The organism is Immundisolibacter sp., from assembly GCF_014359565.1.
Lineage (GTDB): Bacteria > Pseudomonadota > Gammaproteobacteria > Immundisolibacterales > Immundisolibacteraceae > Immundisolibacter.
The window spans coordinates 1-56915 of the sequence record NZ_JACIZD010000012.1; the positions used below are offsets into that span (position 1 = coordinate 1).

General features: G+C 65.4%; 60 protein-coding genes (1 of these 60 running past the window's edge). 49 read left to right on the top strand and 11 right to left on the bottom strand.

The genetic code is table 11. From position 1 onward, the window contains the following. The 29 genes from H5U26_RS11650 to H5U26_RS11790 all read left to right on the top strand — a co-directional run. Positions 1-131 (top strand): IS3 family transposase (locus H5U26_RS11650; protein WP_366055942.1); only part of this gene is annotated, 131 nt, incomplete at its 5' end. A 540-nt stretch (positions 132-671) separates the two neighbouring features. Then, a complete protein-coding gene (locus H5U26_RS11655; protein ID WP_290619854.1) occupies positions 672-1658 on the top strand; it encodes an EpsD family peptidyl-prolyl cis-trans isomerase in 987 nt (328 codons plus the stop codon). A 44-nt stretch (positions 1659-1702) separates the two neighbouring features. Then, a complete protein-coding gene (locus H5U26_RS11660; protein WP_290619856.1) occupies positions 1703-3193 on the top strand; it encodes an undecaprenyl-phosphate glucose phosphotransferase in 1491 nt (496 codons plus the stop codon). Between the two features lie 49 nt (positions 3194-3242). Beyond that, positions 3243-4406, top strand: a complete 1164-nt coding sequence (gene epsL, locus H5U26_RS11665) for an XrtB/PEP-CTERM-associated polysaccharide biosynthesis outer membrane protein EpsL (RefSeq protein WP_290619858.1) — start codon at positions 3243-3245, stop codon at positions 4404-4406. 55 nt (positions 4407-4461) lie between these two features. Continuing rightward, the gene (locus H5U26_RS11670; RefSeq protein WP_290619860.1) at positions 4462-5238 is read left to right on the top strand and encodes a polysaccharide biosynthesis/export family protein; all 777 of its coding nucleotides are present in this window, start codon (positions 4462-4464) and stop codon (positions 5236-5238) included. Between the two features lie 11 nt (positions 5239-5249). Next, a complete protein-coding gene (epsF, locus tag H5U26_RS11675) occupies positions 5250-6605 on the top strand; it encodes a chain length determinant protein EpsF (protein ID WP_290619862.1) in 1356 nt (451 codons plus the stop codon). Next, a complete protein-coding gene (locus H5U26_RS11680) occupies positions 6602-7477 on the top strand; it encodes a polysaccharide biosynthesis tyrosine autokinase (protein ID WP_290619864.1) in 876 nt (291 codons plus the stop codon). Before epsF ends, H5U26_RS11680 begins: the two co-directional genes overlap by 4 nt. 5 nt (positions 7478-7482) lie before the next feature. Next, on the top strand, positions 7483-8364 hold the full coding sequence (gene xrtB / locus H5U26_RS11685) for an exosortase B (RefSeq protein WP_290619866.1): 882 nt from the start codon (positions 7483-7485) through the stop codon (positions 8362-8364). A 4-nt stretch (positions 8365-8368) separates the two neighbouring features. Beyond that, complete coding sequence (locus H5U26_RS11690) at positions 8369-8680, top strand: nucleotidyltransferase domain-containing protein (RefSeq protein WP_290619868.1); 312 nt, start codon at positions 8369-8371, stop codon at positions 8678-8680. A 130-nt stretch (positions 8681-8810) separates the two neighbouring features. After that, a complete protein-coding gene (gene epsI / locus H5U26_RS11695) occupies positions 8811-9491 on the top strand; it encodes an exosortase-associated protein EpsI, B-type (RefSeq protein ID WP_290619870.1) in 681 nt (226 codons plus the stop codon). Between the two features lie 72 nt (positions 9492-9563). After that, positions 9564-10655 (top strand): GDP-mannose 4,6-dehydratase, encoded by a 1092-nt coding sequence (gene gmd, locus H5U26_RS11700; RefSeq protein ID WP_290619872.1) that lies wholly within the window; start codon positions 9564-9566, stop codon positions 10653-10655. 171 nt (positions 10656-10826) lie between these two features. Then, complete coding sequence (locus tag H5U26_RS11705) at positions 10827-11216, top strand: nucleotidyltransferase domain-containing protein (protein ID WP_290619874.1); 390 nt, start codon at positions 10827-10829, stop codon at positions 11214-11216. Further along, on the top strand, positions 11201-11617 hold the full coding sequence (locus H5U26_RS11710; RefSeq protein WP_290619876.1) for a DUF86 domain-containing protein: 417 nt from the start codon (positions 11201-11203) through the stop codon (positions 11615-11617). The genes H5U26_RS11705 and H5U26_RS11710 overlap by 16 nt, the downstream gene beginning before the upstream one ends. An 11-nt stretch (positions 11618-11628) precedes the next feature. Then, positions 11629-12609: a GDP-L-fucose synthase gene (locus H5U26_RS11715; protein WP_290619878.1), complete on the top strand. Its 981-nt coding sequence runs from the start codon at positions 11629-11631 to the stop codon at positions 12607-12609. A 5-nt stretch (positions 12610-12614) separates the two neighbouring features. Further along, entirely contained in the window at positions 12615-12884 is a 270-nt protein-coding gene (locus H5U26_RS11720; protein ID WP_366055941.1) for a DUF4160 domain-containing protein, read from the top strand. Between the two features lie 14 nt (positions 12885-12898). Next, positions 12899-13132 (top strand): DUF2442 domain-containing protein, encoded by a 234-nt coding sequence (locus H5U26_RS11725; protein ID WP_290619882.1) that lies wholly within the window; start codon positions 12899-12901, stop codon positions 13130-13132. A gap of 268 nt (positions 13133-13400) precedes the next feature. Continuing rightward, positions 13401-14939, top strand: a complete 1539-nt coding sequence (locus tag H5U26_RS11730) for a lipopolysaccharide biosynthesis protein (RefSeq protein ID WP_290619884.1) — start codon at positions 13401-13403, stop codon at positions 14937-14939. Between the two features lie 7 nt (positions 14940-14946). Then, positions 14947-15252, top strand: coding sequence for a hypothetical protein (locus H5U26_RS11735; RefSeq protein ID WP_290619886.1), 306 nt, complete (start codon positions 14947-14949; stop codon positions 15250-15252). Beyond that, positions 15249-16010 (top strand): glycosyltransferase family 2 protein, encoded by a 762-nt coding sequence (locus H5U26_RS11740; RefSeq protein WP_290619888.1) that lies wholly within the window; start codon positions 15249-15251, stop codon positions 16008-16010. The genes H5U26_RS11735 and H5U26_RS11740 overlap by 4 nt, the downstream gene beginning before the upstream one ends. Continuing rightward, a complete protein-coding gene (locus tag H5U26_RS11745) occupies positions 16010-16186 on the top strand; it encodes a hypothetical protein (protein WP_290619890.1) in 177 nt (58 codons plus the stop codon). The genes H5U26_RS11740 and H5U26_RS11745 overlap by 1 nt, the downstream gene beginning before the upstream one ends. 1 nt (position 16187) lies before the next feature. Beyond that, positions 16188-17324 (top strand): glycosyltransferase family 4 protein, encoded by a 1137-nt coding sequence (locus tag H5U26_RS11750; protein WP_290619892.1) that lies wholly within the window; start codon positions 16188-16190, stop codon positions 17322-17324. A gap of 123 nt (positions 17325-17447) precedes the next feature. Continuing rightward, positions 17448-18596: a hypothetical protein gene (locus tag H5U26_RS11755; protein ID WP_290619894.1), complete on the top strand. Its 1149-nt coding sequence runs from the start codon at positions 17448-17450 to the stop codon at positions 18594-18596. Further along, positions 18565-19806, top strand: coding sequence for a glycosyl hydrolase (locus H5U26_RS11760; RefSeq protein ID WP_290619896.1), 1242 nt, complete (start codon positions 18565-18567; stop codon positions 19804-19806). Before H5U26_RS11755 ends, H5U26_RS11760 begins: the two co-directional genes overlap by 32 nt. 223 nt (positions 19807-20029) lie before the next feature. After that, positions 20030-20725 carry a class I SAM-dependent methyltransferase gene (locus tag H5U26_RS11765; RefSeq protein ID WP_290619898.1) on the top strand — a complete coding sequence of 232 codons (696 nt, stop codon included), beginning with the start codon at positions 20030-20032 and terminating at the stop codon, positions 20723-20725. A gap of 68 nt (positions 20726-20793) precedes the next feature. Continuing rightward, positions 20794-21243, top strand: a complete 450-nt coding sequence (locus tag H5U26_RS11770) for a transposase (RefSeq protein ID WP_290619900.1) — start codon at positions 20794-20796, stop codon at positions 21241-21243. A 58-nt stretch (positions 21244-21301) separates the two neighbouring features. Beyond that, complete coding sequence (locus tag H5U26_RS11775) at positions 21302-21754, top strand: serine acetyltransferase (RefSeq protein WP_290619902.1); 453 nt, start codon at positions 21302-21304, stop codon at positions 21752-21754. A 3-nt stretch (positions 21755-21757) separates the two neighbouring features. After that, positions 21758-22900: a glycosyltransferase family 4 protein gene (locus tag H5U26_RS11780; protein ID WP_290619904.1), complete on the top strand. Its 1143-nt coding sequence runs from the start codon at positions 21758-21760 to the stop codon at positions 22898-22900. Further along, complete coding sequence (locus H5U26_RS11785) at positions 22897-24072, top strand: glycosyltransferase family 4 protein (RefSeq protein WP_290619906.1); 1176 nt, start codon at positions 22897-22899, stop codon at positions 24070-24072. The genes H5U26_RS11780 and H5U26_RS11785 overlap by 4 nt, the downstream gene beginning before the upstream one ends. Positions 24073-24536: 464 nt before the next feature. Then, positions 24537-25487 (top strand): transposase, encoded by a 951-nt coding sequence (locus H5U26_RS11790; protein ID WP_290619908.1) that lies wholly within the window; start codon positions 24537-24539, stop codon positions 25485-25487. A 228-nt stretch (positions 25488-25715) separates the two neighbouring features. Here H5U26_RS11790 and H5U26_RS11795 read toward each other — a convergent pair whose 3' ends face one another. Beyond that, entirely contained in the window at positions 25716-26105 is a 390-nt protein-coding gene (locus H5U26_RS11795; RefSeq protein WP_290619910.1) for a type II toxin-antitoxin system VapC family toxin, read from the bottom strand. Beyond that, positions 26102-26347 (bottom strand): type II toxin-antitoxin system prevent-host-death family antitoxin, encoded by a 246-nt coding sequence (locus H5U26_RS11800; protein WP_290619912.1) that lies wholly within the window; start codon positions 26345-26347, stop codon positions 26102-26104. The genes H5U26_RS11795 and H5U26_RS11800 overlap by 4 nt, the downstream gene beginning before the upstream one ends. 525 nt (positions 26348-26872) lie before the next feature. Here H5U26_RS11800 and H5U26_RS11805 point away from each other — a divergent pair. The 7 genes from H5U26_RS11805 (at position 26873) to H5U26_RS11835 (ending at position 33435) form a co-directional block, all read left to right on the top strand. Continuing rightward, positions 26873-27409: a PEP-CTERM sorting domain-containing protein gene (locus H5U26_RS11805; RefSeq protein WP_290619914.1), complete on the top strand. Its 537-nt coding sequence runs from the start codon at positions 26873-26875 to the stop codon at positions 27407-27409. Positions 27410-28391: 982 nt separating this feature from the next. Continuing rightward, positions 28392-29741: an MFS transporter gene (locus H5U26_RS11810; protein ID WP_290619916.1), complete on the top strand. Its 1350-nt coding sequence runs from the start codon at positions 28392-28394 to the stop codon at positions 29739-29741. A 25-nt stretch (positions 29742-29766) separates the two neighbouring features. Further along, complete coding sequence (ssb, locus tag H5U26_RS11815; protein ID WP_290619918.1) at positions 29767-30273, top strand: single-stranded DNA-binding protein; 507 nt, start codon at positions 29767-29769, stop codon at positions 30271-30273. A gap of 122 nt (positions 30274-30395) precedes the next feature. Continuing rightward, the gene (locus H5U26_RS11820) at positions 30396-31136 is read left to right on the top strand and encodes a methyltransferase domain-containing protein (RefSeq protein ID WP_290619919.1); all 741 of its coding nucleotides are present in this window, start codon (positions 30396-30398) and stop codon (positions 31134-31136) included. Next, on the top strand, positions 31133-31606 hold the full coding sequence (rnhA, locus tag H5U26_RS11825; protein WP_290619920.1) for a ribonuclease HI: 474 nt from the start codon (positions 31133-31135) through the stop codon (positions 31604-31606). The genes H5U26_RS11820 and rnhA overlap by 4 nt, the downstream gene beginning before the upstream one ends. Next, positions 31603-32328 (top strand): DNA polymerase III subunit epsilon, encoded by a 726-nt coding sequence (gene dnaQ / locus H5U26_RS11830; protein WP_290619922.1) that lies wholly within the window; start codon positions 31603-31605, stop codon positions 32326-32328. Before rnhA ends, dnaQ begins: the two co-directional genes overlap by 4 nt. A 78-nt stretch (positions 32329-32406) precedes the next feature. After that, a complete protein-coding gene (locus H5U26_RS11835; protein WP_290619924.1) occupies positions 32407-33435 on the top strand; it encodes a 2Fe-2S iron-sulfur cluster-binding protein in 1029 nt (342 codons plus the stop codon). Between the two features lie 250 nt (positions 33436-33685). On the opposite strand, the gene H5U26_RS11840 is transcribed toward H5U26_RS11835, so the two are convergent. From H5U26_RS11840 to plsY, 7 genes are all read right to left on the bottom strand, one after another. Beyond that, positions 33686-34171 (bottom strand): aromatic-ring-hydroxylating dioxygenase subunit beta, encoded by a 486-nt coding sequence (locus tag H5U26_RS11840; RefSeq protein WP_290619926.1) that lies wholly within the window; start codon positions 34169-34171, stop codon positions 33686-33688. Between the two features lie 10 nt (positions 34172-34181). Then, positions 34182-35459, bottom strand: a complete 1278-nt coding sequence (locus H5U26_RS11845) for a Rieske 2Fe-2S domain-containing protein (RefSeq protein WP_290619928.1) — start codon at positions 35457-35459, stop codon at positions 34182-34184. A gap of 164 nt (positions 35460-35623) precedes the next feature. Then, positions 35624-35839: a hypothetical protein gene (locus tag H5U26_RS11850; protein WP_290619930.1), complete on the bottom strand. Its 216-nt coding sequence runs from the start codon at positions 35837-35839 to the stop codon at positions 35624-35626. 286 nt (positions 35840-36125) lie between these two features. Next, positions 36126-36425 (bottom strand): type II toxin-antitoxin system MqsA family antitoxin, encoded by a 300-nt coding sequence (locus H5U26_RS11855; protein WP_290619982.1) that lies wholly within the window; start codon positions 36423-36425, stop codon positions 36126-36128. Beyond that, on the bottom strand, positions 36367-36648 hold the full coding sequence (locus tag H5U26_RS11860) for a DUF4258 domain-containing protein (RefSeq protein WP_290619984.1): 282 nt from the start codon (positions 36646-36648) through the stop codon (positions 36367-36369). The genes H5U26_RS11855 and H5U26_RS11860 overlap by 59 nt, the downstream gene beginning before the upstream one ends. Before the next feature lie 72 nt (positions 36649-36720). Then, entirely contained in the window at positions 36721-37209 is a 489-nt protein-coding gene (locus H5U26_RS11865; RefSeq protein ID WP_290619932.1) for an EVE domain-containing protein, read from the bottom strand. Then, positions 37206-37820: a glycerol-3-phosphate 1-O-acyltransferase PlsY gene (gene plsY / locus H5U26_RS11870; protein WP_290619934.1), complete on the bottom strand. Its 615-nt coding sequence runs from the start codon at positions 37818-37820 to the stop codon at positions 37206-37208. The genes H5U26_RS11865 and plsY overlap by 4 nt, the downstream gene beginning before the upstream one ends. Before the next feature lie 71 nt (positions 37821-37891). On the opposite strand from plsY, the gene H5U26_RS11875 reads away from it, so the two are divergent. The 10 genes from H5U26_RS11875 to H5U26_RS11920 all read left to right on the top strand — a co-directional run bounded on the left by H5U26_RS11875 (position 37892) and on the right by H5U26_RS11920 (position 48756). Next, positions 37892-39049, top strand: coding sequence for an SAM-dependent methyltransferase (locus H5U26_RS11875; protein WP_290619936.1), 1158 nt, complete (start codon positions 37892-37894; stop codon positions 39047-39049). 244 nt (positions 39050-39293) lie between these two features. After that, positions 39294-40541 carry a Rieske 2Fe-2S domain-containing protein gene (locus tag H5U26_RS11880; RefSeq protein ID WP_290619938.1) on the top strand — a complete coding sequence of 416 codons (1248 nt, stop codon included), beginning with the start codon at positions 39294-39296 and terminating at the stop codon, positions 40539-40541. A gap of 10 nt (positions 40542-40551) precedes the next feature. Beyond that, on the top strand, positions 40552-41061 hold the full coding sequence (locus H5U26_RS11885) for an aromatic-ring-hydroxylating dioxygenase subunit beta (RefSeq protein WP_068802401.1): 510 nt from the start codon (positions 40552-40554) through the stop codon (positions 41059-41061). A 154-nt stretch (positions 41062-41215) separates the two neighbouring features. Then, positions 41216-42391 (top strand): thiolase family protein, encoded by a 1176-nt coding sequence (locus H5U26_RS11890; protein WP_290619942.1) that lies wholly within the window; start codon positions 41216-41218, stop codon positions 42389-42391. Positions 42392-42401: 10 nt separating this feature from the next. Then, entirely contained in the window at positions 42402-42821 is a 420-nt protein-coding gene (locus H5U26_RS11895) for an OB-fold domain-containing protein (protein WP_290619944.1), read from the top strand. Between the two features lie 49 nt (positions 42822-42870). Then, entirely contained in the window at positions 42871-44442 is a 1572-nt protein-coding gene (locus tag H5U26_RS11900) for an AMP-binding protein (RefSeq protein ID WP_290619946.1), read from the top strand. 91 nt (positions 44443-44533) lie between these two features. After that, complete coding sequence (locus H5U26_RS11905) at positions 44534-45733, top strand: aromatic ring-hydroxylating dioxygenase subunit alpha (RefSeq protein WP_290619948.1); 1200 nt, start codon at positions 44534-44536, stop codon at positions 45731-45733. Further along, the gene (locus H5U26_RS11910) at positions 45730-46059 is read left to right on the top strand and encodes a hypothetical protein (RefSeq protein ID WP_290619950.1); all 330 of its coding nucleotides are present in this window, start codon (positions 45730-45732) and stop codon (positions 46057-46059) included. The genes H5U26_RS11905 and H5U26_RS11910 overlap by 4 nt, the downstream gene beginning before the upstream one ends. A 61-nt stretch (positions 46060-46120) precedes the next feature. Further along, positions 46121-46738 (top strand): isochorismatase family cysteine hydrolase, encoded by a 618-nt coding sequence (locus tag H5U26_RS11915; protein WP_290619952.1) that lies wholly within the window; start codon positions 46121-46123, stop codon positions 46736-46738. Between the two features lie 134 nt (positions 46739-46872). Next, entirely contained in the window at positions 46873-48756 is a 1884-nt protein-coding gene (locus tag H5U26_RS11920) for a pyruvate kinase (protein WP_290619954.1), read from the top strand. Between the two features lie 136 nt (positions 48757-48892). On the opposite strand, the gene hrpA is transcribed toward H5U26_RS11920, so the two are convergent. Continuing rightward, positions 48893-52771: an ATP-dependent RNA helicase HrpA gene (gene hrpA / locus H5U26_RS11925; protein ID WP_290619956.1), complete on the bottom strand. Its 3879-nt coding sequence runs from the start codon at positions 52769-52771 to the stop codon at positions 48893-48895. 127 nt (positions 52772-52898) lie between these two features. Between hrpA and H5U26_RS11930 the strand changes: the two genes are divergently transcribed. Continuing rightward, complete coding sequence (locus tag H5U26_RS11930; RefSeq protein WP_290619958.1) at positions 52899-53927, top strand: tetratricopeptide repeat protein; 1029 nt, start codon at positions 52899-52901, stop codon at positions 53925-53927. A 69-nt stretch (positions 53928-53996) separates the two neighbouring features. Here H5U26_RS11930 and H5U26_RS11935 read toward each other — a convergent pair whose 3' ends face one another. After that, positions 53997-55004 (bottom strand): GGDEF domain-containing protein, encoded by a 1008-nt coding sequence (locus H5U26_RS11935; protein ID WP_290619960.1) that lies wholly within the window; start codon positions 55002-55004, stop codon positions 53997-53999. Positions 55005-55467: 463 nt separating this feature from the next. Here H5U26_RS11935 and H5U26_RS11940 point away from each other — a divergent pair, with 463 nt between their 5' ends. Further along, positions 55468-56619: a hypothetical protein gene (locus tag H5U26_RS11940; RefSeq protein ID WP_290619962.1), complete on the top strand. Its 1152-nt coding sequence runs from the start codon at positions 55468-55470 to the stop codon at positions 56617-56619. A gap of 98 nt (positions 56620-56717) precedes the next feature. Then, positions 56718-56915, top strand: partial view of an acyl-CoA dehydrogenase family protein gene (locus H5U26_RS11945; protein WP_290619964.1) — the beginning only. The gene runs 1431 nt beyond the window's last position; only the first 198 of its 1629 coding nucleotides appear in the window; its start codon is at positions 56718-56720; its stop codon lies beyond the right edge, outside the window.

Consider the following 56915-nt stretch of genomic DNA (forward strand, 5'->3'; position numbering starts at 1 on the left):
GCCGCTACGCCAATCCCAACGAAGCCATCGCCGACGTCACCCACTACATCGTCGGCTTCTACAACACCCACCGGCTGCACTCCACCCTCGGCTACCGTTCCCCGGCCGACTACGAGAAAGCCACCACCTGAAATCCCCTATCCCGGTGTCCACTGAAACTTGACCATGACACGAGGCGGGCCTCCCACAGGGGCTCGACTGTGGGAGCGGCGCCCTCGCCGCGAAATGTTCGTGCGAGACATTCGGCCCGAGGGCGGGCCTCCCACACGGACTGGACTGTGGGAGCGGCGCCCCCGCCGCGAATCGTCGTGGCGACCCGTTCGGCCCGAGGCGGGCCTCCCACAGGGGCTCGACTGTGGGAGCGGCGCCCTCGCCGCGAAATGTCGTGGCGAGACATTCGGCCCGAGGCGGGCCTCCCACACCGGCGCCCCCCCGCGAATCTGATGCGCCGCGCTGTCACAAATGTTTCGGGACCTGTAAAGGTCTCGTCATGCACCGCCATCAGACTGCGCGGCCTCCGGCTGCAGTAAAAACACGCACTTTTGCAGCTTGGCGGTGCGCGATCCGCTTGTATAGTCCCCATGCTCCATAAGCACCCACAAGCATCTGGCTCATTTTTTGCTCAACCAATACACATGAAACACCGCACCACAGCAGCACCCGGTAGACACATGGGCGATGCCCGTTCGCAAGTCGGCATTGCGTTGTTGAAGCGCCTCGTCGTGACCGGCGCGCTGATCGCCGGGCTCACCGGGTGTGGCGGCGGGCAGGATGAGATCGCCGACAAGGCCGGGCAGGCGGTGGCGACGGTAAACGGTGAGGATGTCACCGTGCATCAGCTCAACTACCTCCTGGCGCGTCTGCCAGGTGCTGCCCAGGCGCCGGATCCTGTGGCGCTCAAGCGCCAGGCGGCGGATCAACTGGTGACCCGTCAGCTGCTGCTCGAGCGCGCCCTGGCACAGAAGCTCGACCGCGATCCGGCCGTCATGCTGGCGCTGGAGGAGAGTCGTCAGCAGCTGCTGGCGCAGGCGCACCTGGAGCGCGTCATGGCTCAGGCCGTGCCACCCACCGACGACGAAATTCGCAAGTACTACGACGAGCACCCACTGAAGTACGCGCAGCGCAAGCTGTTCCTGATGCGTCAGGTGGCCACCGACAACACGGTGCCGCGGGAAGAACTCGATGCCTACGGCAAGGGCGAAGTGACCGCCGAGAGCCTGGTCAAGTGGCTGCAGGAGCGCGGCGCCAAGGTGCGCGTGTCGATTCGCACGCTGCCCTCCGAGCAGGTGCCGGAGCCGATTCTGGAGCGCCTGCAGACCCTCAAGCCCGGCCAGGCCATCATGGTCGGTTCGGCCACCGAATCGACCGTCAGCTTCCTGGTCGAGGCGCGCGATGCCCCGATCACCCTGGAACAGGCCAAGGACTCCATCCGCCAGACGCTGCTGAACGAGCGACGCCAGGCGCTGGGCGAACAGGAAGTCAAACACCTGCGTGAACAGGCTGACATCAAATGGCTGGGCGAGTTTGCCGATCAGCCACCGACACCGGCCGAAGGCGCCGTGCCGGCCCCGCAGACGCAGCCAGCGCCGGCCGTGGACTCCGAGCAGGAGGACAACGACGACGACGGCATTGGCCAGGGCCTGAAGGGCTTGCGTTAGGCCGGCACCTGTCGCATGTCATCTGCGCGATACCCCGTCATGTCATGCAATCCCGGTACGGCATTTTGAATTCGGTGGTCGACGACAAGCTGGGTAGCGCGGACCTGGCCCCGATGGCGGCCAGCCAGCACGTGCGCCTCATTCGCACCCCGGAGATCCTCGACCAGCGGGTGGCGCTGGCCGTGTTGGTGCTGCGCCTGCTGGACCCCCTGGTGACAGTGATCATCCTGCTGCTGGGAGCGCGCTGGCTGGGTCTGGACATCACCCTCATCGAACGGGCCGCAGCAACCGCCGCCGCACTGGTGGTGTTTTCGCTGTTTCGCGACGTGGCGCATGGCCAGCCTTGGCGACGCGGCGGCGAGTGGGCGTTGGTCGGCTGCATCATCGGCTCGTGGATGTCGGTGGTCGGCCTGCTGATCATCATGGCCGTAGCCACTGGCGTGACCGAGCACTTTTCGCCGCCGTTGGCGGAACTGTGGCTGTTGGTCACCCCGGTCGTGATGATCCTGTATCACTCCGTGACCCGCGCGCTGCTGCTGTACCTGACCCGTGGCAGCCAGCGCAGTGCCGTGGCAGTGGCGTTTACCAACGTCTCGCTGGCACTGCGTCGCGCGCTGCAGGACGCCGAAGATGGCGGCGTCGATTTCAAGGGCTTCTTCGACGACCGCAGTGCCGCCCGGCTGGGTCTGCCCAGCTCGGATGCGCTGCTGGGTCGTCTGGCGCAGACGGCGGATTTTGTGCGCGAGCACAAGGTCGACCTGGTCTACATCGCCCTGCCCATGCGCGGCGACCCGCGCGTGGAGGCACTGCTCGATGGCCTGCGCGACACCACTGCCTCGGTCTATTTCGTGCCGGACATGCACTTCGTCGACCTGCTGCAGGCGCGGGTCGACCAGGTGGGTGGCATACCGGTCATGGGTGTATGGGAAACGCCGTATTACGGGGTCAACGCCGTAGTCAAGCGGGCCAGCGACATCGTGTTCGCCACCCTGGCGCTGCTGGCTCTGAGCCCCTTGATGATCGCCATCGCCATCGGCGTCAAGCTCGGTTCGCCGGGGCCGGTGCTGTTCAGGCAGCGTCGTTACGGCTTCGGCGGCGAGGAAATCCGCATCTACAAGTTCCGCACCATGACCGTGTGCGAAGACGGACCCAACGTTCCGCAGGCGCGCCGTGACGATGACCGCATCACGCCGCTGGGCCGCGTGCTGCGACGCACGTCCCTGGACGAGCTGCCGCAGTTCATCAACGTCCTGCAGGGCCGCATGAGTGTGGTCGGGCCGCGTCCGCACGCCGTCGCCCACAACGAGCACTACCGGCGCCTGATCTCCGGCTACATGCACCGCCACAAGGTCAAGCCCGGCATCACCGGCTGGGCGCAGGTCAACGGCCTGCGTGGCGAAACCGACACGCTCGACAAGATGCGCTCGCGGGTCGAGTACGACCTCGAATACCTGCGCCGCTGGTCGTTGCGTCTGGACCTGCGCATCATGCTGCGCACGGCGGCCCTGGTGTTCAGGGATGCGCATGCGTATTGAGGTCATGCGCCGAATCGGCGGTCTGACGGGGGGTATCGGAAGCTTGCTGTTGTGTGGTCTGCTGCCGGCGTTGGCGCGGGCGGGCGAGGGCGATTTCCTGACGCCGTTCGCCGGCATCGCGTCGGCCTACGAGGACAACCTGTTTCGCCTGTCCGACGACGTGGACGAAGAACTGGCGCTCGGCGAATCGAGCCGCTCCGACTGGATGCGCACCGCCTTCGCCGGCCTGGGACTGGACTGGCAGCCCGGCCGCCAGCAAGTCACCGCCAGCCTGCAGGCGCTCGACCAGTCCTTTCAGCGCTTCTCGTATCTGGACAACACCGGCTACGACACCCGTGCGCGCTGGAACATGGCCGCCGGCCGCAGCCTGACCGGCACCGTGGATGCGGGCTTCCAGCGCCAGCTTGGCAGCTTCGAAAACTTCCGTGAGCCGGTAAAGGACCCGGTCGATACCGCGCATGGCACGCTCGATCTTGGCTACCTGATCACGCCCGAGATCGAGCTGCGGGCCGGAACCGGCATTCGCACCACCACGCACGGACTCGAGAGTCGTGAGGCGTCCAACTTTCGCGGCAGCCACTGGCTGCTGGGCGTGTCCCGCCGCACGCCGCTCGGAAACCGGCTCGGCTTGCAGTACCGTCGGGAAGATGGCCGTTTTCCGAAGCGGGATGTCGGTCCCTTCAGCCTGACCGACGATGGCTACCTGCAGCAGGAAGGCGTCGTCACCTTCACCTGGCAGGGCGGCTTCACGTCGCTTGACGGGCGCCTGGGCTATTCCTGGCGGCGCTCCAACAACCTTGAATTCCGGGACTATTCAGGTCCTTCCGGTGATCTGAGCGCCCGCTACATGTGGTCACCCAAGCTGATGCTGGACCTGAATGCCTACCGGCGCCTGGAATCGCTGGACGACCTGTTCTCGAGCTCCGTAACCACCACCGGTTTCTCCTTCAGGCCGGTCTGGGCGCCCACCGACCGCATCGTCCTGCGGGCCAACACTGGCTACACCCACCGCCAGTACGAGGATTCCGGCCTGTTTGTGGGCGCCACGCAGCCGAAGGAAAACATCCTGTCCTACGGACTCAGCGCCAGCTACACGCCGCGGACGCTGGTGACGCTCAGCGCCGGTTACAGCCACAGCCAGCGCAGTTCGGACCGTCCCGGCAACGACTATGACGCCAACTCATTCAATTTCTCGGTGCAGGTCAACCTGTAACACGGCGCTGTCACAATCGGCGCCGGCAGACTTGGAAAACTCAGGAAAATCAACGATGAAGCGATGGCTCAGGACAATCAGCGGCATGCTGCTGGCGGTAGCGGCCGGCGGCGCGCTGGCGGCCGATTACCAGATCGGCCCCGGCGACGTGCTGCAGATCACCGTGTTCGAGCACCCGGACCTGGCCGTCAAAAGCCGCGTCGGGCCGGAGGGCAAGGTCAAGGTGCCGCTGGCCGGGGCCGTGACCGTGGCCGGTCTGACCGAGCGCGAGGCCGAGGCGACCATCACCAAGGCCCTGCAGCAGGGCGATTACGTCAGCGACCCGCAAATCAGCGTGCTGGTGGATCAGTACCAGAGCCGCCTGGTATCGGTGCTGGGCTACATCAACCGGCCGGGCCGCTATCCCATGGACCGCCAACTCACGCTGGTGGAGGCCGTGGCACAGGCCGGCGGCGTGGCGCAGAGCGGCAGCGAAAAAGTGGTGCTGGTCACTGCTGATGGCCACCGGCAGGAGATCGACCTGCGCACGACCCTGGCAGACGGCGCCGGCGCCAACCCGGTGCTGCGCGGTGGCGAGGTCATCTACGTACCCAAGGCAGAGATGATCTACGTGTTCGGCGAGGTGCAGCGCCCCGGTGCCTATCCGCTGGATCGCCACATGACCGTGCAGCAGGGTCTGGCACTGGGCGGCAGCATCTCGCCGCGCGGCACCGACCGCGGCATCCGCATCCGTCGCCAGGCGGCCGACGGCACGGTGAGCGAAATCGACGCCGATTTCGACCAGCCGCTGCAGGCCGGTGACATCATCGTCGTTCGCGAACGGCTGTTCTGAGAAGCAGAGCCATGAACATCCAGGATTTTCTGTTGATTTTGTGGGCGCGCCGATACGTGGTGCTCGGCGCCCTGGCCGCCACCGTGCTGGCGGCGCTGGGCGTTACCCTGAAGCTGCCCGACAAGTACGACGCCACCACCGCGCTGCTGATCACCTTTCGCGACCAGCAGGCGCCGATGCTGTCGGTGCAGATGGCGCCAAGCTACATGGCCACCCAGTTCGACATCATTCAGAGTCAGAACGTGGCACTCAAGGTGGTCGACAAGCTCAAGCTGGCGGAACAGGCAACCGCACGCGAGCTGTGGCAGGACGCCACCGACGGCAAGGGCTCCATCCGCCACTGGCTGGCGGACGTCCTGCGCAATGACCTGACCCTGAAGCCGACCCCCGACAGCCGGGTGGTTAACCTTACCTACCGCGGCACGGATCCGCGGTTCGCGGCCGCCCTGGCCAATGCCTTTGCCGACGCGTACATCGAGACCAACCTGGAACTGAGCGTCGATCCGGCCCGCCGCGACAGCGCGTGGCTGGACTCGCAACTGACCGCCCTGCGTCAGCGTCTGGAGGAGGCGCAGGCGCGGCTGTCGGCCTTCCAGCGCGAGCGCGGCATCGTGGCCAGCGACGAGCGGCTGGACATCGAAACCGCCCGCCTGAACGAGCTCAGCTCGCAACTGGTGCAGGCCGAGGGCCTGATGCACGACGCCGAGACCCGCCAGCAGGAACTGACGCGCATCCGCAAGGGCGGCGGCAGCATCGAGAGCCTGCGCGAATTCTCCACCGACAGCTACCTGCAGAGCCTCAAGGTCGACCTGGCCCGGCGCGAGGCCGATCTGGTCCAGTTGCAGAAACAGTACGGCGCCAACCATCCGCAACTGCAGCGCGCCGAGGCCGAGGTGGCCAGCGTGCGCGGGCGGCTGGCCACGGCGCTCGACCGGCTCACGCGCAGCGTCGCCAACGAAGCCGACATCGCCCACAGCCGTGTCGAGGCACTGCGCAAGGAGCTCGACGCCCAGCGCGCCAAGGTGCTCGCCTTCAAGGAGGCGCGCGACCAGATACCGACCCTGGAGCGCGACGTGATGAGCGCACAGGCCGCCTACGACGTGGCCGCCCAGCGCTACAACGAAAGTTTGCTGCAAAGCCGCGTCTCGGATACCAACGTCGCGGTTTTGACACCGGCGGTCGTACCCACCCAGCGCAGCAGTCCCAAGCCAAAGCTGAACCTGGCAATCGGTGTGTTTCTGGGCGGACTGCTGGGCGTGGGCGCGGCCCTGCTGCTGGAACTGCTGATGCCCAAGGTGCGCGGCCCGCGCATGCTGGAGCAGCGCCTGAACCTGCCCGTGCTGGGCGTACTGGAGGGACCGGCATGAAACCGGACACGACCGCCGGACACGAGCCGGCGCCGCCGGCGGCCGATCGCATCGGCGCACTCCTGGTGCAAGAGGGCAAGCTGGCCTCAACGGACCTGACCCGCATCGCTGAGTACCAAAAGCAACATGCCGTGCGCTTTGGTGAGGCTGCGCAGGCGCTGGGTCTGCTCAGCGGAGCCGATCTGGATTCGGCCCTCGCCGAGCAGTTCGGCTACCCATGGAAGCCCGGCAGCGCCGCCACCGACCCCACCCTGTACGCGCTGGCGCAGCCGTTCGGCCATCAGGCGGAGCAGCTGCGCGCCCTGCGCATGCGCCTGAGCCTGGCGGGGGTCGGTCGCGCCGAGGGCCACCCGGCCCTGGCCGTGCTCAGCCCGCAGGACGGCGACGGCCGCAGCACACTGGCCGCCAACCTTGCCGTGTCCTTTGCCGAACTCGGGCTGCGCACACTGCTGGTGGATGCCGACCTGCGCCGGCCCAGCCAGCACACACTGTTTCGATCCGTCGTGGGCGGCGGCGGCCTGTCGGACCTGCTCGCCGGGCGAGGCTGTGCCGCTTTCATCACGCCGCTACCCGGTTTCAGCGGCCTGGCCGTGTTGCCGTCCGGCCCGGTGCCGCCCAATGCCACGGAACTGCTGGCCCGTCCGGCCCTGCAGACCTTCCTGAGCGACGTGGCGGACCGCTTCGATCTGGTGATTCTGGACACCCCGCCGACCGGACCCGGCGGCGATGCGTACTACATCGCCGCCGCGGCCCGCGCCGCACTGCTGGTGGCCCGCCGCAACCACACCAGCCTAACCGGCCTCGACACCCTCACGCAGACCCTGGCCGCCACGGGCATTCCGGTGCTGGGTGTGGTCATGAACCGGGGTTGAACCACATGGCAGCCGTGCATCCCACGTCAATTGCGCATTCCGGACCGCGCTGGCTCGCCGCCTGGCCGGTGCTGCTCGGCCTGGCCGTGCTGTATGGGCCGACCGTGTATGGCCTGGCCACCGGCCTGTGGCAGTCCGAGGATCAGGCCCATGGGCCGCTGATACTGGCCGTGGTGCTGTGGCTGGCATGGTCCTGCCGCGATGCCTTCTCGGCGGCGACGCAACCCCGCCCGCTCGCCGGCTGGCTGTGGCTGCTGCCCGGCCTGTTGCTGTACGCCGTCGGCCGCTCGCAGGACATCCTGATCTTCGAAATCGGCTCGGCCATACCGGTGCTGATCGGCTGCCTGCTGGCGCTGGTGGGCCCGGCTGCGGTGCGGCGCCTGTGGTTTCCGCTGTTTTTTCTGATTTTTCTGATCCCGCTGCCGGGCTTTCTGGTGGACGCCGTCACCGGGCCGCTGAAGCAGCACGCCTCGGCACTGGCCGCGCAGATACTGTTCGCGGCCGGCTATCCCATCGCGCGGGCCGGCGTGGTGCTGCATCTGGGGCCGTACCAACTGCTGGTGGCGGATGCCTGTTCCGGCATGCATTCAATCTATTCGCTGGCCGCCGTCGGCCTGTTCTACCTGTACCTGATGGGCTACAAGAACCGCCTGCGGCTGGGCCTGCTGGTGCTCGCCATCGTGCCGATCGCCTTCCTGGCCAACACGCTGCGCGTGGTGACCCTGGCGCTGATCACCTTCCACATGGGCGATGCCGCCGCCCAGGGTTACCTGCACGGCCTGGCCGGCATCTCGCTGTACCTGTTCGCGCTGGCGATGTTGCTGGCGCTGGACGCGCTGCTGGGTCTGCTGCCCGGACTGCGCGAGCCGCGGCGCGTCAAAGGCTAGCCCCATGCGTCTTAGCCACGCCCAGGTTCGTCGGCTCAAAGACACCGTGCGGCAGTGTTTTGGTGCCGATGCGCGGGTGTGGCTGTTCGGGTCGCGGGTCGACGATGAGCAGCGTGGAGGCGATTACGATGTCTACGTCGAGACCAACCTTGCCGATGCCGCCCTGATCGTGGATCGCAAGCTGGATGCGCTGGTGGCCCTCACGGAAAGTCCGGAATTCGAGGACGAAAAAATCGACCTCGTGGTGCGCCCGGTCAACGCCGGCATCGAGCTACCCATTTACCAGGTCGCCCGCCAAAGTGGGGTGCAGCTATGAGTCTTCACGCAACGTTGCCGGCCGCGCTGGCGAACTGCTGGCCGTTTGGGGCCGGGTCCAGGAATTTGCCCATGCGCAGCCAGCGACCAATCCCTGACACCGGCAGCATCCCCGAATTCCCCCTATCGTCATGACAACAGCCAACCCTAACCTGCGTACCGTACTGATCGGCATCTGCATGCTGGCCGCCGCCGGCCTGGCCTACGCCATGAAGCCGACGCGCATGGTCGCCGGCGCCGACACGTTCCAACTGGAAAGCGCCATCCCGCGCCAGTTCGGCGCCTGGACGGAACAGAAGCAGCAAGTCCAGATCGTCGATCCACGCCAGCAGGAAACCATCGACCGCATCTACAGCCAGGTCCTCATGCGCAGTTACGTGAACGGGGAAGGCGTGCGCGTCATGCTGTCCATCGCCTACGGCGACAACCAGGAAGACGACCTGCAAGTGCACCGGCCGGAAGTCTGCTACCCGGCGCAGGGCGCGCAGCTTCTGAGCACGGTAAACGCCAGCCTGCCGACCCCGTGGGGCGAAATTCCCATCCGCCGGCTCACGACCCAGTTCGGGCCGCGCCACGAACCGGTGACCTACTGGGTCATGGTCGGCGACCGCGCCATCATCGGCAGCCTGCAGGGCAAGCTGGCACAGATGCGCTACGGATTCCGCGGCCAGATACCGGACGGCATGCTGGTGCGGGCCTCGACCATTGACCCCGACGACGAGCGCGCATTCGCCCAGCAGGCACGGTTCCTGCAGGACCTGCTCGCGGCCGTGCCGCCCGAAACCCGCAAGCGCCTGTCCGGCCTGCAATAGGCACGCGGCAGGGCTGCACACCCCCCCACCCCCGGCAATGCCGGAATCGACCGACCAGAAGGCCGCAACACCATGTCAAAAAAAATCGCCCTCATCACCGGCATCACCGGCCAGGACGGCGCCTACCTCGCCGAATTCCTGCTCAAGAAGGGCTACATCGTGCACGGCATCAAGCGCCGCACGTCCCTGTTCAACACCGACCGCATCGACCACCTGTACCAGGACCCGCACGTCGACAACCGCCACTTCGTCCTGCACTACGGGGACATGACTGACTCGTCCAGCCTGGTGCGCATCATCCAGCAGGTGCAGCCGGACGAAATCTACAACCTGGCCGCGCAAAGCCACGTCGCGGTCAGCTTCGAGGAGCCCGAATACACCGCCAACTCCGACGCCATCGGCGTGCTGCGCCTGCTGGAAGCCATCCGCATCCTGGGCCTGGAGAAGAAAACCCGCTTCTACCAGGCCTCCACCTCCGAGCTGTACGGCCTGGTGCAGGAAACACCCCAGAAGGAGACCACCCCCTTCTACCCGCGCAGCCCCTACGCCGTCGCCAAGCTGTACGGCTACTGGATCGTCGTGAACTACCGCGAGGCCTACGGCATGTACGCCTGCAACGGCATCCTGTTCAACCACGAAAGCCCGCTGCGCGGCGAGACCTTCGTCACGCGCAAGATCACCCGCGCCCTGGCGCGCATCAAGCTCGGGCTTCAGGACTGCCTGTACCTAGGCAACCTGGATGCCAAGCGCGACTGGGGCCACGCCCGCGACTACGTGGAAATGCAGTGGCTCATGTTGCAGCAGCAGCAGGCGGAGGATTTCGTCATCGCCACCGGCGTGCAATACAGCGTGCGCGACTTCGTCAACGCCGCCGCCGGCGAACTGGGCATGCATATCCGCTGGGAAGGGCAGGGTGTCCACGAGAAGGGTTACCTCGAACCTACGGGCCGCTGCATCGTCGCCGTCGACCCGCGCTATTTCCGGCCCACCGAAGTGGAAACCCTGCTCGGAGACGCCAGCAAGGCCCGGCAGAAACTGGGCTGGACGCCACAGACCAGCTTTGTCGACCTGGTTGCCGAAATGGTGCGCGAGGACCTGAAAGCCGCCGAGCGCGACGAACTGGTCAAACGGCACGGTTACAAGGCCATGGACTACCATGAGTAAATCCGCGTTGCCTGAAAACTCGGCGGCCAACCGCAACTGGCCGATACGCGGATGCACGGCCACAAGAAATGACCGCCTGACGCATCCGAACTTCCTGCGCACGCTGGTCTGGTCGGCCGGGGAAGCGCGGATTTATTCGGCGTTTCCCCAGGCATGCAGGTGGGAGGACGCATGGATTTGAATGATCATATTGGACAGGTATTGATGCAGCACGGAGATATCCGTCTGGCGATTCTGTTCGGATCGCTGGCCGTGGGACGCGCGACGCCGGCGAGCGATCTTGACTTGGCCGTACTGATGCAGGCGCCGCTGTCCGCTGAAACCAAAATGGCCTTGATTGGCGATCTGTCACTGGCAACCGGACGCCCCGTAGACCTGATCGATCTGCGTACGACGGGTGAACCGGTACTCGGGCAAATTCTCAAACATGGCGTTCGCCTCTTTGGTAGCGATAGCGACTATGCTGAGCTGATCAAGCGGCATCTGTTTGAAGAAGCCGATTTCATGCCCTATCGCAGAAGAATCCTGACCGAGCGGAGAAAGGCGTGGATCGGGACGTAATCGAGCAAAAACTCGAATCGCTGCGCCGCTGTGTGGCGCGGGTTCGCCAGAAGTGTCCGGCAACTGCCGAAATCCTGGCAAAGGATGTCGATGCCCAGGATATTCTCACCCTGAACCTGACCCGTGCGGTCCAGCTTTGTGTGGACATCGGTGCGCATCTGATTGCCGCACGAGACAACCCCGCCCCGGATACGATGGGGCAAACGTTCGATGTGCTGGCAGACCTTGGCACCATCCCCCCTGAACTTGCCGCGCGCATGAAAAAAGCCGTCGGTTTTCGGAACATCGCGGTCCATAACTATGAAGCCATAGACTGGCAGATTGCTCACGCGATCGCCACGCGGCATATGGAAGACTTCACCGCCTTCGCAGCCGCCGTTGCCGATGCGGCCGGAATTTGAGTCCTGCCGAAATGAAACCCTCGGACAAAATCTACATCGCCGGCCACCGCGGCCTCGTCGGCTCCGCGCTGATGAGGAAGCTGCGCGAACGCGGCTACACGAATCTGCTCATCCGTACCCACGCCGAACTCGACCTAACCGACCAGGCCGCCGTCGAAGCCTTTTTTGCCGCCGAGAAGCCCGACTACGTCTTCCTGGCGGCGGCCAGGGTCGGCGGAATTCACGCCAACAACACCTACCCAGCCGAATTCATCCGCGACAACCTCGCCATCCAGACCAACATCATTCACGCAGCGTACCAAAGCAACGTCAGGCGCCTGCTGTTCCTGGGCTCCAGCTGCATCTATCCGAAGCTGGCCCCGCAGCCGCTGAAAGAGGAACACCTCCTCACCGGCCCGCTGGAACCCACCAACCGGCCCTACGCGCTGGCCAAGATTGCCGGCATCGAGATGTGCTGGAGTTACAACCGCCAGTACGGCACCCAGTACCTGGCCGCCATGCCCACCAACCTGTACGGCCCCGGCGACAACTACCATTCGGAAAACTCGCACGTCATTCCGGCCCTGATACGTCGCTTTCACGAAGCCAAGGTGACCAATGCGCCGAGCGTCACCGTGTGGGGCACTGGCACCCCCAGACGCGAGTTCATGTACAGCGAAGACATGGCCGACGCCTGCGTCTACCTGATGACCCTGCCGGACAAACAGTTCGTGCCACTGCTGGGCCAGGACCGCAACGACGGCCTGGCGCCCCTGGTCAACATCGGCGTCGGCCACGACCTGACCATCCGCGAACTGGCCGAAACCGTGGCTGCCACCGTGGGCTATCAGGGCGCGATCGAATTCGACGCCACCAAACCCGACGGCACGCCGCGCAAGCTGATGGACGTGGGGCGGCTGAACGCGATGGGGTGGAAGGCCGGGACAAGCTTGAAAGCGGGCCTGAACACCGCCTATGCTGATTTCCTGGCTTATCGACCAACGGAGAGATAGCCGAAATGCCGACTATCAGCATGTTCTACGGCATCGTCATCTATCTCTACTTCTTCGATGACGAGCGACACAAACTTCCTCATATCCATGCACGGTATCAGGGGCAGGAAGCTTCTTTTGCTATTGGGGACGGGGCGGTGCTCAGTGGAGAAATACCCCGATCCAAGACCCGGCTGGTGCAGGCATGGATTGAAATCCACAGAGACGCGCTTCTTGCGGATTGGGCACTTGCCGTCAATGGCGAGCCGCCCTTCCAGATCGACCCATTGAGATAAGGAGACCCCGAAACATGGAAACCGTCACCCAAGTCCGCGTTCGCGATAACTACCTGCTGGAGATCGATTTCAGCACCGGCGAAACGCGGGTTTTCGATGCGCGCCCCTATTTGGAAAAAGGCGTGTTCACTCGCCTGAAAGACCCGGCAATATTCAGGCAGGCTTACGTCGCTTACGACACCGTATGCTGGCCGGGCAACCTCGATATCGCCCCTGAAACCCTCTATGACCGATCGCAGCCCGCGTGATGCTTAACGCCCCCGCCGCGAATCCGCAGAGCCCGGCACAGCATTCGGCCCGAGGGCGGGCCTCCCACCGGGGTGGTCCTGTGGGAGCGGCGCGCACCATTCGGCCCGAGGGCGGGCCTCCCACAGCGTTTTCCTGTGGGAGCGGCGCCCCCGCCGCGAATCTCCCGTCGCCGGCGCAGCATTCGGCCCGAGGGCGGGTCTCCCGTCGGGTCGTCCTGTGGGAGCGGTCCCCCCGCCGCGAAAAAACTGGCCGATCGGCTTGTTCGCCATGACCTCGCCCACTCAAGCAGGCTTGGCTGCGCGCAGCATCACGGCATTCCTGTGGGGCAGCGGCGGTGCATTCCTGCGCTTGTTCATGCAGATAAGCGTTCAGATTGTGCTGGCGCGCCTGCTTGGCCCGGCGCAGTACGGCCTGTTCGCCATGAGCGTGGTAGTGATGACTTTCTCCGCCTTTTTCTCGGACATCGGCTTGGCCTATGGTTTGATCCAGCGCAAGCATCTGGACAGCACCGACATACGTTTTGTATTTACCCTGCAGGTCTTGCTCGGTTTGATCATCACTGTCGCGCTAGCGGCCCTGTCCGGGCCGCTTGCCGGCTTCTTCCGCGAGCCGCGTCTGCAGGCAATCATTCTGGCGCTGGCGCCGTTGGCCCTGTTGCAGGCAATCAGCGCGGTATCGCTCAACCTGCTCAAGCGAGAACTCGATTTCAAGGCACTGCAAATTGCGCAGACCGTCGCCTACTTCTTTGCATACGTCTGCCTCGGTATACCGCTGGGGTTGGCCGGCGCCGGTGTGTGGACCCTGGTGGTGGCCTGGGCGGCACAAAGTCTTTTGTCGCTGCTGTTGATGTATCGGGTTGTACGCCATCCGCTTGCGCCGCTGCTTCGACACCCCGATGCGTTCAGCATGGGGCACTTTGGTGGCACCGTGCTGCTTACGAACCTCATCAATTGGATCATCGGCAACATCGATCGCACCGTGATCGCACGTACCCTCGACAGCACATCAGTTGGTCTCTACGCCAACGCATACAACCTCGTCAACACGCCGTCCGGCACCATCCTCGGCTTCATGCAACCGGTGCTGTTTTCCGCATGCGCCAAGGTGCAGCACGAGCCGCAGCGCATCCGCAAGGCCTATCTCACGCTCATGGCCGGCATCACGCTGGCGATAATGCCCGTGTTTTTTGCAATTTCCGCCGTCGCGAGCACCTTGGTGCTGGCCCTGTACGGGCAACGCTGGGCGCCTGCCGCCGCAGTGTTGCAGCCGATCGCATTGGCCATGCCTATGGCCTTGCTGTGGGGCATCACCACCCCGGTACTGTGGAACACTGGCCGCGCCACACTGGAATTCAAGGTGCAGCTTCCGCTTGCCGGACTGTGGCTGCTGGGTGCGCTGTGGGCTGCGGAGCATTCGCTGGCCACGATGGCGTGGACGGTGTTGGGTCTGATTTGCCTGCGCACACTGCTTTTCACTGTGTTGGCGACGCGCCAGATCAATGTATCCCTTTGCGAATGCGCCCGCGCGCTGCGTGGCGGCGTGATCTTGAGCTTGCTCACCGCGTTGGCGGCATGGGCCGCTGACCATGTTCTCGTGGATAGCGCGCTGGGCATGCAAGCGCGGCTCGCCATCATCATCATCACATGTGGCTTCAGCGTGATGCTGGCTTTGCGCAGTTTTTCGGGCCTGCTCGGCCCTGATCTATCCGGTCTGCTGGCAAGCGCGATCGGACGCCTGCCCGGCCATGGCAGGCAGGTAGCCAGCTGGCTGCTGGCACCGCAACTGCAGCGTGTGCGCGGTACATGATTTCATGATGGATACCTTGCAGCAGATTTCGTTGGTTATACCGCCCTCTAGTTCTGGCCTGAAAGAGCCTGCGAATACCTCGATCGTCTATGTGAAATGTAGCCACAGTATCTTTTTATCTTTCCTCGACATGATGCCCAAGATGTTCATAGGGACGCCGGTGGGCGAGATCCTCGCCATGATGCTGTTGGGGCTAATTTCCGCACTTCCATTTTTGGAAGCACACATGACAAAACGCAGCAGGGTTAATTCAATGGAATTTATGCGGAAAGCGGTTCCGACCGATGCAAAATTGGCCGGCGCATGCGCATGAAATTCTCGATAGTGACTGTATGCTGGAACAGCGCGGCGGTGCTGCCGCGTGCACGCGATTCGCTGAGTTCACAGACGTGCCGGGATTACGAATGGGTGGTGGTCGACGGCGCATCGACGGACGGTACGATGGAGATCGTGCGCGACTTCGATGCGGCGCCGGTAGCGAGCGTGAGCGAGCCGGACAAGGGTATTTACGATGCGATGAACAAGGGCGTGCGCATGGCGCGCGGGGAGTATGTATTCTTCCTCAATTCGGACGATGCCCTACATGATCCTAATGTGCTGGCGGATGTGGCGCGGATACTGGAGACGCAGCCGGCGGCTGATCTTCTGTATGGCAATGTGGTCTACGCATACCCGTCCCGCAAGGTGCTGCGAACGTTTGCGCATATCAACAGACTCACCTTGCCGTTCGAGAGCTTGTGCCATCAGGCGGTGTTTGCGCGGCGTGTGCTGTTCGACAGTGTGGGGACATTCGACACGCGCTTTCGCCTGTCTGCGGATTACGACTGGCTGATTCGCGTATTCCGCAGCGGGGCGCGCACGCGTTGGATCGACCGCCGCGTCGCGCAGTTCACTGCGGGGGGCGTGCACGCGCAGGATGCCCGCAAGCTGGCGGACGAAAACCGCCAGGTGCGCCTGCAATATTTGTCGCCGCTTGCCATGCGACTCGGCAATCTGGCACGGCGGCTTCGGCATCGCTACCACCGGCACTTCCGGGCGCATCCGCTGGGCCAACTGCCCATCGAATCATGATGACTAACCAGTCCATTCCGCTGGATCACGGTTTCCAGCCTGAATACGAGGCCGGTTTTGCTATCGGTCTGGGGCGCAACTGCTGGACGGTCGTCTCTGCTGGCAGCACGTGCATGCTGGTGTTGATTCGGTGGTGCTTTCCTGCTGCATTTTTCACGCCGCGCTGGCTGCGTTGACATGAAGGTTTTGCTGGTTTCCAATGGCTTTCAGCCCAATTACGAGAAAGCCTTCGCCAATGGATTGGCTGCCAACGGCGTGGACGTCGTACTCGTCAGTTCGGATCGTACGTTGATCGCCGAACTCGCACACGGGGTTGAAGCCGTCAATTTGCGTGGCAGTCAGGATCCGCATCGCGTCGCATGGAAGAAAGCCGCCAATATTCTGCGCTATGCTGGCGCGCTCGTCCGGCATATACGGGGTGGCCGATACGATGTAGTTCATCTCACGGGTTTGTACATGACCCGCAATGTATTCGCAGGCTGCCTGGAATGGTTGATATATCGGCTTAGTGCGAAGCACTTTTTCATGACGGTGCATAACATCCTGCCACACGGTCGACATGGTGCGTGGTACCGCGCCTTGCATCACGTTATTTACAGATTGCCGCATCGGCTGGTGGTGCATACCGCAAAAATGCGAACGGACCTCGCGGAAGACTTCGGCATTCCGGAAAGCCGCATCGTGGTGATGCCACATGGAGTCGATGCCGTGCCGGAGAATTTCGCCGTGCCGGCGTCGTCGGAAACATTTCGCATTTTGCTGTTTGGCGGCCTTGTCCGATACAAGGGGGCCGATTTATTGCTGTCCGCTCTGGCATATTGTCCAGAGCTGCCAATAGAGGTGACCATTGCCGGCGAGGCACGCGACGCGGCCTACGCGCATGAACTCGAAGAGTTGATCGGGGCGCTTGGCGAAAATCACAAGGTGATCTGGGAGCGCGGATTCATACCTGAATCTGAAGTTTCTGGTTATTTCGAGTCCTGCGATGCGGTGGCCTTGCCCTATCGTCACATCGACCAGAGTGGCGTGTTGTTCACGGCCTTTCGCTTTGGTTGCCCAGTAATCGCCACGGATGTGGGCGCCTTTCGTGACAGCCTGCCCAACTTCGCCGGCTGGATCGTCGAGCGAATCGATCCACAGGGGCTGGCCGGCGCACTGCGCGAGTTTTATCGGCACCGGCGAGCGTTCGACCGGGCGCGTATACGTGAACACGCGCAGTCGCTGGGTTGGCAATACTGCGTGCGGCCGCTGGTTGCGGCCTATGAGGAGCATAGCGTGGGATGCCACGCCAAACCGCTGAGTATGGACGACTAGCAGAAATATGCGCACGCCACGTTGCCGCGAGATTGGACAAAATACCGACATGCCAGGCAGAAAAGGCAGTGCGTGGAGCTTGACCGCACTCCTACCTGAGTCGATTAGGTAGGCGAAATGACCATGAACAGCGCCGAACACATGGCCGATTACAAGAAACCTGCTTCGTTTGGCGACTTGCGCCTGGATGAAGTATTCGGCTACGTTGTTTTCTTTCTGATGATTGCGAGCGTTGCTATAACACCATTTAGATATTTTAATTACTCATTCCCTTTAGTGGCGGTGCTGGTAATATTGGCCAACCGTCACATGCGTACAACGGAGTTGGCGCGTCCATATCTTGTTGTAGTGTTAGCAGGCATTGCGCTTATTCCTTTAGCAAACCGTCAGGGAATACAGGACATCTATCTCGTTCTGACCGGCCTGTCGCTAACACTTGTTGGTCATAGGAGATTGTGGTCATGGAACACGATTTTCTTGGCATCGATTCTCGGGCTGATAACAAACGTCGCTGCGAGGGTCGCATCCGACGGTGCAGGTGCTGTGCTGTCGCATGTCACATTCGATGTGGCGGCGTCGAAATCCACCTTCGAGTCAGGGTTTTCATATGTGTTTGGATTATTGGCGGTGTGGGCGGCATATACCCGGCGTTGGCGTAGCTTTGCCTTGGCTTTCATGTTCGCGCTGCTGACTCTGAAGCGCATTGTGATTTTGGGTATTTTTCTTTGCTTCGTGCTGCAGTTTTTTCCCAGGCCGATGGTGCGAAGCATATTGCAGCCGCTGCCGATGCTGCTGGCGAATGCCCTGTTCATTGTCTTGATTCTGTCATACGGTTCTGGCAGTTTGAATTTTCTTATTCATGAGCTGACCGGCCAAAGCGCCGATCAGTTCGGAATGGGCAGGCAAGGATTGTATGGCCATGTGGTGGTTGACATTTTTCGGGATCCCGGGCGGTTCCTGTTGATGGGGATGGGGCCGGGGCAGGTCTATGATGCCCTGGAGGGAGGCATGGCGTGGGTAGGCAAGGGGAATCTTCATGCCGATACGCTGAAGATTTTTTATGAGTACGGTGGCGTAGTGTTGACGATGTTCGTATGGGCGCTTTATTCGTCGCGGCGACTGGGTGTCCTGCTGGTTGCTCTTTACACCAATGTTCTTTTGCTGACCGACAACACTTTGATCTATCCCTTTTATATTTTCTTCGCGACTCTGGTGGCCGCTTCTTTACAGGAATCCGATGATGCCAATGCAACATCCAAGGCTGTCAATTGAGATGATCGTGTACAGGCTCGGCGTTGGCTTGCTCATGCTTGCAGGCGCCTCCGTATGCGGCGCGGCGGAAATAGACCAGCTCACGCCGCCGGCCGCGCCGGTACCGCCATTCTATTTTGGAATTCACAACCATCGTTTTCACGATCAGGCCATGCGTCCGATGATCGACTTCGGCACGTGGCGATTATGGGGTGCCGGAGTGGAGTGGACTCTGCTTCAACCAAAGGAAAATGAGTGGAATTTCAGGCGGCTCGACTTTGCTCTGTCGGTGGCCAATTCATCTGATTACGACGTTTTGCTGACGTTTGGCCGCACGCCTCGCTGGGCCTCGGCACAGCCGGATAGGCGCTCTTTTTACGGGCCAGGGGAGGCCGCGCCGCCGCGCAACATGAACGATTTCGCCAGGTTCGTTCGGCGGGTGGCGAGCCGCTACAAAGGCAGGATCAAGTCGTATGAAGTATGGAACGAGCCGGCATCGAGCGGGTTTTTTTCCGGTACGGTAGAGCAAATGGTCGAAATGACGCGAATCGTCGACCAAGAAGTCGCGCGCGCGGACCCAACGGCACGCATTGTTTGTCCATCCCCGGCAAAATACGAGAGCCTGAACTGGTTTGGCCGCTTCGTAGCGGCTGGTGGTGCCAATTACTGCGACATCATCGGATATCATTTTTATACGGACAGCGAATTTCCCGAAGAAAGATTGAACCTTATCAGGAAGGTATTCGATGTGCTCAAAGCGCATGATCTGACCACGAAGCCTGTCTGGGATACGGAATCGGGGCTGAGCATAGGCAATAAAAATGCAGACTCTCCCGCAGCCTCGGCGCGCGGTCATATCGCGCGCTGGTTGATTCTGACGTGGGCGAGCGGGGTCGAGCGTTTTTATTGGTACGCGTGGGATCACGATCGCCTGGGTTTTGTAAATCCTTCAGGCGATATGCGCGAGCCCGAATTGGCGGCCTACCAAATTGTCCAGAAATGGATGCTGGGTAGCAGTTTTCAGGAGTGCGCGCGAGTCGATCAGCGTTGGAACTGCCATCTGACGTTGAAAAACGGCAAGTCCGCCATACTTTTCTGGACTCAGGATAACTCGAAACAAGCCGTTGATGTTACGCCTCCCGTGTGGCTTGAAGATTTGCATGGTTTTGCAGGAAGTATTCAAGGAGGTTTAGTGTCGATTACTGGCGATCCTGTGTTGGTTGTTCAGTGAAATTAATTGTTCCCCAAGGCGACGCGCAGGTGCGCCGTTCGAGGGCATGGTGCGCCCAGAACAGGAACAGCCTGGAAAATCGGAGCGAATCAGCTTTGAATGAGTGGAATCGTGCCAAAAATCGCTCTTCATGAAGTAAAATATGGGGTAGGCTACGCTTCGTGCAGAGGTTCCCTAGATATACATTTGGCAAGGTGTATATCGCACGTTCGCTGAGGAAAATATGAATATCCACGCAATACACGCCCAAATCTTCAAAGTGTGGCGACAGAAGAGAATGGTCAAGTTTGAAGCCATCATACAACCGCGGGCCGAGGATTTGGTGCTAGACGTTGGTGGCTATCCGGGAACTTGGACGACAAGGCCCCAACTTGCGAAGAGAATTGATTGCCTGAACCTTCATAAAGTGGAATTCGATGGAGGCCGATACCCGAAACATCACATCACAACATCAGTTGGAGACGGATGCTCTCTCACATACGATAAAAACTCCTACGACATATTGTTTTCTAATTCGGTTATCGAACACGTCGGGGATTGGGAAAAACAAAAGGCATTTGCTCGGGAGGTGAGACGAGTTGGAAAAAGGCTATGGATACAAACCCCCGCGATTGAGTGCCCAATCGAACCTCACTTTTTAGCGCTGTTCGTTCATTGGCTACCCGTTTTTGTCCGGCGACGACTTTTGAGATGGTTAACTCCTTGGGGATGGATTCAAAGGCCTTCGCAGGAAAAGATTGACGAGACGATTGCTTTTACCCGGCTACTCAGCAAGAAGCAGGTTAAGGAACTGTTTCCAGATTGCGTGGTCGTCACGGAGAGGTTGCTGTGGGTAATTCCAAAATCCTACATCGCTTACCGAATCAACAGCGAACAAGCGGATGCAGTCAACGCGCTACCGCGCGTGACTGATCCATGACGTTCTGGAACCCCTGCATGAATCCTCTTCGTTGATAAAATTCTAACTCCGCACTTCGAGTCACCGCCATGCATGCATCCGGGCAACTGAGTTTCAGCGACGCCGAGTTTGACGGCAAGAAAAAAGTCACCCGTCGCGAGCGTTTGCTGGGCCAACTGGAATCGCTTTTGCCTTGGCCGGACCTCATCGCGCTGATCGAGCCGCATTACCCCAACAGCGGACGCCCCGGCCAGCAGCCGCTGCCCTTGGCGAGCATGCTGCGCGTGCATGTTGCGCAGATCGCTTACAACTGCTGCGACCCGGGCATGGAAGACGCGCTGTACGAGGTGGCCAGCCTGCGCCGGTTTTTTCGCGTCGAACTGGCCGGCGTGCCGGACGAGAGCACCCTTTTGCGCTTTCGCCGCACGCTGGAAGAAGACGGCCTGGGCCGGCCGTGTTTGCCGCGATCAACTGGCGCTTGGGCGATTCAAGGAAGTTCAGTGTCGATTACTGGCGATCCTTTCTTGGTTGTTCAGTGAAATGATTTATTGCTTTCAGGACTGGCCGGCCAATAGCGGTAATGTAAAGGGTAGGTTGGTGCTGGTTTTTTTTCGCATTGCACAGCTTATTCGACGCGCGCCTAAGCCGATTATGATTATGGGGCTTCCGGTGCTTGTGCTTTACCGAATTGGGGTGGAATGGCTGCTTGGAATCGAGTTGCCATGGGGGCTTCAAGTCGGTGCAGGCTTGCGCTTGTTTCATGGAATGGGCCTCGTTATAAATGACAAAACCGTGATTGGATCTAATGTCGTGTTGAGACATAACACCACTATTGGTGTAAAGGAGACGCTTCCATTTGGCACGAGGGCTTCCCCAACGATTGGCGACAACGTCGATATCGGGGCCAACGTGGTTATTGTGGGTCCCATCAAAGTGGGCAGTGGAGCGCGTATCGGCGCTGGTGCTGTGGTTGTGAAGGACGTACCGGAGGGCGCAACGGTCGTCGGAAATCCAGCACGTGTGGTCGTTATCGACGGTGTTGACAGGTAATAAATGAATAAGCGAGTTGTTGTGGTTCAGCGCCGCATGACACATTATCGTGTCGCTTTTTTTGAAAGCCTGCGTGCTGAGCTGGAGCTACGCAATCTGGAGCTGGTTCTTGGCTATGGCGAAGGTACGCCCAAAGAAAGCCGCAAAAATGACGGAGCGGAAGTTTCCTGGGGGCAAAAGCTGCCCACCCGATATTTTGCAGGCGGCCGCATTTGTTATCAGCCTGTTAAAGGACTGCTCAGCGGCGCGGCTATGTTGGTGGTGGCCCTTGAGAATAAGTTGATTTGCAATCTCTGGCATCAATTCTGGCCCACGCCTTACCAGGTTGGCTTATGGGGGCATGGCGCCAACCTGCAAGGCCGGGCGGATTCATGGCGCGAAAAGTTCAAGACCCATGTGGCGCGGCGTGCGGATTGGTGGTTTGGTTACACGGAACTTAGCCGCCCGCTGATAGCACGTACCGGTTTTCCCGATGCACGGATTACGGTGATCAACAATTCGATAGATACCAGACAAATGCGGGCGCAGTTCGAAGCAGTCGACGCGCTGGCTATTGCCGAATGGCGGCGGACGCAGGGTATTCAAACCGGACCTATCGGTATGTTTCTGGGGTCACTTTATGAGGAAAAAAGAATTGATTTTCTGTTGCAGGCGGCAACCGAGGTGCGTGCCCGTGTCCCCGATTTTGAACTCGTTGTGGTCGGTGCGGGGCCACAACGTGCGCTGGTGGAGAGTTTTTGCGGGGCCAATTCCTGGGCGCATTATGTCGGCATGCTCAAAGACATGGACAAGGTCACCGCCCTTGCCTCGGCGACGGTGATGCTCAACCCCGGCTTGGTGGGGCTGGGTATTCTGGATTCGTTCGTGTGTGAGGTGCCGATGCTGACCACGGACTGCGGCATACACAGCCCGGAGATCGCCTATCTGCAATCCGGCGTAAACGGTGTCATGACTGAAAATACCTTGCCGGATTATGTACAAGGTGTCGTGTCACTTCTGGAAGACTCGGCGCGGCGCGACAGGGTCAAGGCCGGTTGCAAGGCGAGTGCCACGGAGTACACGGTTGAAAACATGGCGCGCAATTTTGCCGAGGGCGTCGAGCGTTGCCTGAATAGCAATGGGTGTGGCCGAAGAATGCGGCCATGAGGGTACTGCTGGCGCACAACGCCTACCAGCACCGCGGCGGCGAGGACTCGGTGGTGGAGTCGGAGCTGGCGCTGCTGCGCTCGCACGGCCATGTGGTGGAAACCTTTTTCCGCAGCAATGACGACGTGGCCGGGATGCCTACGTTGTCGCTGGCGCGCCAGACGTTGTGGTCCGGTCGTACCTCCCGTGATCTGGCGGTGCTGGTGCGCCGCTTTCAGCCGGATCTGATCCATGCCCACAACACCTTTCCGCTGATTTCGCCCTCGCTTTATTGGGCGGCGGCGCGCGCCGGGGTGCCGGTGGTGCAGACGCTGCACAACTTTCGGCTGATGTGTCTGAATGCCCTGTTCCTGCGCCAGGGCCGGGTGTGCGAGGACTGCATGGGACATCTGCCCTGGCGGGGCGTGGCGCGCGGGTGCTATCGGGACTCGCGCGCGGCGTCGGGCGTGTTGGCTGGGATGTTGACGCTGCACCGGGGGCTGGGGACGTATCGGCACAAGGTGGCGCGCTATATCGCGCTGAACGAGTTTTGCCGGGGCAAGTTCATCGAGGGCGGTTTGCCGGCTGAGCGGGTGGTGGTGAAGCCGAATTTCGTTGATTGGGCTGAAACGCAGTCTCACACCGACCCTCTCCCGGAGGGGGACGGAGAAAGACAAGGTTTGCTGTGCGTGGGGCGGCTGTCGACTGAAAAGGGCGTTGCGGTGCTGGTCGGGGCCATGGCGCTGTCGCCCAGTGCGCAACTGCGGGTGGCGGGCGAGGGTCCGCAAGCCGGGTTGCTGGACGGCGTGGCGGGTGTGACGCGGCTTGGCAGTCTGCCGGGCGAGGCGGTACGGCAGGAAATGCACCGGGCGCAGGCGCTGGTGATGCCGAGCATCTGGTACGAGAACTTTCCGCGCACGATTGTGGAGGCGTTTGCGTGTGGCCTGCCGGTGATCGCCAGCCGCATCGGCGCGCTGGCGGACATTGTTCGCGACGGTCAGACCGGCCTGCTGTTCGAGCCGGGCAACGCGCGCGATCTGGCCGACCGGGTGGCGTGGGCGCGGGCAAATCCGCAGCGGATGGCGGCGATGGGGGCCGCGGCGCGCGCGCAGTACGAGGCCGAGTTTTCGCCGGAGGTGAATTACCGGCGGTTGATGGAGATTTATGAGGGGGTGATGGCGGAGGGGCGATGAAAACTGGACAAGCCCTTGGGAGTGGGAGGCCCGCCCTCGGGCCGAATCTTCACTCAAGATTCAAGATTCAAGATTCAAGATTCAAGATTCAAGATTTTGCCTTGGTTGAATGCGAGGGCGGGGGGGGTTGGATAGTTGGATTATGGGTCGAGCGGCGATTACAACTGGACAACTCCGTGGGAGGCCCGCCCTCGGGCCGAATCTTCGGGTGTGGGGATCGGGCTTTGGATTCGCGGCGGGGGCGCCGCTTGTATGTTTGGTCTTGGCAAGTCAAAAAGGGCTTGCCGGGGCGGAGGGACCAGCGCCGCATCTGGCCGCAGGCACAGACCGTGGGAGAGCTCGTCCCGCCCCTCACCTTCAGGCGCCCATATGGAATCTATCGGCAGCGACCGACGATTAAAGGCAAGCCAGCGCAACGGTGAGCTCCCGGCAAGCACGACACACGCTAACCGGGAGAGATGACGATGGCAATGGCAGTCGAGACGCTACAACTGGGGGTTGATGTGGCCAAGGCCGAGCTGGTGCTCTGCCAAGGCTGGGATGAGCAGCTGGTGACGCTGGTCAACGAGCGGCGCGCGATCCGCTCCTATCTGAAGCACCTGTCGGGGCCGACGGCGCTGGCAGTGGAGGCGACCAACCGGTTCCATCTGGCACTGGTCGAGGAGGCACAGGCGCTGGGCCACACGGTGTATGTGGTCGACGGCTACCGACTCAACGCCTACCGCAAGAGCATTGGCGGCCGGGCCAAGACCGACGCAAGCGATGCCCGGCTTCTGCTGCGCTATCTGCGCCATGAGCAGACCTCGCTGCGGCCGTGGAGCCCGCCGCCGGCCGGCTACAACCGCCTGATCCGGCTACTGCGCCGGCGCGCCAGCCTGATCCAGGCCAAGGTGGCGCTGACCCAAAGCCTCCAGGAGCTGCCCGAGCTCAAGGCCGCCGTGCGCAGCCTGCTGCGCCAGTTCGCCCGGCTCGACCTGTTGATCCAGACGCGGCTGCGCCAGGCACTGGCCGAGCATGGCTGGGCGGCGGATGCCCAGCGCTGCCAGGCGATCGAGGGCATCGGCCCGCTCACCGCCGCCGGCCTGGTCACCGTCTTCCGCCGCGGCGCCTTCCACAGCAGCGATGCCTTTATCGCCTTCTTGGGACTCGACGTGCGCGTGCGCGATTCCGGCCAATTCACTGGCCGGCGCAAGCTCACCAAACAGGGCGATCCGGAGCTGCGCCGGCTGCTCCACAACGCAGCCATGGCCGCCTGCCGCTGCGCTACCTGGCAGCCGTTCTACCAGCGCTACCGAAACCGCGGCCTGAGCACCACCCAGTGCCTGGTCATCCTGGCCCGCAAGCTCGCCCGTATCGCCTTCGCGCTCCTCAAAAACCAGTCGACCTATCAGCCCAACTCCACCCCGATGCCTTGACCTCGAACATAGAATCTCCCACGGGGGCTTCCACAGGGGGTTTTTTCTGTGGGAGGGCCATGTCGCGCTGCGCGCTCCTCGCAACGACGGTGTGGGACGTTGTACGTCGGCGGGCAGGGCGCGCTGCGCCGCGCAGCACCAACACCCCGTTCGCAACAAAAACCGCCGTCGTCCTGAGGAGCGCAGCGACGTGAGGGCCTTGTCTTTCCGGCTGTTGCGCCCTCTGGCTCAGGCGGGCTGAACCGGCAGTGCTCTATGACGCGCAGCAGCGAGAAGGCCGGCATCCCGTGTCAGAAGTACGAGTCCTTCGACGCAGGCGGTTGCCAGCAGCACACGGTCGAATGGGTCCGGATGCTCCAGGCCGAGCGCACGGCAAGCCTCCACATGGCTGGCGGCGAGCGGCACGATCCGAAAGCCTTGGTCTTCCAGGCTGGCAGCGAGGGCAGTGTCGGGCAGCGGCAGTTTTCCGCGCGCGTTTTTGAGCACCATCTCCCACAGCGTGGCTGCACTGACGGCGCATTGCTCGTTGGCGATCAGTTTTCTGGTGGTGCGCCCAAGGTGGGCTGCGTCGGTCATCCACCAGTAGACCAGCTGTGTGTCGAGCAGGTAAGCGGTCATTCCGGGTCGTTGCCGACCAGCCCATCGGCGAGCTCGCGGTTGGCGGCGGCATCATCCCAGTCAGGGGCCGGTGGCGGCAGGCCGCGCCACGCGCCTGGCTTTCGATGCACGCGCGGCTCCTGTGCCTTGACCAGCCGCACCACGGGCGTGCCGTTGCGCGCGATGATGACTTCTTCTCCCGCCAGGGCGGCCTTTACCAGCTTTGAGAGCTGATTTTTCGCTTCCAGAATGTTGACTTGCATGGCTGTGTCCAGACTGTCAGGGGCAGGTGATGGTAGCAAGCGCTGGCCAGGCTGGCCAGACTGCCCCGTCGTCCTGAGTAGCGCAGCAACAACAACTCCGTCGTCCTGAGGAGCGCAGCGACGTGAGGACCTTGCCTTTCCGGCCGGTACCGCCAACCTTTCCGGCTGGTACCGTCCAGGCGCAACCAAGGGCAAGGTTGCCACGTCGCGCTGCGCGCTCCTCGCAACGACGGGGTGGGGTGGTGCCTGCGGGAGGCCCGGTCCCGGGCCGAATTTTTCAGCGAAAACCGCATGTCGTGTGGTGGGGTTGTCCTATCGTCCAATGGCCGGGACCTGCCCCTCGCCTAGACTCCGTCTCAATCCGCCACGGTACGGTGGACAGGAGGCACAGGCGTCACCCTCCGGTGCGGCAGTGGTGGATGAACGGGCGCTCATTGGCCTGTGGCAGTAATCGGGATGTCAGAATTGCAGTGCTAAAGTCGCCCCGCAAGTGCGCGGCGTCTCAGCCAACATGAGGGATTTGCAGTGAAGAAAAATATTGGTGCTTTGTTCCTGACAGCCGCCGTGGCATATGCCGGCGCTGCTTCGGCGGACACCATCGTTTACTACGCCGAGACTGGCGCTGGTGGTATTCGACAGGATGTTGATGTGACGTTGACGTCCCCAACTACGCGAAACATCTCCATTGCCTACGACAGTTCGCTGTGGGCCTCGATCACCTCTGCGACGCTGACCGTGTTGTTGGGCGGCGACCGGCTTGATGTGCAGCGGGAATTCGCGGACGTGGCCACGATTGAAGGCGTTGATCCGTTTGTCGGCAATGTGGAAATTGATGGTACCGCCACGCAGGCGTTCTGGGCCATCGATGTTGCTGACAAACTTCTGGCGCCCGATCATTTCACTCCGCTTATGTTCACGCTCAAGGCCGTTAGCGGAGATTTCGACTATCGCAACGCACGGTTGACGGTGAATTTCACCCCGGTTCCCGAGCCCGCCACGACTGCCCTGCTGGGCAGCGGCCTGCTGGTAGCGGGGCTGGCGCTGCGTCGACGCCCTTCCTGATCGGTCGGGTCTGCGTTATGCGGCGCGGCGCTCATTCGGGCGCCGCGCCCTGTCTGTAGAGAGATGGCAAGGTCCTCACGTCGCTGCGCTCCTCAGGACGACGGGGTGTTGGTGTGGCGCGGTGCGGTGCGGATTCGCGGCGGGGGCGCCGCTCCCACGGGGGGCTTCCACAGCGGCTTTTCCTGTGGGAGGCCCGCCCTCGGGCCGAATCTTCGGGTGCGGCGGGCGCGGTCCGGATTCGCGGCGGGGGCGCCGCTCCCACGGGAGGCTTCCACAGCGGCTTTTCCTGTGGGAGGCCCGCCCTCGGGCCGAATCTTCGGGTGCGGCGGGCGCGGTGCGGATTCGCGGCGGGGCGCCGATCCCACGGGAGCCTTCCACAGCGGCTTTTCCTGTGGGAGGCCCGCCCTCGGGCCGAATCTTCGGGTGCGGCGAGCGCGGTGCGGATTCGCGGCGGGGGCGCCGATCCCACGGGGGGCTTCCACAGCGGCTTTTCCTGTGGGAGGACCGCCCTCGGGCCGAATCTTCGGGTGCGGCGGGCGCGGTGCGGATTCGCGGCGGGGGCGCCGCTCCCACGGGCTCCCACGGGAGGCTTCCACGGCGGCTTTTCCTGTGGGAGGCCCGCCCTCGGGCCGAATCTTCGGGTGCGGCGGGCGCGGTGCGAATTCGCGGCGGGGGCGCCGCTCCCACGGGAGGCTTCCACAGCGGCTTTTCCTGTGGGAGGCCCGCCCTCGGGCCGAATCTTCGGGTGCGGCGGGCGCGGTCCGGATTTGCGGCGGGGGCGCCGATCCCGCGGTGTCGCTCGCACAAGGGTTGAGAGCAAGCGGCTGCCGGCATCGAGGCGGCTTCCGGCGCGACGGTGCTTGCCGTAGGGCGATGCTTGGCTGACGGTGCGCCTTGTGGCGGCGGGCGGGGCGGCCGGATAATGCCGGCCCGGCCGCGCGCACCGTCGCGCTGCCAACGACCCGATCCGACTCCCGCGTACATGACACCCAGCGAACGGCGCGTTACCGGCACCCTGTCGGCCATCTACATACTGCGCATGCTGGGGCTGTTCCTGCTGCTGCCGGTGCTGGCGCTGTACGCCGAGACGCTGCCCGGCGCCACGCCGGCCATGATCGGTCTGGCACTCGGCATGTACGGCCTGACGCAGGCGGTGTTCGGCATTCCCTTCGGCAGCGCGTCGGACCGGTTCGGGCGCAAGCCGGTCATCACGGCTGGCCTGTTGCTGTTCAGCGCCGGCAGCGTGCTGGCGGCGGCTGCGCACAGCGTGACCGTCATCATCGCCGGCCGGGCGCTGCAGGGCGCAGGCGCGGTGGCGGCGCCGATCATGGCGCTGCTGGCCGATCTGCTGCGCCCGGAGCAACGCAGCAAGGGCATGGCCGCCATCGGCATCAGCATCGGCGGGGCCTATCTGGTGTCGCTGCCGCTGGGGCCGGTGCTGGCGGCCTGGCTGACGGTGCCGGGCATTTTCCTGATGATCGCCGTGCTGGCGCTGGTCATGATCGGCCTGCTGTGGTGGCAGGTGCCAACCCCGGTGGTGTCGCGCGCGGTCAGCCGGCCGAGTGGGCAACTGCGCGTGGCGCTGAGCGACCCGCATCTGCTGCGGCTGTACTTCAGCATCATGGCGCTGCACATCCTGATGACCGGCACGTTCGTGGTGCTGCCGCCGCTGCTGCGCGACAACCTGCACCTGCCGGCGGCGCAGCATCTGTGGCTGTATCTGCCGACCGTGCTGCTGTCGATCGCGGCCATGGTGCCGCTGATCGTCTACGCCGAGCGGCGCGCCCGCCTGAAGCAGGTGTTCGTGGCCATGGTGGGGCTGCTCACCGGCGGCCTGCTGGTGCTGCTGGAGGGCAATCACGTGCTGTGGGGCGTGGCGGCCGGGCTGCTGGCCTTCCTGATCGCGTTCAACGTGCTGGAGGCCACGCTGCCGTCCATGATGTCGCGCCTGGCACCCATGGCGGGTCGCGGGACGGCGATGGGCGTGTATTCCACGGCGCAGTTTCTGGGGGCTTTCATCGGCGGAGCAGGGGCCGGGTGGCTGCGTGGCCATCACGGCGCCACGGGTGTGCTGCTGGCCGGCCTTGCGCTGTGCGTGATCTGGCTGGCGATATCGCTTGGCCTGCAGGCACCGGCCCACCTGAAAACGCAGCTGGTCGACGTGGGTCGGTTGAGCCCCGAGCAGGCGCGCACGCTGACCGATGAACTGTCGGCGCTGGTCGGCGTGGCCGAGGCGGTGGTGATTCCGGAGGAAGGTGTAGCCTACCTGCGGGTGGATGGGCAGCGGTTCGAGCCGGCCAGCCTGGAGCGGTTCTCGGCGGCGAAAATTTGATGATTTCGATATTACGGAGGCGGTCATGGCGCGCGGCATCAACAAGGTAATTCTGATCGGCAACCTGGGGCGCGACCCCGAGGTGCGCTACACGGCCGGCGGCTCGGCGGTGGCCAATCTGCGCATCGCCACCACCGAGTCGTGGAAGGACAAGCAGACCGGCGAGAAGAAGGAAGCCACCGAATGGCACAGCGTGGTGCTGTTCGGCAAGCTCGGCGAGATTGCCGGCGAGTACCTCAAGAAGGGCCGCACGGTGTACATCGAAGGCCGCTTGCAGACGCGCAAGTATCAGGACAAGGAAGGCGTCGAGCGCTACAGCACCGAAATCGTCGGCTCGGACATGCAGATGCTCGGTGGCGGCGGCGAGGGCCGTGGCGAAGGCGGTGGCAGTTACGGCGGCCGCCAGAGCGGTGGTGAAGAGCCGACCTGGGGCGGCGGTGCGCCGGCGGCGGCTGGTCGACCGGGCGGCGGCGCCAGCAAGCCTGCGGCCGACGACTTCGGCGGCGATTTCGACGACGACATCCCGTTTTAGGAATCGGTCGTGCCGGTGGCAGCCGTCCGGCGTACACGGCGGCTGAAAAGCCTTTTGTGGCTTGAAACCCCTGCCGTCGCCGACCTGCCAGAGCCTGCTGTTGCGCGCTGTATCCTGATCACATGAGCTCCACACCGTCCGCCGTCCAGGCGCCCGATCCACTGGCCGCCGCCCTCACGCAGACCCTGCACGCGCAGGTCTGCGCCTTGCTGCCGCGGGGCCTGCAGGGTCTGGTGGTGCAGGTGCCGGGGCACTGGCCGGCCGTGGACCTGGGCGGGCGCGGCGAGCGCGCCTGGTCGGTGGTCATGGCCGGGCCGGGTGCGCCGGCGGCGGGTGTCGGCCTGCGCGCCGATCCGGCCGCCTGGCCGCTGGCCAGCGACAGCGCGGCGGTGGTGATCCTGCTGCACGTGCTGGAACACGTGGCCGATCCGGCACCGATCCTGGCCGAGGCCGAGCGGGTGCTGATGCCGTTCGGGCGGCTGCTGGTGGCCGGCTTCAACCCGTGGAGCCTGTGCGGGCTGCGTGGGCTGGCCGAGCGCTTCGGCAATCATTCCCGCGACTGGTGGCCGCAGCATTTGCGCTCGGTGGGCGAACTGCGTCAGTTGCTGGCCCGCCTGCCGATGCAGGTGGAGGACGTCACGACGGCGTTTTTCCGCCTGCCGCTGGAGCGGCAATGGGCGCTGCGCGGTACGCGCGTCATGGAGCGCATCGGCCCGCGCCTGCTGCCGCGCGGTGGCGGGCTGTATTGCCTGGCCGCCAGCAAGCGGCGCTTTGCGGTGCGCCCGCTGCGCCTGCAGTGGCAGCGCCTGCCGGTTTACGCAACACCTGCGCAGCGGCTGCCGGCCGGACGGGCGGCGGCATGAGCCAGCCGGTGCAAATCTTTGCCGACGGCGCCTGCCGCGGCAATCCGGGTCCGGGCGGCTGGGGCGCGCTGCTGCGCTACGGCGAGCAGGAGCGCGAGCTGTGGGGCGGCGAGGCCCACACCACCAACAATCGGATGGAACTGACGGCCGTGATTCGCGCGCTGGAGGTGCTGCAACGGCCAAGCCGGCTGCACATCGTCACCGATTCGCAGTACGTGCTGCACGGCATCACGCAGTGGCTGGCCGGCTGGAAACGGCGTGGCTGGCGCACCGCCGACGGCAAGCCGGTCAAGAACCAGGAGCTGTGGCAGCGTCTGGACGAACTGTTGGTGCCGCACCAGGCCGAGTGGACCTGGGTGCGCGGCCACACCGGGCATCCGGAAAACGAGCGCGCCGACGCCCTGGCCAATCGCGGCATCGATGAACTGCTGGGCGGCAAGGCGGCGGCGGGCGCGGGTGGCCGGCGATGAGGCAGATCGTTCTGGATACCGAGACCACGGGCCTGTCGCCGTCCGAGGGCCACCGCGTGATCGAAATCGGCGCCGTCGAGCTGCTGAACCGCCGCCTGACCGGCAAGCATTTCCACCACTACCTGCAGCCGGACCGGCCGATCGACCCCGGCGCCGAGGAAGTGCACGGCATCAGCAACGAATTCCTGGCCGACAAGCCGCGCTTTGGCGACGTGGCGGCGGAATTCCTGGAGTTCATCGCCGGTGCCGAGCTGGTGATCCACAACGCCGACTTCGACATCGGCTTTCTGAACGCCGAGCTGGCACGCCTCGACAACGGGACTCCGGATCGCATCGACGCCCTGTGCAGCGTGCTCGATACGCTGCCGATGGCGCGGCGCCTGCATCCTGGCCAGCGCAACACGCTGGACGCCCTGTGCCGCCGCTACGGCGTGGACAACTCCGGGCGCAGCCTGCACGGCGCGCTGCTGGACGCGCAGATTCTGGCGGATGTGTACCTGGCCATGACCGGCGGCCAGGTCACGCTGCTGCTGGGTGACGAGGCCAACGCCGCGCACGACGGCAATGCGGCCCAGCCGCTGCGCGTTCGCGCCGACCGACCGGCGCTGCCGGTCACCCTGCCGACCGAGGACGAGATGCTTGCCCACATGGCGCGTCTGAAGGCCATCGACAAGGTCAGCGGCGGGCGTTGCCTGTGGCTGGCCGGCGGCGTCGATTCCTGACTGTCCGGCTTGGGTAAACTTGCGGACCGATTTTTTTCGCGCCACCCCCTTTCGTTCACGACCCATAAAGGTAGACCCATGAGCCAGGCCTTCTCCATCCGCGTGCAGCAATCCGGCGCCGAGTACCCCTGCGCCCCGGACGATACGGTGCTGCGCGCCGGTCTGCGGGCGGGCGTTGGCCTGTCCTATGAGTGCAACGTCGGCAGCTGCGGCAGCTGCAAGTTCGAAGTGGTGGAAGGCGAGGTGCGCACCCTGTGGGAGGAAGCCCCGGGCCTGAACCCGCGCGATCGTCAGCGCGGCCGGCTGCTGGCCTGCCAGTGCGTGCCGGTGAGCGACTGCGTGATCAAGCCGATGATCATCGACGATCATTTCATCCCGACCGACACGCCGCGCCGGTTCAAGGGCGAGTTGCTGGCCGTCCGCGATCTGACGCACGACATCCGCGAGTTCGTGTTCAAGGATAACCAGCCGGCCGGCTTTCGGCCGGGCCAGTACGCGCTGCTGCACCTGCCGGGTGTAGCCGGGCCGCGTGCCTATTCCATGTCCAACATCCGCAACGCCGACGGGCGCTGGGAGTTCATCATCCGCAAGGTGCCCAACGGCGCCGGCACCGCGGCGCTGTTCGACCTGAAGGTCGGCGACCACATCGACATCGACGGCCCGTACGGCCTGGCCTACCTGCGCACCGAGATCAAGCGCACCGTGGTGTGCATCGGCGGCGGCTCGGGCCTGGCGCCCATGCTGTCGATTGCCCGCGGGCTGGTGGCGGACCCGTCCATGGATGGCGTGAAGCTGAAGTTCTTCTATGGCGCCCGCGGGCCGCGCGACCTGTGCGGCGAGGAGGAACTCAAGGCCCTGCCGGGCTTTGGCGATCGCATCGAGTTTTTCCCCGCGCTGTCCGATCCGGACCTGGCCAAGGCCGGCAGCTGGACCGGCCTGCTCGGCTTCATCCACGAGCAGGTCAAGGCGCACATCCCGGCCGACCAGCTGATGGAATGCGAGTTCTACACCTGTGGCCCGCCGGTGATGATCAATGCCGTCATGCAGATGCTGGGCGGCGAGCTGAAGGTACCGCCGGACCGCATCCATTACGACAGCTTCGTCTGATCGGTGCGCCACCCGCGCGTCCTGCTGGGCGCGCGGCGGCACTGGCTGGGCCGGCTGCGGGATCGAGGACGCCGGCCGCATTGCCGAGCAGGCCGGCGCCAGGGCGCTGGTCAGAAGCCACGTCATTTCGCACAACGCGAGCGACGATCGCCTGCGCCTGGCCAGCCGGCATTACTCCGGCCGGCTGGTGCCGGGGCACGATCTGGCGGCCATCGGCATAGGCCGCCGGCGCGCGGCCTGACGAAGCGTCTCAGATGATCGGCGGCAGCAGCGGTACCAGGCCGTCGCTGTTCAGCAACGCCACTTTCTTGTGGGCGATTCGCCACTGGTCGCCGTGCCGCTGCAGGCGGTATTCGCACTGCGCCGGCAGGATCTCCAGCACCTGATCGCGGCGCTGGTCGTTCTCGCGGTACAGGTAGATCACCTGGTTGCAGGCGATGTCGGCGCTGTCGCCATCGGCGCGCTCCACAAGCACGTTGCTGACCGTGTGCACGCTGCGGATGGGCGGGTCGCCCACCCAGTAGAACGGGCTTTCGGCCCGGTCGAGGCGGTCTTCCACCATGGACGGCGTGGCGTAGACGATGGAGCAATGCAGCTGTGGATCGCCGTCGGCGTCGCCGTTGGGCACCCAGTAGATCGCATCGTCGGTCAGCAGTTGTCGCCAGTCGCGAAACTTGCGCTGATCGAGCAGCCGCACTTCGCGGAACAGGAAGGCTTCAGCTTGGGCCTGGTTCATGTGCTGCTCCTCAGCCTGCCGCGGCCAGGCGGATGCGGCTGGGCGCGGGCGCCTTGCCTTCCATCAATCGCCGGTATTCGTAGTAGGGCGCCCGCTGCTGGGTTTCCTGCGTGTGATGGCCGCAGCGCAGGCCCTCGGCGGTGGTTTCTTCCGATTTCAGACCCCGGTTGAACAGCACCCACGGCGCCGTCCAGGCTTCCATGCCCTGCTGGATGCGATCAAACGTGGCCAGGTCGTCCGGTCCGCCGGCCCCGCCGGGGCCGTAGAAGAACTCATGCTCGCGCACCCGACGCAGGTTCATCTCGGCCGGCGCGCCGACCATGGAGGTGTGGTACTGGCGCACTTCGGTGAGGTCGGCCGCCAGGGGCCGGATCACCCGCACGTGGTATTCCAGGATCGCCATGTTCGGGAACAGCACGATGTTGAAGCGGTGGCGCAGCGCGTTCATGGCCCGCTGGCGGCCATGGGCACTGATCAGCATGTCGATGAACTCGGCCGGCCAGCGCTCGTGCACCTGCGCGTCGGTGAGGGTGTAGTTCTCGATGATGTTGTGGCCGAAGCCCAGGTCGTAGGCCTTCATGGGCAGGTTTTGGTACTGCTTCATGATCGGCAGGAAGCGGCTCATGATGTCGATGGCCGTGCGGTGGTTGTGCCACACGTGGTAGCCCTCGACGCTGCCTTCCAGCTGCGCCTTCCAGTTGCCGCGGTAGCGGTGCTTGTAGATGCCGGTGCGCCCGACGGTGATTTCGCCGGTTGGCGACAGGTCGCAGTAGTAGTCGATGTACTTTTTGGCGGCGGCGATGTGGGTGTCGAAGTCGCGCACGTCCGGGTTCAGGCTCGCGAACACGAAGCCGCGGTAGCTGCCCACGCGCGGCGCCGCCGGCAGGCCAAGGCCGGCGTAATCGAGCTCGCCCTCGTTGTAGCCGCGCGGCAGGCCGACCGCCTCCAGGCTGCCGTCCAGGCGAAAGGTCCAGGCGTGGTAGGGGCAGGTGAAACTTTCCGCGTGACCGAACTCGCGTGCACACAGGGTCGAGCCGCGGTGCGTGCAACGGTTGGCGATGACGTGGATTTGGCCTGCCATGTCGCGCGACATGATCACCGGCACGCGGCCGATGAAGCTGGTCTTGTAGTCGCCCGGGTTGGGCACCTCGCTGGCGTGGCCCACGTACACCCAGGTGGCGTGGAAAATCTTGTCCATCTCCTCGTCGAAGATGGCCGGGTCACGGTACAGCTCGGCGTGGTTGGCCTCGGGCCGCGACATTTCCGGTCGGTAATGGCTCTGTGACATCGTTCGTTCTCCTCGGTCTGCACTTGGCGGCAGTTGAATCGGGTGCTGCGATTATCCGACGCTTTTCGGTCGCACATGCCACGGTGCGCAGCGCTCGGTGGCCGCGCCGCAGGCCGCAGGCGCCCACCGGCGCGCCGTGCCCGGCTGACGCGCGGTGCGTCTATTCAGGCAGGCGGTTGGCCGCGTCGTAGCCTTTTTTTCGTGACCTCGAATATCTCCTCCGCCGTGCCGCGGGCAGCCAGCAGGCCGCCATTGACCAGCTCTTTCAGGGCCGCTTCCCAGGCCGCAGTGGCGCGCGCATCCGCGCGGTTGTCGTCCGGCAGCAGGTTCCTGTCGTTGGTGACCAGCTCGTCACCCGTGCCGTAATGCGCAAACTGCACGATACCGGCCGGATCCTTGGCGGCCTCCTTCAGGAGCCGCTGCGGGTGCAGCCCGAAACATGGTTGCGCCAAAACCGGCCCAGAAACAGCAGCACAAGATGCCGACCTTGACCTTCTCGGAAGCGCTGGCAAGGAGACGGGCAAGATGGGCGGGCGGTCGAAGGGTGGCCCTGCACCGACCCGCTGACACCGCGCCACGCCCGCACCCGATCGTTGAACGGGTGGTGAATCGTCGGCTGTGCGACCGGTAGCCCTCGCTTGTCGGGGATTTCCAACGCCCGGTCAGTCACGCCTCCGCAGCCTCGAAGGCCGCCACCGGCACTATTCGATTGACCGCGATCGACTTGCGCAGCGCCTTGATGCGTTCGATTTCGTGCAGGGTTTGCGCGGAGAAATAAGACTCGCCGCAACTCGGGCACGACCACATGGGAATGGCCTCGATGACCAGCAGGGCCGCGCCCTGGCCGAAGCTGCGCGTGACGTGTTTCAACTGCACTGCGGCGCTGCCGCAATGAGCGCAGTGTTGCTCAACAACGGTAGACGGTGACGACGATGAGCTTGCCGGTGATGCCGATTTTGACGACAGCTTCCGCGGCGGTGCCGTTGAGCGTGGCGCCTGTGACGACGCACTTGACTTCGCGGCTTTGGGGGTCGCGCTGGCGCGCGGTGATTTGCCCCGTGAGGATGATGTTTTCGAGGTCGAGGATGCAGAGGTGGTCATCTTCAAGCTCTTCGGCGGCGCGGGTGGAAACGACGTAGTTCAGCGTACGGATCAGGTGGCGGAACTGGCTGATCGTTGCTGGTGCCATGAAATCCAGTGTACGGAATCTGGCACGCGAAGTAGGTCTTGGGTTCGCCTGGGTCAGGGGTTGGTTGCGAGCTCAAAGCGGCTTGTCGAACCGTGCATCGTGGTCCTGTGCCATCGCCAGAATGACCGACCACGCCTGCTCGGACACCGGCATCACCGACAGCCTGTTCCCGCGCCGCACCAGCGGCATGTCGATCAGCGCCGGGTGCTCGCGCAGTTCGGCGAGCGAGATCAGGCGCGGCAGTTTGCGCACCAGGCGCACGTCGACCATGAACCAGCGCGGCTTGTCGGGGGTGGAGGCCGGGTCGAAGTATTTGCTCTCCGGATTCCACGAACTGTGGTCCGGATACGCCTCGCGCACGACTTCCACGATGCCGACGATGCCCGGCGGGTCGCAGTTGGAGTGGTAGAAAAAGGCCTGATCGCCGACCTGCATGGCGCGCATGAAGTTGCGTGCCTGGTAGTTGCGCACGCCGTCCCAGTGCTCGGTGGCGTCGGGCTTGGCGGCCAGGTGGTCGATGCCGAACACGTCCGGTTCGGATTTGAACAGCCAGTGGTTCATGGGGTGCTCGGGGTGGCTGACTTGCGGCCGATGCGGCTTTCCGTGCCGGCGCGCAGGCGGGCGATGTTCTCGCGGTGGCGCCAGGTGAGGATGGCGGCGATCAGCAGCGTGGTCAGCACCAGCGCCGGCTGGCGCGTCCACAGCGCGGTGTAGATCGGCGTCAACCCGACGGCGACCAGGGCGGCCAGGGACGAATAGCGCGTGATGGCGGCGGTGGCGAGCCAGGTAAGACAGGCAGCCAGGCCAACCGGCGGGCTCATGGCCAGCACCACGCCGAGGGTGGTGGCGACGCCCTTGCCGCCGGCGAAGCCAAAATAGAGCGGGTACAAATGACCGAGAAACGCCGCGAACATGACCGCCGCCAGGCCCCACGGCGGCAGGTGCAGCGCATGCGCCGCCAGCACCGGCAGCACGCCCTTGAGCAGGTCGCCGGCCAGGGTCAGGAAGGCCGGCCACTTGCCGCCGATGCGCAGCACGTTGGTGGCGCCCGGATTGCGGGAACCTGCGCTGCGCGGGTCCGGCAGGCGCAGCAGGCGACACACGACAATGGCCGCCGACAGCGAGCCCAGCAGGTAGGCAACGACGGTGAGAGCCAGGGACAGAATCAACATGCGGATGACCGGGATGGATGAAACGCGGCGGGCGACAGGCGCAGCGACGCGGATATTAACGGTGCCGGCCCATGCCTGAGCTGCCGCTGCCGGATGCCCAGGCGCTGGAGCTGTCGGCGCAGCTTGCGGGCCGCATCCGCGCGGCGATTGCCGCTGGCGGCGGGCGGCTGGGTTTCGATGCCTACATGCAGCTGGCCCTGTACGAGCCGGGGCTCGGGTATTACGTCAACGGGCTGCGCAAGTTCGGGGCCGAGGGGGATTTCACCACCGCGCCTGAGCGCTCGCCGCTGTTTGCCCGCGCGCTGGCGCGGCAGGTGGCGCAGGTACTCAGCGCCGTGCCGGATGGCGAGGTGCTGGAATTCGGCCCCGGCAGCGGCGCGCTGGCGGCCGAGTTGCTGGCGGAACTCGACGCGCTCGGCTGCCTGCCGCGGCGGTATCTGATGCTGGAGCTGAGCGCCGAGCTGCAGCAGCGCCAGCGCGCGGCAATCGCCCGGCGCGTGCCGCATCTGGCCGGGCGGTTGGCGTGGCTCGCGCAGTTGCCGGAGCAATTCACGGGCGTGGTGATCGCCAACGAGGTGCTGGACGCCATGCCGGTACGGCGGTTTCGTGTGGTGGATGGCGGCATTACCGAGCTTTACGTGACCACGGCGGGGGAGGGCATGGAGCTGGTCAACGGCCCGCCGCAGGACGAGCTGCTGGCAGCCCGCGTGGCCTCGCTCGATCTGCCCACCGGTTACGAATCGGAAGTCAATTTCGCCGCCGAGGCCTGGGTCCGCACGCTGTGCGAGCGCCTGCAGCGCGGCCTGCTGCTGCTGATCGACTACGGCTACGCGCAGGCCGAGTACTACCACCCGCAACGCCACACCGGCACGCTGCAGTGCCATTACCGCCAGCGCGCGCACGCCGATGCGCTGCTGTGGCCGGGTTTGCAGGACATCACGGCGCATGTCGATTTCACCGCCATGGCGCAGGCCGGATGCGAGGCCGGGGCGAGCCTGGCCGGTTTCGCCAATCAGGCGCAGTTCCTCATCAACTGTGGTCTGCCGCAGCTGCTGGAAGCGCTCGACCCGGCCGATCCGGCATACATGGACCTGGCCCTGCAGGTGCGGCAGCTGCTGCTGCCGCAGGCCATGGGCGAGGCCTTCAAGGTGCTGGCGCTGACACGCGGGCTGGACGACGGCGACGGTCTGATCGGCTTTGCCAGTGGCGATCGGCGGCACCGGCTGTGAGCGGGGACATGTGCCGGTATTGACGCCGGTCAGGCTGACGCCGGTGCGGATGGTTGAACGAGGCTAACGACCGTTAGAATGCAGTTCGGCTCTGACAAGGCGTGCGGGAGTCGGCGGCCCAGGGAAGGGTAGTAGGGTGGTGCCGGTGGCCCCGGCACGCGCGCTTTCCAATCAGGCACGGGCTTCCCGCGACAGGGTGGCCCGATCCGCCGGCCCGGTGCCGGCATTACGCAGGAGCAAGGGCATGCGTATCGAACGTCTCTCCCCGGCCAGTTACCGGGACCTGATCCAGCCGGACCGCGTCCACGGCTCGCTGTATACCGAGCCGTACGTGTTCGAGGACGAGCTGGACAAGATTTTTTCGCGCGGCTGGGTGTTCGTGGCCCACGACAGCGAGCTGCCGAACCCGGGCGACTACATCACCCGCACCGTCGGGCGCCAGCACTACCTGGTGGTGCGCGGCCAGGATGGCGCGGTGAACGTGTTCATCAACCGCTGCCAGCATCGCGGCAATCTGGTGTGCAACACCGCCGCCGGCAACGCCAGGAACTTCACCTGCCCCTACCACGGCTGGACCTTCGGCCTGAATGGCGAGCTGCAGGACGTGCCGCACGCCGGCGGCTTCCAGAAGGACTGGAGCAAGCTTGGCCTGGAGGTGCCGCGCAGCGGCAGCTACCGCGGTTTTGTGTTTGCCAGCGCGGCGCCGGACGGCATTACGCTCGACGAGCACCTGGGCCGCGCCAAGGAGCTGATCGACCGCGCCTGCGACCTGTCGCCCGAGGGCAGGCTGCGCCTTTCCGCCGGCTGGGTGCGCCATGAGTACGGCGCCAACTGGAAGATGCTGCCCGAGAACGACACCGACGGTTACCACGTCGGCTTCACGCATCAGTCCTTCGTGCGGGCCATCCGCTCGCAGTACGACCAGTTCGTGGCGGACGACACCTCGGCCAACGGCGTCATCCGCGACTGGGGCAACGGCCACACCGAGATCGACTTTGCCGGCGGCTACACCAAGCCGCTGGAGTGGCTGGGCACCAGCCCCGAAAAGGCCGCCGACTACGTGGCCGCGATGGAAAAATCGTACGGCAAGGAGCGGGCCGCCGAGCTGATGCGCCTGGGTCCGCCGCACGCCTGCATCTGGCCGAACCTGTTTCTGGCCGAGATGAACATCGTCATTTTCCAGCCGCTGGCCGTGAACAAGAGCGTGCAGTGGCACACGCCGATGTTGCTGGAAGGCGCGCCGAGCCTGGATTTTCGGCTGTTGCGGCAAAGCGAGGGGGCGCTCGGGCCGGCCTCGTTCCTGGTGGCGGACGACGCGTCGATTGCCGAGCGGGCGCAGCAGGCACTCGAAGCCGGTGATCCGTGGTGTGATTTGAGCCGCGGCCTGAATCGCGAGGAAACCGACCCGCGCGGCGTGCGTACCTCGCACATGACCGACGAGACCTCGAACCGCGGTTTCTGGCAGCACTACCTGCACGTGATGGCCGGCTGAGGGGCACGCAATGAGCACTGCAACACTCGAACAAGCCGCGCTCGGCGAAGCCGAACTGCGCGAAGTGACCGGCTTCATCTATCAGGAAGCGCGCCTGGCCGACGAGTCCCGCTACGCCGACTGGGAAGCCCTGTGGACCGACGACGGCGTGTACTGGGTGCCGCGCGCCGAGGGCCACGACCCGAACACGCACGTGTCGCACATCTACGACAACCGCACCCGTATCGCCACCCGCGTGCGCCAGCTGCTGACCGGCTATCGTTACAGCCAGGAGCCGGCCTCGCCGATGCGGCGGTTGATTTCCAATGTCGAGATCGGCCGAACGGATGACGGCTACGAGGTCGGCTCGAACTTCATGCTGATCGAGACGGTGGTCCAGTCCACACACGCCATGCGCATCTGGGCCGGGCGCACCACGCACCGGCTGCGGCGCACGGACGAAGGCCTGAAGATGGCCTACAAGAAGGTGGTCCTGGTCAATGGCGACGAGGCGATTCCGAATCTGGCATTTCTGATTTGATGGTTTGCCGCGGCGGCAAGGAATCCGCCCCCGAAGAGCGCCCGCCGCTCGCCTGATTGTAGAAAGCCGGATCGGGCGATCCGGCTTTCTTAGGTCCGAACAGTCCGGGATGGATTGCTGCGGGCCTGCCCCCACAACCTTGAGGAGAAACTGCATGGCCAGCAAGAAACCGCTGGCGGCGATCCGTGGCTTTGCCATGTCGGATCTGAGCCGTCAGTACATCGGGCCGACCTGGCAACTGGCGGTCACCGCCATCCACCGCGCCATCGCCGACGCCGGGCTGAAGAAGTCCGACATCGACGGCCTGCTCATCAACAAGAGCCCGGTCGCGACGCTGATGGACCTGCCGATGGACCTGCTGGACTACGCGGGCCTGAAGGATCTGACCCTGTGCTCGGTGGTCGAGGCCGAGGGTTCGTCCGGCGTGCAGATGGTGCAGCAGGCCGCGCTGGCAGTGCAGGCCGGCATGGCCAAGGCGGTGGTGTGCGTGTTTTCGGACGCGCCGATCGTGCCGGGGGTCAGTACCCAACAGGCCTTTGGCATGCCGCTGCCGCTGATGGGCAAGCTCGGCAGCGAGGCGCCGACTGGCCTGTTCGGGCCGGTGGCGGCCTATGCGCTGGCGGCGCGGCGCTACATGCACAAGAATCATCTGACCGAGGATCACCTGGGCGCGGTGGCGGTCGCCTGCCGGCAGTGGGCGCTCAAGAGTCCGCTGGCGATGATGAAAAAGCCGCTCAGCATGCAAGACCACCACAACTCGCCGTACGTGGTGGAGCCGTTTCACCTGTTCGACTGCTCGTTCCCGGTCAACGGCGCCGTGGCCGTGGTCGTGACCAGTGCCGAGCGCGCCGCCGACGGCCCACAGCCGGCGGTGTACATCCACGGCATGGGGCAGGGGCACCGCGGTGTGACCAACCGGCGCGGCTTCGAGAACGAGATCGAGATCGGTGCCAAGCTGGCCGGGCAGGGCGCCTACGCCATGGCCGGTGTCGGCCCCAAGGACATCGACTGCGCGCAGGTTTACGACGCGTTCACCTATTGCATCCTGCTGCAGCTGGAGCAGTACGGCTTCGTCGAGCCGGGCGGCGCCGGTGAGTTCGTGCTGGCCGGCCAGACGGCGCCGGGCGGCAGCTTTCCGGTCAACACCGGCGGCGGCCAGTTGTCCGGCTATTACCTGCAGGGCGGCACGCCGCTGTCGGAGGGCGTGATGCAGGCCCGTGGCACGGCCGGCGAGCGCCAGGTCAAGCACGATCTGGTGCTTACCGCCGCCTACGGCGGGCGCATGATGTACCACGCCTGCATGATCACCAGCCCGCACGCCAGCCTGTAAGGAGGTCGCCATGTACGACATCACGCGCATCAAGGGCTGGCCGATGCCGGTCCTGAACGAGTTGAACCAGCCGCATTTCGACGCCATGGCCGACGGCAAGGTGTTGGTGCAGCACTGCCCGGACTGCGACACCTGGCTGGCGCCGGGCGCATTTGTGTGCGAGAACTGTGGCTCGACCGCTGTGCAGTGGCGTGAGGCTTCCGGCCGCGGCGAGATCTATAGCTACGTGGTCATGCACCGCACCTTCGACCCGGCCTTCGAGGCCATGGTCCCGTACAACGTGTGCCTGATCGAGCTCGCCGAAGGTCCGCGCCTGCTGGCCAACGTGGTCGGCGTCGCCAACAACGACCTGACCATCGGCCGCGCCGTGCAGGCCACGTTCGAGAAAGTCGGCGAAGGATTGCCGCTGCTGAAATTCAAGCCCGGCTGATCCTCGCCGCGTTCTGCCCCCACCAGACCTGCGACAGGAGACGGCGGCCATGCTGCCACGCGATTACATTGCCCGCTGCGCGGCGCACTACCCGGACAGGATTGCCTATCACGATGGCGACCGGTCGCTGAGCTGGCAGGCGATTCACACTCGCTCGGACCGCCTCGCCGCTGCCCTGCAGGGCCTTGGCCTGAAAAAAGGCGATGTGGCCGCCATCCTCAGCCACGAGCACCTGGAGGTCTACGAGCACCTCTACGCCTGCTACAAGATCGGCCTGCTGCGCTGCGGCATCAACTGGCGCTACGCGCCGCGCGAGATGCTGCACGTCATCCGCGACAGCAACGCACGGGTGATTCTGGTGCAGGCCAACTGCGTGCCGCTGCTGGCCGAGATACTGGACGACATCCGCGCCGAGGGCCGGATCCTGATCGGCTACGGCGGCGCGCACGGCCTGCAGCATGACCTGGAGACCCTGATCGACAGCGCGGATGCCGGGCCGCGGCCCGTGGAGCTGGCCGAGGATGACCTGATCGCGCTCAGCTACACCTCCGGCACCACCGGAATGCCCAAGGGCGTGATGCTGAGCCAGGGCGCCATGCGTGACTCCATGCTGTACACGGTGCTGGGCATCGGGCTGCGTTACGAGGACGTGTGGTTCCCGCCCACGGCCTCGGGCTGGATCACCTTCGTGCTGGGTTCGATGAACCTGATGAACGGCATGAGCGTGGTGCTGCCCAATGGCGACTTCGATACCGCGCGTTTCCTGCAGTTCGTCGGCCGCTATCGGGTCACGGCCACCATCATCGTGCCGCTGATGATGCAGCGCCTGCTGGACGAGTACGACCGCGGCGGCTACGACCTGTCCTCGCTGCGGCTGGTTACCTACGGCTCCTCGCCGGCGCGCCCGGCGCTGATCCGCCGCACGCTGGACACCTTCGGCTGCGAGTTGATGCAGCTGTACGGCATCACCGAAACCACCGGCGGCTGGGTGTCGTTCCTGCATCACGACGATCACCTGCGCGGGCTGTCCGAGCGCCCGGAGCTGCTGAGCTCCTGCGGCCGCTGCGGTGTGCACATGGAGCTGTCCATCCGCGACGAGCGCGGGCGGCCGCTACCGGCAGGTGAAGTCGGCGAGGTCTGGATCCGCGCCAGCACCAACATGCGCGGCTACCTGAACCTGCCGGAGCTGACCGCGCAGACGCTGGTCGACGGCTGGCTGAAAACCCACGATCTGGGCCGGCTGGACGCCGACGGTTACCTGTACCTGACCGACCGCAAGAATTTCCTGATCATCTCCGGCGCTGCGAACATTTACCCGAGCGTGGTCGAGACCGTGCTGGCCGAGCATCCGGCGGTGCGCGAGGTGGCGGTGATCGGTGCGCCGCACCCCGAATGGGGCGAGGCGGTGGTGGCGACGGTCAGCCTCAGGGAAGGCGCCCACGTGACGGCCGAGGAGCTGCTGGCCTTCTGCCGGCCGCGCCTGGCCAAGTACGAAGTGCCCAAGCACATCGAGATCGTCGACGAGCTGCCCAAGGGCCTGACCGGCAAGGTGCTCAAGAAGAATATCCAGGGCTGGTACAGGGACAACCCGACACGGCTGCCCTGGAAACCGGTCGACTGATCGGCCGTTAATTCGCTTACCATTCGAGTTGCTGTCGCGTGGCAGCCGCATACGCGGCGGTCCGCACAACCATAAGCAGGAGAGAGACGTCATGACCAAGCCGGACGAGAAATTCCATACCCAGATCACCACCCCGGCGCCCGACATGGGCACCGGCCCGCTGCCGGTCGAGCCCTACATCTCGGCCGAGTTCTTCGAGAAGGAGCGCGAAAAAATCTTCCGCCGCGCCTGGCTGGAGGTGGCGCGGGTCGAGGAACTGCCCAATCCCGGCGACTACGTGGTACGCCCGATCGAGGTGCTCAAGACCTCGATCCTGCTGGTGCGCGGCAAGGACGGCGTGGTGCGTGGTTTCCACAACGTGTGCACGCACCGCGGCATGGCCGTGGCCATCTGCGACAAGGGCAACGCGCAGGGCTTCATCTGCAACTTCCACGGCTGGACCTTCGATCTGGACGGTCGCCTCAAGGGCCTGCCGGGCGAAGAGTATTTCGCCAATCTGGACCGCGCCGACTATGGCCTGCGGCCGGTGGCCACCGACACCTGGAACGGCTTCATCTTCGTGCACTGGGAACCCGAGCCCAAGATCGGCCTGCGCGAGTTCCTGGGCGGCATGGCCACGCAGCTGGACGACTACCCGTTCGCCCGCTTCAACCACATTGCCCGCTACAGCGCACGGGTGAAGGCCAACTGGAAGACCTTCATCGACGCCTTCCACGAGGCCTACCACGTGATGATGGTGCACCGGCACACGGTGCCGGATGCCTGCGCCGGGCAGGAAAACCCCTACGGCCTGCTCAGCACCGCGCGCATCTACGGGCCGCACCATTCCGGTTCCGTGTGGGTCAATCCGAACCACAAGCCGACCCCGTCGGAAACGCTGGCCTGGAAATACGGCATGAGCTTCGCGCCGGGCGACATGGTCGACCTGCCGGGCCTGAACCCGGACAAGTCCGCCAACTGGTGGTTCGACATCAACGTGTTCTTCCCGAATTTCTTCATCGACGTCGGGCCGGGCTGGTACTTCACCTACAACTTCTGGCCGGTGTCGGTGGACGAGTCGACCTGGGAGATGAACATCTACCAGCTCGACGCCGAGACGGCCGGCCAGAAATTCGCCCAGGAACACACCAAGGTGCTGCTGCGCGACATCCTGTACGAGGATCTGAGCACGCTCGAATTCGCGCAGAAGGCGATGGGCTCGGGGGTGCTCAAGCACCTGCCGGTCAGCGAGATGGAGATCGCCGTGCGCCACCAGTTGCACACGGTGCAGGAATGGGTGAACCGGCCATGAGCGAGACCGGCTTTGCCCTGCCCGAGGCTTATCGGGACCTCGCCTGGCTGGCCGACTGGGCGCTGCCGACCGAGCGCGGGCGGCACAGCAAGCGCATCGGCACGCCACTGGCCGAAATCCAGCGCGTGTACGATGCGCTGCTGCCGCGCATCGAGTCGATGATCGCGCATCTGGACCAGTTTCCGATCAATGATCTGCCGCCGGCCGAGGCCAACCTGATGCTGTTGGCCCTGGTGTTCGTGGAAGTGTCGCCGTCAGTGGAGCTGCTGCACTCGCCGACCGTGCCGGATGGCTTCGAGCCCAGTCGCTTCGAGGTGCATTTCTGAGGCGGTGCTGCCAGGCCGGTACATCGCATACACCCGTCAATCAACCGAAGGAAGCCTATAGATGGCCATCGAAATCGACGTGAAGAAGACCGCTGTCCTGTCGATGGATTTCCAGAACGACATCATCCATCCGGATGCTCCCCTGGCGCAGGCGGCCGGCTTTGCCAAGATGGTGCAGGAAACCGGCATCCTGCCGCGCAGCGCCAAGCTGCTGGATGCCGCCCGCCAGGCCGGCATGAAGGTCATCCATGTGATGGTGGAGTTCGGGCCGGATGCGGCACCGATGCCCACGCGCGGCGCCTTCTTCCGCATGCTGGGTCAGGGCGGCCCGACCCTGGTGCCGGGCAGCTGGGGCGCGCAGATTCATGATGAAGTGGCGCCCAAACCCGGCGACGAGATCGTCAAGAAGTCCATGATCAGCGCCTTCGTGGGTTCGAACCTGGACGAGGTGCTCAAGAAGAACGGCATCACCGACATTGCCATGATCGGCGTGGCCACCACTTTCGTGGTGGAAGGCACCACCTGGAGCGCCGTCGACAAGGGCTACAACTGCATCGTCATCGAAGACTGCGTCTGCGCCGGCAGCAAGGAAGCCCACGACGCGGCCATCCAGACTTCGCTGACCTACCTCGCCGATCTGTGCAAGGCCGACGAGTTCATCGCCGCCATTCAGAAGTAATCCCGGCCAGCCGGTGATTTGCGAGCCCCGCCGGTGCATTCGCGCCGGCGGGGCTTTTTTGCGTGCTCGGTCCTGCGGTTCCGTCGCGGGCCGTGTCACAAGGCTGCCATGCGCTGGGTTTAACATGCCCGGTCATGATTGAGCCGCCCCTTTCGGCCGCGGCCGGCGCGTGGGACGCGGCGACCTGTCTGGCCTTGATCGACGAGCTGCAGCAGCTGCGCGCCGCCATGCTGCAGGCGCATCAGCGTCTCAGCCCAAGGCTGGATGATGTGCAGCCGCACTGGCAGGCCAGTGCCGTCAATCTGGCGCATTACCTTGCCATGCGCCGTCATGACATCCGCCACCTGCAGGAACGTCTGGCCTGGGTCGGTGTGTCGTCGCTCGGCCGCGCCGAGACGCATGCGCTGGCCAGCGTGGACAAGGTCCTGGGCTTGCTGCACCTGGTGGTGGGGCAAACGTGGACCGCGCGCAGCGGCGACGAACCGGTTGGCGCCCAGCGTGGCCCGGCGCTGCTGGCGCAGCACGCCGAGCGCCTGTTCGGACCCCCGCCGCAGGCGCGCGGCGTGCGCATCATGGTGACCTTGCCGAGTACGGCGGCCAGTGACGACACCCTGGTAGCGATGCTGGTACAGGGCGGCATGGACATTGCCCGCATCAACTGCGCGCACGATACCCCGGCTGCATGGGTCGCCATGGCGCGGCGGGTCCGTCGGCAGGCGCGCCGCGCCGGGCGGCCGGTGCGCATCCTGATGGATCTGGCCGGCCCCAAGCTGCGCACTGGCCCCATCGCAGGCGGACCGCCGGTGCTCAAGGTCAAGCCCGAGCGCAACGCCTGGGGCACGGTCACCGCACCGGCCCTGATTGGATTGCATCCGCTCGGTAGCGTCGTGCCGGTCCCGGGCGCCGCGGCAAACATCGGCGTCGAGCCGGCTTGGCTGGCGCAGCTGCGGGTGGGCGACATCGTGCATTTGGTCGACGCCCGCGGCGCCAAGCGGCAGTTCGTGGTGCGTCATCGCACCGCTGCCGGGGCGTTGATGGTCGGGCAAAAGACCGCCTACCTGGTCGCCGAAACGCGGCTGGAGCTGCGCCGTCGTGGGCGCAAGGCGGCGGTGAGCGGCATCGGCGACCTGCCGCCCGCACCGGCCGGGGTGCACCTGCAGCGTGGTGATCGGCTGCTGGTGACGCCGGACGGCATCGGCCAGCCGGCAGCAATGGCAACCGGCCGCGGCCGTCCACGGCCTGCCAGGGTGCCGTGCACCCTGCCGCAGGTGCTGGGGCAGGTGCGCCGCGGCGAGCGCATCTGGTTCGACGACGGGCGCATCGGTGGCGTGGTCCGCCGCACCGGCGCCGCCGGCCTGCTGGTGGAAATCACCGACTGCCGTCCCGGCGGCGCCACGCTGCGGGCCGACAAGGGCATCAACCTGCCCGACAGCACCCTGCAACTGCCGGCGCTGACGCAAAAGGATATCGAGGACCTCGACGTGGTGGTGCGGCATGCCGACCTGGTGGGCCTGTCGTTCGCGCAGTCGGCAGCGGACGTGCGCGCCCTGCAGGGCCAACTCGCGCGCTTGGACGGCGGCGGGCTTGGCATCATCCTGAAGGTGGAAACCCGCCGCGGCTTCGAGCACTTGCCCGGCATGCTGCTGGCGGCCATGGGCAGCCGCGCCGCCGGCGTGATGATCGCCCGCGGTGACCTGGCCATCGAGTGCGGTTTCGAACGCCTGGCCGAGGTGCAGGAAGAACTGCTGTGGGCCTGCGAGGCGGCCCACATGCCGGTGGTGTGGGCGACGCAGGTGCTGGAGGGGCTGGCCAAGACCGGTCAGCCGTCGCGGGCCGAGATCACCGACGCCGCCATGGGCGGTCGCGCCGAATGCGTGATGCTGAACAAGGGGCCGTACATCGCGGAGGCGCTGCGCACGCTGGACGACATCCTGCGCCGCATGCAGACGCATCAGGTCAAAAAGCGCAGCCTGCTGCGGGCGCTTCAGGCCTGGCCGGCGGATGACGACGCGGATTGAAGCCCGCCACTTGCCCGGCCGGCATCCTGCTCCTGAGCGCCGAGGTCGACGGCGGCGGTCGGCTGACGATCATCATTGACCGCAACTTCGCTGGCCAGGGACCGATGGCGCTCGCCGTCAACGCGGTGCGCGCTCGTCACGGGCGTGCCAGTTCCTGTAGCAGGCGCGACAGGCGCGTGACCGAAACGGGCTGAGCGGTGCCCAGTTCCGGCGCGAACAGCGCGACGCGCAGTTCCTCCAGCAGCCAGCGCAGTTCAGTCCAGGCCGGGTCGTCGCTGTGGGGCGGGTAGGCGAGCCAGAACGCTTGCCACAGGGTTTGCAGCGCCTGTCGATCGGCTCGTTCGGCAATCGGATCGCGCTGCGCGCGCTCCAGGCGCGTTGCCGCGGCGTGCAGGTAGCGCGGCAGTTCGGCCAGCCACAGCGGCGGCGTGGCAGCGACGAATCCCGGCTGGATCAAACGCCCGAGCTGATCGCGCAGGTCGGCGGCCACTTCGAGCAGCGCCAGCGTGGTGGCGTGGTCGAGTCGGCGCTCGATGTCCCGCCAGGCGCGCAGGGTATCGGTCACGGCTCGCGTGAGCCGGTCCGCGATGGGCACCAGCCGGACCTGCAGCGCCGCGACCAGCACGGCGAATTCGGCGCCGTCGCGGGGGGCGTTGGGGTCATCCCAGGCGCTGTCGATGATCGCCCGCTGCAGCTCGCGCAGCAGCTGGGCAGGCGTACCCAGGCGCCGGTAAAGCGCCGACGCCGGCGCCAGCGTGGCCGGGGTCGGCAAATCGTCGGCCAGGGCGCGCGTCAGCAGGGCACGCACCCCGCCGCGGTGCGCTGCCGCGGCCGTGATCTCGTCGTCGAACAGACGCACCGCGCAGTCGTCACCCGCATCGACCAGCGCCGGCCAGCGCAGCAGCAGCGCGCCGCCCGGACCGGGCGTGGTCACCTGCCGCGGCAGGGCGCCGAAATCCCAGGCGGTGATGCCGCTGTGTTCCAGCGGGTGGGGGCGGCCGGAGGCCGCGACGGGTGTCCGGGTCTGACCGAAACGGGCCTGCAGCTGCGACCAGTCCCGGCCTGTGGCCAGCGCCGTGCCGTGCTCATCCACGATTTCGAAGCGCAGGCGCAGGTGCCGGTCCAGACGGGCGGGGTCGAAAGCCTCCGGTGGGCAGGGCTGGCCGGCCAGAGCCGACAGCGCAGCGGCCAGCGCCGGCAGCAGCGGACCCGTGCCCGGCCTCAGCCGTGCCAGGGCCCGGGCGGCGAAGTCCGGCGCCGGCACGAACTGCCGCCGCAGCGCGCCGGGCAGGCTGCGGATCAGCGCCGCGCATTTCTCGGTCAGCCAGCCGGGGATCAGCCAGTCGAAGACATCGGCGTCGATCCGCTGCAGCAGTGCGAGCGGCAGGCGCACGGTGATGCCGTCGTCGTCGTGGCCGGGCTCGAAGCGGTAACGCAGCGGCAGCAGCGCGCCGCCGGCCGCCAGGCGATCGGGAAAGTCCGCGGGCGTGATCGCATCGGCGCGGTCGGTCAACAACTGGTCGGCGGACAGGCGCAGCGCATCGGGCGCCTGCCGGCGCAACCAGTGGTCGAAGCGGTGCCCGTCCCAGACCTCGGCTGCTATGCGCGCGTCGTACAGCGCGAACAGCGCATCCTCGTCGATCAGCAAGGGCCGACGCGCCTTGGCCTGTAGCGTTTCAAGCTCCCCCAGCAGGCGGCGGTTGGCGGCCAGCGCCGGGCACGCGGCATCCAGCGCGCCGTCGATCACGCCCTCGCGAATGAAAATGGCCCGCGCGTGGGCCGGATCGATCGGGCCATAGGCAACGCGCCGCCGGCTGGCCAAGGTCAGTCCAAACAGCGTCACCCGCTCGAAGGCGACCGGGCGCCGGCTGGCGACATCCCACTGCGGCTCGCTGTAGTCGCGGCGCAGCAAATGCGCGGCGGCGGCCTCCACCCAGTGCGGCTCGATGGCGGCCACGGTGCGCGCATACAGGCGACCGGTCTCCACCAGCTCGGCGGCCATCAGCCAGCGCGGCGGCTTCTTGGCCAGCGCAGAGCCGGGGAACACCCACATTTGCGCGCCACGCGCGCCCTCCAGGCCGCGGGACAGGCGCGCCCGCCGGGATTCGCCGCGCGGGCCATCCTGGCGCCGGGCGATGCGTCCGAGCAGGCCCGCCAGCAACGCGCGGTGGATGGCGTCGTAGTCGGCGCCGAGGCTGGAGCCGCGCAGGCCCATGCCGTTGGCCAGTTCCGTGAGTTGCCCGGCGATGTCCCGCCACTCGCGCAGGCGCAGGTACGACAGAAAATGCTCGCGGCACCACAGGCGCAGCTTGGCCTGCGAGCGGTGGCGGGCCTCCTGCTCGAAGGCCCGGTAGATGTTGAGCAACGACAGGAAATCCGAGCGCGCGTCGGCAAACTGCCGGTGCACCTGATCGGCGTGCTCGCGGGCGTCGAGCGGGCGCTCGCGCACGTCCGGCACGGTCAGTGCGGCGGTGATGATCAGCACTTCGTGCAGCGCGCCGGTTCGGCCGGCCTCGATCAGCATGCGCCCGAGCGCCGGATCGAGCGCAAAGCGCGCCAGCTGGCGGCCGATGCCGGTCAGCACGCCGGCGCCGTCCACAGCGCCCAGTTCGAACAGGGCCTGCTGCGCGGCACGCAGGTGGCGCCGCTGCGGCGGGTCCAGGAACGGGAAATCCGCCGCCTCGCCCAACTGCAAGGCCTGCATGCGCAGCACCACGCTGGCCAGGCTGGCGCGGTGGATTTCCGGGTCGGTGTGCGGGCTGCGGTTGGCGTAGTCGTCCGGCGCGTACAGGCGGATGCACACGCCGGGGCCAAGCCGGCCGCAGCGCCCGGCGCGCTGATCGGCGGCGGCCTGGGAGATTTTCTCGATGCCCAGACGCTGCACATGGCTGCGGGCGCCATAGCGGCTGACACGCGCCAGGCCACTGTCGACCACGTAACGGATGCCGGGCACGGTCAGCGAGGTCTCGGCCACGTTGGTGGCCAGCACCACGCGGCGCTGTTTGGAGGGCGCGAACACGCGGTCCTGCTCGGCGCGCGACAGGCGGGCGTACAGCGGCAACAGTTCCAGGCCGGCGGTGCCGTGCGCGCGCAGCGCCTCGGTGGCGTCGCGGATCTCCCGCTCGCCGGGCAGGAACACCAGCACATCACCCGGGCCTTCGCCTTGCAATTCCGCGACGGCGGCCACGATGCCCTCGACCAGCGTGCGGTCGGCCTGGTCGGGGTCCGGCGTCAGCAGCGGGCGGTAGCGCACCTCGACCGGATGACCGCGGCCGGACACCTCGATGATCGGCGCGCCGCCGAAGTGCGCGGCAAAGCGCTGCGGGTCGATGGTGGCCGAGGTGATGATCAGGCGCAGGTCCGGCCGCTGCGGCAACAGGCGATGCAGGTAGCCGAGCAGAAAATCGATGTTCAGGCTGCGCTCGTGCGCTTCGTCGATGATCAGCGTGTCGTAGGCCAGCAGCTGCGGATCGGACTGCGCGTGTGCCAGCAGCAGGCCGTCGGTCAGCACCTGGATGGCGGCGCCGTCCGCGACCGTGTCGTCGAAGCGCACGCTGTAGCCGACTGCCCGCGGCGCGCCAAGCTCGACCGCCAGACGCGCCGCCACGGCGCGGGCGGCGATGCGCCGCGGCTGGGTGTGGCCGATGCGGCCATGCACGCCGCGGCCCAGGTGCAGGCACAGCTTGGCCAGCTGCGTGGTCTTGCCCGAGCCGGTCTCGCCGCAGACCACGATCACCTGATGCGCCTGCAGGGCGGCGGTGATTTCCGGCAGATGCGCGGTGATCGGCAATTCCGGCGGAAAGGTGACGCTTGCCGGCCGCGCGGCCCGCCGCGCGCCAACCACCGCCGCGGAGCGGGCGAGCTGGGCGGCGACTTCGGCCTGCAGCCGATCGGCGGGCTGGCCGCTGACGAGCCGCCGCTGCAGCGCGGCGAGGCGTTTCGCAAGCGCGGGGCGGTCGGCCAGCAAGGCATCGTCGACCTGCGCTGCCAGCGCCTGCACGCCGGATGACAGCAAGGCCGAATCGGCGTCAGGCGGGAGTTCTGGGCGGTTCACGGGCGCGGTGACAGGTTGCCGGGGCAGCGTACCATAGCGCCCCCAAGCCCCCGATGAAGCCGCATCTGTGCTCCCGAACACGCCGCATTTGCTCGTTCGCCACCTGCTGCTGGCGGCCCTTTGCCTGGGTTCTACCGGCGCTGCCGCGGCCGGTCTGGAGGCCACGGCGACGCCGGCCGCGGACGGAGCGCCCGCCATTTCGATCGAGGCCCAGACCGCCGCCGCCAAGGCCGGCGACGCCACGGCGCAGTACGCGCTTGGGCTGATGTACGCGCACGGCGACGGCGTGGCACGCGACGATGCGGCGGCGGCGAAGTGGTTTGCTGCCGCCGCCGCGCAGGGCCATGCCCAGGCCGCCTACAACCTGGGCGTGCTGACGGTGAGCGGCCGCGGCGTGGCGCGCGATTACGGTGCCGCCCGCAAGCAGTTCGAGCAGGCGGCGGCCAGCGTGCCGTCAGCGGCCTACAACCTAGGCGTGCTGTACGACCAGGGCCTGGGCGTTTCGCCCGACGCGGCGCAGGCGCTGGCCTGGTACCGCAAGGCCGCCGATGCCGGTCACGCCGGCGCGCAGTACACACTCGGTCAGATGTACTACGAGGGCATCGGTGTCGAGGCCAACGACGCGACGGCCCTGCGCTGGTTCAGCGCCGCGGCGGCGCAAGGGCACCGGGAGGCGCAGTACAACCTGGGCGTGATGGCCTATGTCGGGGCCGGCATGGCGGCCGATCCGAAGGCCGCCGCCGACTGGTACCGCAAGGCGGCCGAACAGGGCGACCCGCTGGCCGCCTTCAACCTGGGGCGCATGTACCACCTGGGCGAGGGCGTCATGCGGGACGATGTCCAGTCCGTCCACTGGTATCGCCGGGCAGCCGCCAAGGGTGATGCCTTTGCCCTGAACAACCTCGGCTTCATGGTCTACAACGGCCTGGGCGTGCCGGCCGACCCGGTGCGCGCCTATGCGCTGTTCACGCTGGCGGCGGCGCGCGACAACGCCAATGCGAAGAAAGCGCTCGATCTGCTGCGCCCGCAGCTGGGCAACGAGGAAGTGGCCCGTGGCGAGGGCCTGGTGCGGGAATGGAACGCCGCGCTGAAGGCCGGACTGGCACCGGCCTTTTGATGCCCGCGCAACGGTCGGCGGGGCCGGTGCCGGGTTAAAGATAGACCCGATGACCTGTCCGGCATTGCCTCAGGCGGCTTTCTTGCTGGCGTGTACGCAGCGGTCCCGCCCCTGGGCCTTGGCGTCATACAGGGCCGCATCGGTGCGTTCGAAGACCGTTTCCAGTGTGTCGTCGCTGTTGAAGGTGGCTACGCCGCAGGAGATGGTGACCGGCACCCGCTCGCCACGACTGCGAAACGGCGCGGACTTGATGGTGCGGCGCAGTTTCTCGGCGATCTTCATGGCGGCATCCTCGGCGGCGCCGTTGAGGATCACCACGAATTCCTCGCCGCCGTAACGGGCCACGAAATCCGACGAGCGCAGCTGTTCCTGCAGCAGGCGCACCACTTCCTTGAGCACCTTGTCGCCGGCGGTGTGCCCGAAGGTGTCGTTGATACGTTTGAAGTGGTCGATGTCGCAGACGATCATCGACAGGTTGCCGCCATCGCTGCGCCAGCGGGCGACTTCCAGTGCCGCCCTGCGGTCGTAGGCGAGCCGGTTGTAGGCGCCGGTCAACGGATCGCGCAGGGCCTCTTCGGTGGTGACATCCAGTCGGCTGCGCAGCGTGATGGTTTCCGCACTCAATTGCGCGACCTGCTGGCTGAGCTGGCCGAGGTGATCCTCCAGTCGGCGCTGGTGGCTGTCGCCGGCCTGGTCCTGCTGACGCAGATGATCCTGCAGGTGGTCCAGGCGCTCGCGGATGAACGACTTGAGCTGGTCCAGGTCGTCGGTTTCCGACGACACGGCACGCAGCTGCAGGAATTGCGCGTCGGTGATCTGTCGCGTCTGCTGGGCCTGTGCGCCGGCCTGGCGGTTCAGGCTATTAGCTTCGTTCAGGGCCGTCTCGAGTTGCACCAGGCGGCCGACGGTGGCCTTGAGGAATTCCTGCAGCTCGGCCTGGCGCCGTTGCGCATGGGCCTTGGACTCCACCAGCAGGTGGATCAGTTGGGCGGCAAGTTTCTGGCGACCGGTCTCATCGGTCGGCCTGCCCAGCGCGCGTTCGATATCCTGCGCCAGCGGCTCCAGGGGCACCGGCACCAGCACATGCTGCAAAACGCTCCGGATCAGTTGGCCCTCGCGGGTGTTCAGCGGGGATTCATTGTGGTTTCCCGGGACCGGACCCGGCTTCACTGACTGTGACAATTTCGAAAATGCCTCTTGCAGGAGGGTGCCGGTGTGATCGGTGGTGGCCGCGTCGCGCAGATCTGCCAGCGCTGCGACAAGGCCGGGATTGCAGGCCGCAGCCAACTCGCACAGCTGCGGCACGATTTGTCGCAGAAGCGGTTCCAGGGTGCCGCCGACGGAGTTTTTCATAGGCGATGACCGATGCTGTCAGCAGCGTCGTTCTGCTGCCGGATTGTGTATCGCCAGACAGGGCAGGAACTTGAGTGCGGTCAGGTGGATGCCCCTGCAATTCGCTTGCCGGGCTTGTCCCTTGGGTCAAGGTGCCGGTTCGGACTTGCCCTAGTATGGCGGCCAGTTTCCGTTGCCGAGGTACGCCATGATTCTGATCTTGCAAGAGCACGTCCATGCCGGCACGCCGGCATTCGTCGCCATCATGGAGTATCTGGCCCGGAGGCCCGGCGTGAGCGTGCGCGTGCAGGAGATAAAGGGCGCGCAGCAGACCCTGACCGAGCTTTACCTGATCGGCGATACCGCCACCCTGGACCGGGAGGAAATAGCCGATTTGCCCGGTGTGGAGCAGGTGGTGCGCGTGTCGCGCGAGTACCGCATTCTGGGGCGCCATCAGGACGACTTCCGGCCGAGCGGTTTCGAGTACAACGGCGTCGCCTTCAGCCAGGACAGCTTCGAGCTGTTTCCGGGCCTGTGCGCCGTGGACAACCGCGAGCATGTGGATCGCACCTTCGCCGCGCTGGCCGCGCAGGGCCTGCGCTGCGCGCGCATGGGGGCCTACAAGCCGCGCACCAGTCCATATGCCTTCCAGGGCCACGGCGCGGCCTGTCTGCCGTTCGTGTTCGAGTCGGCCGGCCGCCACGGCGTGCGGGTGATCGCCATGGAAATCACCCACGAGAAGCACATTCAGGAAATCAACGACGCACTGTCGGCGGTCGGCCAGCCGACCGGCGTCATGCTGCAGGTCGGCACGCGCAACACGCAGAACTTCGAGCTGCTCAAGGCCATCGGCCGCCAGCAGGAATTCCCGGTGTTGCTCAAGCGCGGTTTCGGCATCTCGCTGGAAGAATCGCTGAACGCCGCCGAGTACCTGGCCAGCGAAGGCAACCAGCGGGTCGTGTTCTGCCTGCGCGGGGTCAAGTCCAGCCTGGGTGACCCTCATCGCAATCTGGTCGACTTTGCGCACGTGCCTGTGGTCAAGCGCCTCACGCGCATGCCGGTGGGCGTCGACCCCTCGCATTCGGTAGGCCGGCGCGACCGGGGTCCGGACGGTATCGAGGACATCCACCACGCCGCCGCGCAGGGCGTGATTGCCGGCGCCAACCTGGTGCTGGTGGATTTCCACCCGGCGCCCGCCAAGGCGCTGGTGGATGGCCCGCAGGCGCTGACGCTGGAGGAACTGCCGCTGTTCGTCGAGGACATGCAGATCGCCCGCGAGGCTTACCTGAAACGCCGCGCGGCCCATGAACGCGCCCGGCTGCCGGCGCAGGAAACGGCGCTCGCCGACACGGAATCCTGAGGGCGGCGCCCCTGGCGGGCGCCAATGCCCTGTTGGCTCGTCGATAATCCCGGCCGCAGTGGCGGGTGACGCCACAAACGGCGTTCTGGGGACACGGCATGACGGCAGGCGAACTGGGGCTGGCGGCGCTGCGCGGGACGGCAGCTTTGCTCACGCAGGTGCGCGAGCGTCTCGTGCAGCTCACCGCCGGCGGGCGCGACATCGACGGCCATCAGGTCGCGGTGCGCCGTTATGCCAACCTTGAAGCGCGACACAAGGCCGCCCAGGCGCTGGCCGAGTGGGCCGACGAGGATCCA

Coding starts and splice junctions, on each gene's coding strand:
- H5U26_RS11655 (WP_290619854.1), top strand. CDS start 672: ATGGGCGATGCCCGTTCGCAAGTCGGCATTGCGTTGTTGAAGCGCCTC.
- H5U26_RS11660 (WP_290619856.1), top strand. CDS start 1,703: ATGCAATCCCGGTACGGCATTTTGAATTCGGTGGTCGACGACAAGCTG.
- H5U26_RS11670 (WP_290619860.1), top strand. CDS start 4,462: ATGAAGCGATGGCTCAGGACAATCAGCGGCATGCTGCTGGCGGTAGCG.
- epsF (WP_290619862.1), top strand. CDS start 5,250: ATGAACATCCAGGATTTTCTGTTGATTTTGTGGGCGCGCCGATACGTG.
- H5U26_RS11680 (WP_290619864.1), top strand. CDS start 6,602: ATGAAACCGGACACGACCGCCGGACACGAGCCGGCGCCGCCGGCGGCC.
- xrtB (WP_290619866.1), top strand. CDS start 7,483: ATGGCAGCCGTGCATCCCACGTCAATTGCGCATTCCGGACCGCGCTGG.
- H5U26_RS11690 (WP_290619868.1), top strand. CDS start 8,369: ATGCGTCTTAGCCACGCCCAGGTTCGTCGGCTCAAAGACACCGTGCGG.
- epsI (WP_290619870.1), top strand. CDS start 8,811: ATGACAACAGCCAACCCTAACCTGCGTACCGTACTGATCGGCATCTGC.
- gmd (WP_290619872.1), top strand. CDS start 9,564: ATGTCAAAAAAAATCGCCCTCATCACCGGCATCACCGGCCAGGACGGC.
- H5U26_RS11705 (WP_290619874.1), top strand. CDS start 10,827: ATGGATTTGAATGATCATATTGGACAGGTATTGATGCAGCACGGAGAT.
- H5U26_RS11715 (WP_290619878.1), top strand. CDS start 11,629: ATGAAACCCTCGGACAAAATCTACATCGCCGGCCACCGCGGCCTCGTC.
- H5U26_RS11720 (WP_366055941.1), top strand. CDS start 12,615: ATGCCGACTATCAGCATGTTCTACGGCATCGTCATCTATCTCTACTTC.
- H5U26_RS11725 (WP_290619882.1), top strand. CDS start 12,899: ATGGAAACCGTCACCCAAGTCCGCGTTCGCGATAACTACCTGCTGGAG.
- H5U26_RS11730 (WP_290619884.1), top strand. CDS start 13,401: ATGACCTCGCCCACTCAAGCAGGCTTGGCTGCGCGCAGCATCACGGCA.
- H5U26_RS11735 (WP_290619886.1), top strand. CDS start 14,947: ATGGATACCTTGCAGCAGATTTCGTTGGTTATACCGCCCTCTAGTTCT.
- H5U26_RS11740 (WP_290619888.1), top strand. CDS start 15,249: ATGAAATTCTCGATAGTGACTGTATGCTGGAACAGCGCGGCGGTGCTG.
- H5U26_RS11745 (WP_290619890.1), top strand. CDS start 16,010: ATGACTAACCAGTCCATTCCGCTGGATCACGGTTTCCAGCCTGAATAC.
- H5U26_RS11750 (WP_290619892.1), top strand. CDS start 16,188: ATGAAGGTTTTGCTGGTTTCCAATGGCTTTCAGCCCAATTACGAGAAA.
- H5U26_RS11755 (WP_290619894.1), top strand. CDS start 17,448: ATGAACAGCGCCGAACACATGGCCGATTACAAGAAACCTGCTTCGTTT.
- H5U26_RS11760 (WP_290619896.1), top strand. CDS start 18,565: ATGCCAATGCAACATCCAAGGCTGTCAATTGAGATGATCGTGTACAGG.
- H5U26_RS11765 (WP_290619898.1), top strand. CDS start 20,030: ATGAATATCCACGCAATACACGCCCAAATCTTCAAAGTGTGGCGACAG.
- H5U26_RS11770 (WP_290619900.1), top strand. CDS start 20,794: ATGCATGCATCCGGGCAACTGAGTTTCAGCGACGCCGAGTTTGACGGC.
- H5U26_RS11780 (WP_290619904.1), top strand. CDS start 21,758: ATGAATAAGCGAGTTGTTGTGGTTCAGCGCCGCATGACACATTATCGT.
- H5U26_RS11785 (WP_290619906.1), top strand. CDS start 22,897: ATGAGGGTACTGCTGGCGCACAACGCCTACCAGCACCGCGGCGGCGAG.
- H5U26_RS11790 (WP_290619908.1), top strand. CDS start 24,537: ATGGCAATGGCAGTCGAGACGCTACAACTGGGGGTTGATGTGGCCAAG.
- H5U26_RS11795 (WP_290619910.1), bottom strand. CDS start 26,105: ATGACCGCTTACCTGCTCGACACACAGCTGGTCTACTGGTGGATGACC.
- H5U26_RS11800 (WP_290619912.1), bottom strand. CDS start 26,347: ATGCAAGTCAACATTCTGGAAGCGAAAAATCAGCTCTCAAAGCTGGTA.
- H5U26_RS11810 (WP_290619916.1), top strand. CDS start 28,392: ATGACACCCAGCGAACGGCGCGTTACCGGCACCCTGTCGGCCATCTAC.
- ssb (WP_290619918.1), top strand. CDS start 29,767: ATGGCGCGCGGCATCAACAAGGTAATTCTGATCGGCAACCTGGGGCGC.
- H5U26_RS11820 (WP_290619919.1), top strand. CDS start 30,396: ATGAGCTCCACACCGTCCGCCGTCCAGGCGCCCGATCCACTGGCCGCC.
- rnhA (WP_290619920.1), top strand. CDS start 31,133: ATGAGCCAGCCGGTGCAAATCTTTGCCGACGGCGCCTGCCGCGGCAAT.
- dnaQ (WP_290619922.1), top strand. CDS start 31,603: ATGAGGCAGATCGTTCTGGATACCGAGACCACGGGCCTGTCGCCGTCC.
- H5U26_RS11835 (WP_290619924.1), top strand. CDS start 32,407: ATGAGCCAGGCCTTCTCCATCCGCGTGCAGCAATCCGGCGCCGAGTAC.
- H5U26_RS11840 (WP_290619926.1), bottom strand. CDS start 34,171: ATGAACCAGGCCCAAGCTGAAGCCTTCCTGTTCCGCGAAGTGCGGCTG.
- H5U26_RS11845 (WP_290619928.1), bottom strand. CDS start 35,459: ATGTCACAGAGCCATTACCGACCGGAAATGTCGCGGCCCGAGGCCAAC.
- H5U26_RS11860 (WP_290619984.1), bottom strand. CDS start 36,648: ATGGCACCAGCAACGATCAGCCAGTTCCGCCACCTGATCCGTACGCTG.
- H5U26_RS11865 (WP_290619932.1), bottom strand. CDS start 37,209: ATGAACCACTGGCTGTTCAAATCCGAACCGGACGTGTTCGGCATCGAC.
- plsY (WP_290619934.1), bottom strand. CDS start 37,820: ATGTTGATTCTGTCCCTGGCTCTCACCGTCGTTGCCTACCTGCTGGGC.
- H5U26_RS11875 (WP_290619936.1), top strand. CDS start 37,892: ATGCCTGAGCTGCCGCTGCCGGATGCCCAGGCGCTGGAGCTGTCGGCG.
- H5U26_RS11880 (WP_290619938.1), top strand. CDS start 39,294: ATGCGTATCGAACGTCTCTCCCCGGCCAGTTACCGGGACCTGATCCAG.
- H5U26_RS11885 (WP_068802401.1), top strand. CDS start 40,552: ATGAGCACTGCAACACTCGAACAAGCCGCGCTCGGCGAAGCCGAACTG.
- H5U26_RS11890 (WP_290619942.1), top strand. CDS start 41,216: ATGGCCAGCAAGAAACCGCTGGCGGCGATCCGTGGCTTTGCCATGTCG.
- H5U26_RS11895 (WP_290619944.1), top strand. CDS start 42,402: ATGTACGACATCACGCGCATCAAGGGCTGGCCGATGCCGGTCCTGAAC.
- H5U26_RS11900 (WP_290619946.1), top strand. CDS start 42,871: ATGCTGCCACGCGATTACATTGCCCGCTGCGCGGCGCACTACCCGGAC.
- H5U26_RS11905 (WP_290619948.1), top strand. CDS start 44,534: ATGACCAAGCCGGACGAGAAATTCCATACCCAGATCACCACCCCGGCG.
- H5U26_RS11910 (WP_290619950.1), top strand. CDS start 45,730: ATGAGCGAGACCGGCTTTGCCCTGCCCGAGGCTTATCGGGACCTCGCC.
- H5U26_RS11915 (WP_290619952.1), top strand. CDS start 46,121: ATGGCCATCGAAATCGACGTGAAGAAGACCGCTGTCCTGTCGATGGAT.
- H5U26_RS11920 (WP_290619954.1), top strand. CDS start 46,873: ATGATTGAGCCGCCCCTTTCGGCCGCGGCCGGCGCGTGGGACGCGGCG.
- H5U26_RS11940 (WP_290619962.1), top strand. CDS start 55,468: ATGATTCTGATCTTGCAAGAGCACGTCCATGCCGGCACGCCGGCATTC.